General features: G+C 64.9%; 57 protein-coding genes and 1 tRNA gene (1 of these 58 cut by a window edge). 19 read left to right on the top strand and 39 right to left on the bottom strand.

What is annotated here, in order from left to right; translation table 11 throughout:
• From AB0B91_RS59730 to AB0B91_RS59715, 4 genes are all read right to left on the bottom strand, one after another.
• Positions 1 to 595, bottom strand: the start of a protein-coding gene (locus AB0B91_RS59730; protein WP_358341201.1) for a DUF3631 domain-containing protein. Its footprint begins 617 nt before the window's first position; 595 of the gene's 1212 nt are visible here — the first part of the coding sequence; it begins with the start codon at positions 593 to 595; its stop codon lies off the left edge, out of view.
• 23 nt (positions 596 to 618) lie between these two features.
• Complete coding sequence (locus tag AB0B91_RS59725; RefSeq protein ID WP_358341199.1) at positions 619 to 1521, bottom strand: bifunctional DNA primase/polymerase; 903 nt, start codon at positions 1519 to 1521, stop codon at positions 619 to 621.
• Positions 1518 to 2249, bottom strand: coding sequence for a DNA cytosine methyltransferase (locus AB0B91_RS59720; protein WP_358341197.1), 732 nt, complete (start codon positions 2247 to 2249; stop codon positions 1518 to 1520). The genes AB0B91_RS59725 and AB0B91_RS59720 overlap by 4 nt, the downstream gene beginning before the upstream one ends.
• Positions 2250 to 3293: 1044 nt before the next feature.
• Positions 3294 to 3509, bottom strand: coding sequence for a hypothetical protein (locus AB0B91_RS59715; RefSeq protein ID WP_358341195.1), 216 nt, complete (start codon positions 3507 to 3509; stop codon positions 3294 to 3296).
• A gap of 57 nt (positions 3510 to 3566) precedes the next feature.
• Here AB0B91_RS59715 and AB0B91_RS59710 point away from each other — a divergent pair, with 57 nt between their 5' ends.
• Together AB0B91_RS59710 and AB0B91_RS59705 are read left to right on the top strand one after the other, a co-directional pair.
• On the top strand, positions 3567 to 4088 hold the full coding sequence (locus AB0B91_RS59710) for a sigma-70 family RNA polymerase sigma factor (protein ID WP_358341193.1): 522 nt from the start codon (positions 3567 to 3569) through the stop codon (positions 4086 to 4088).
• Positions 4089 to 4264: 176 nt separating this feature from the next.
• Entirely contained in the window at positions 4265 to 4783 is a 519-nt protein-coding gene (locus AB0B91_RS59705; RefSeq protein ID WP_358341191.1) for a hypothetical protein, read from the top strand.
• Here the strand turns inward: AB0B91_RS59705 and AB0B91_RS59700 are convergent.
• The 17 genes from AB0B91_RS59700 to AB0B91_RS59620 form a co-directional block, all read right to left on the bottom strand.
• Positions 4710 to 4958: a hypothetical protein gene (locus tag AB0B91_RS59700; RefSeq protein WP_358341236.1), complete on the bottom strand. Its 249-nt coding sequence runs from the start codon at positions 4956 to 4958 to the stop codon at positions 4710 to 4712. The genes AB0B91_RS59705 and AB0B91_RS59700 overlap by 74 nt on opposite strands.
• A 324-nt stretch (positions 4959 to 5282) precedes the next feature.
• Complete coding sequence (locus AB0B91_RS59695) at positions 5283 to 7154, bottom strand: DNA polymerase (protein ID WP_358341190.1); 1872 nt, start codon at positions 7152 to 7154, stop codon at positions 5283 to 5285.
• A complete protein-coding gene (locus AB0B91_RS59690) occupies positions 7151 to 7429 on the bottom strand; it encodes a hypothetical protein (protein ID WP_358341188.1) in 279 nt (92 codons plus the stop codon). Before AB0B91_RS59690 ends, AB0B91_RS59695 begins: the two co-directional genes overlap by 4 nt.
• An 84-nt stretch (positions 7430 to 7513) precedes the next feature.
• On the bottom strand, positions 7514 to 8026 hold the full coding sequence (locus AB0B91_RS59685; protein WP_358341186.1) for a single-stranded DNA-binding protein: 513 nt from the start codon (positions 8024 to 8026) through the stop codon (positions 7514 to 7516).
• 20 nt (positions 8027 to 8046) lie between these two features.
• Positions 8047 to 8355, bottom strand: a complete 309-nt coding sequence (locus AB0B91_RS59680) for a hypothetical protein (protein WP_358341184.1) — start codon at positions 8353 to 8355, stop codon at positions 8047 to 8049.
• Positions 8356 to 8369: 14 nt separating this feature from the next.
• On the bottom strand, positions 8370 to 8840 hold the full coding sequence (locus tag AB0B91_RS59675) for a hypothetical protein (RefSeq protein ID WP_358341182.1): 471 nt from the start codon (positions 8838 to 8840) through the stop codon (positions 8370 to 8372).
• The gene (locus tag AB0B91_RS59670) at positions 8837 to 9061 is read right to left on the bottom strand and encodes a hypothetical protein (protein WP_358341180.1); all 225 of its coding nucleotides are present in this window, start codon (positions 9059 to 9061) and stop codon (positions 8837 to 8839) included. Before AB0B91_RS59670 ends, AB0B91_RS59675 begins: the two co-directional genes overlap by 4 nt.
• Positions 9058 to 9276 (bottom strand): hypothetical protein, encoded by a 219-nt coding sequence (locus tag AB0B91_RS59665; protein WP_358341178.1) that lies wholly within the window; start codon positions 9274 to 9276, stop codon positions 9058 to 9060. The genes AB0B91_RS59670 and AB0B91_RS59665 overlap by 4 nt, the downstream gene beginning before the upstream one ends.
• Before the next feature lie 139 nt (positions 9277 to 9415).
• A complete protein-coding gene (locus tag AB0B91_RS59660; RefSeq protein WP_358341177.1) occupies positions 9416 to 11791 on the bottom strand; it encodes a cell division protein FtsK in 2376 nt (791 codons plus the stop codon).
• A 241-nt stretch (positions 11792 to 12032) separates the two neighbouring features.
• Positions 12033 to 13037 carry a hypothetical protein gene (locus AB0B91_RS59655; RefSeq protein WP_358341174.1) on the bottom strand — a complete coding sequence of 335 codons (1005 nt, stop codon included), beginning with the start codon at positions 13035 to 13037 and terminating at the stop codon, positions 12033 to 12035.
• A complete protein-coding gene (locus tag AB0B91_RS59650) occupies positions 13034 to 13576 on the bottom strand; it encodes a hypothetical protein (protein WP_358341172.1) in 543 nt (180 codons plus the stop codon). The genes AB0B91_RS59655 and AB0B91_RS59650 overlap by 4 nt, the downstream gene beginning before the upstream one ends.
• Positions 13573 to 13983, bottom strand: a complete 411-nt coding sequence (locus tag AB0B91_RS59645) for an RRQRL motif-containing zinc-binding protein (RefSeq protein WP_358341170.1) — start codon at positions 13981 to 13983, stop codon at positions 13573 to 13575. Before AB0B91_RS59645 ends, AB0B91_RS59650 begins: the two co-directional genes overlap by 4 nt.
• Positions 13984 to 14062: 79 nt before the next feature.
• Positions 14063 to 14614 carry a hypothetical protein gene (locus AB0B91_RS59640; protein WP_358341168.1) on the bottom strand — a complete coding sequence of 184 codons (552 nt, stop codon included), beginning with the start codon at positions 14612 to 14614 and terminating at the stop codon, positions 14063 to 14065.
• Complete coding sequence (locus tag AB0B91_RS59635; RefSeq protein WP_358341166.1) at positions 14614 to 14988, bottom strand: WhiB family transcriptional regulator; 375 nt, start codon at positions 14986 to 14988, stop codon at positions 14614 to 14616. The genes AB0B91_RS59640 and AB0B91_RS59635 overlap by 1 nt, the downstream gene beginning before the upstream one ends.
• A gap of 82 nt (positions 14989 to 15070) precedes the next feature.
• Positions 15071 to 15244, bottom strand: a complete 174-nt coding sequence (locus tag AB0B91_RS59630; protein ID WP_358341164.1) for a hypothetical protein — start codon at positions 15242 to 15244, stop codon at positions 15071 to 15073.
• Positions 15245 to 15349: 105 nt separating this feature from the next.
• A complete protein-coding gene (locus tag AB0B91_RS59625) occupies positions 15350 to 15535 on the bottom strand; it encodes a hypothetical protein (RefSeq protein ID WP_358341162.1) in 186 nt (61 codons plus the stop codon).
• Between the two features lie 108 nt (positions 15536 to 15643).
• Positions 15644 to 16303 carry an NUDIX domain-containing protein gene (locus AB0B91_RS59620; protein ID WP_358341161.1) on the bottom strand — a complete coding sequence of 220 codons (660 nt, stop codon included), beginning with the start codon at positions 16301 to 16303 and terminating at the stop codon, positions 15644 to 15646.
• A gap of 362 nt (positions 16304 to 16665) precedes the next feature.
• Here AB0B91_RS59620 and AB0B91_RS59615 point away from each other — a divergent pair, with 362 nt between their 5' ends.
• The 9 genes from AB0B91_RS59615 (at position 16666) to AB0B91_RS59575 (ending at position 25600) form a co-directional block, all read left to right on the top strand.
• Positions 16666 to 16989, top strand: a complete 324-nt coding sequence (locus AB0B91_RS59615) for a hypothetical protein (protein ID WP_358341159.1) — start codon at positions 16666 to 16668, stop codon at positions 16987 to 16989.
• On the top strand, positions 16982 to 17527 hold the full coding sequence (locus AB0B91_RS59610) for a hypothetical protein (RefSeq protein WP_358341157.1): 546 nt from the start codon (positions 16982 to 16984) through the stop codon (positions 17525 to 17527). Before AB0B91_RS59615 ends, AB0B91_RS59610 begins: the two co-directional genes overlap by 8 nt.
• Positions 17528 to 18106: 579 nt before the next feature.
• Positions 18107 to 18886, top strand: a complete 780-nt coding sequence (locus AB0B91_RS59605) for a hypothetical protein (RefSeq protein ID WP_358341155.1) — start codon at positions 18107 to 18109, stop codon at positions 18884 to 18886.
• A complete protein-coding gene (locus tag AB0B91_RS59600; protein ID WP_358341153.1) occupies positions 18873 to 20042 on the top strand; it encodes an XRE family transcriptional regulator in 1170 nt (389 codons plus the stop codon). Before AB0B91_RS59605 ends, AB0B91_RS59600 begins: the two co-directional genes overlap by 14 nt.
• A 357-nt stretch (positions 20043 to 20399) precedes the next feature.
• Positions 20400 to 22061 carry a DUF262 domain-containing HNH endonuclease family protein gene (locus AB0B91_RS59595; protein WP_358341151.1) on the top strand — a complete coding sequence of 554 codons (1662 nt, stop codon included), beginning with the start codon at positions 20400 to 20402 and terminating at the stop codon, positions 22059 to 22061.
• 245 nt (positions 22062 to 22306) lie between these two features.
• Positions 22307 to 22374, top strand: a tRNA-Arg gene (locus AB0B91_RS59590).
• A 404-nt stretch (positions 22375 to 22778) separates the two neighbouring features.
• Positions 22779 to 24719 carry a hypothetical protein gene (locus tag AB0B91_RS59585; RefSeq protein WP_358341149.1) on the top strand — a complete coding sequence of 647 codons (1941 nt, stop codon included), beginning with the start codon at positions 22779 to 22781 and terminating at the stop codon, positions 24717 to 24719.
• Positions 24720 to 24745: 26 nt separating this feature from the next.
• Complete coding sequence (locus AB0B91_RS59580; RefSeq protein ID WP_358341147.1) at positions 24746 to 25294, top strand: hypothetical protein; 549 nt, start codon at positions 24746 to 24748, stop codon at positions 25292 to 25294.
• A 3-nt stretch (positions 25295 to 25297) separates the two neighbouring features.
• Positions 25298 to 25600, top strand: a complete 303-nt coding sequence (locus AB0B91_RS59575) for a hypothetical protein (RefSeq protein WP_358341145.1) — start codon at positions 25298 to 25300, stop codon at positions 25598 to 25600.
• 447 nt (positions 25601 to 26047) lie between these two features.
• Here the strand turns inward: AB0B91_RS59575 and AB0B91_RS59570 are convergent, their stop codons facing one another.
• From AB0B91_RS59570 to AB0B91_RS59530, 9 genes are all read right to left on the bottom strand, one after another.
• On the bottom strand, positions 26048 to 27412 hold the full coding sequence (locus AB0B91_RS59570; protein ID WP_358341143.1) for a tyrosine-type recombinase/integrase: 1365 nt from the start codon (positions 27410 to 27412) through the stop codon (positions 26048 to 26050).
• A complete protein-coding gene (locus tag AB0B91_RS59565; protein ID WP_358341141.1) occupies positions 27409 to 27600 on the bottom strand; it encodes a helix-turn-helix domain-containing protein in 192 nt (63 codons plus the stop codon). The genes AB0B91_RS59570 and AB0B91_RS59565 overlap by 4 nt, the downstream gene beginning before the upstream one ends.
• Complete coding sequence (locus tag AB0B91_RS59560; RefSeq protein ID WP_358341139.1) at positions 27597 to 28928, bottom strand: replication initiator; 1332 nt, start codon at positions 28926 to 28928, stop codon at positions 27597 to 27599. Before AB0B91_RS59560 ends, AB0B91_RS59565 begins: the two co-directional genes overlap by 4 nt.
• 123 nt (positions 28929 to 29051) lie before the next feature.
• Positions 29052 to 29210 carry a hypothetical protein gene (locus tag AB0B91_RS59555; RefSeq protein WP_358341137.1) on the bottom strand — a complete coding sequence of 53 codons (159 nt, stop codon included), beginning with the start codon at positions 29208 to 29210 and terminating at the stop codon, positions 29052 to 29054.
• A 3-nt stretch (positions 29211 to 29213) separates the two neighbouring features.
• Positions 29214 to 29375: a hypothetical protein gene (locus tag AB0B91_RS59550; RefSeq protein WP_358341135.1), complete on the bottom strand. Its 162-nt coding sequence runs from the start codon at positions 29373 to 29375 to the stop codon at positions 29214 to 29216.
• A gap of 11 nt (positions 29376 to 29386) precedes the next feature.
• Positions 29387 to 29719 (bottom strand): hypothetical protein, encoded by a 333-nt coding sequence (locus AB0B91_RS59545; protein WP_358341133.1) that lies wholly within the window; start codon positions 29717 to 29719, stop codon positions 29387 to 29389.
• A 13-nt stretch (positions 29720 to 29732) separates the two neighbouring features.
• Positions 29733 to 30482 (bottom strand): DUF2637 domain-containing protein, encoded by a 750-nt coding sequence (locus tag AB0B91_RS59540; protein WP_358341132.1) that lies wholly within the window; start codon positions 30480 to 30482, stop codon positions 29733 to 29735.
• 4 nt (positions 30483 to 30486) lie between these two features.
• Positions 30487 to 31857 (bottom strand): FtsK/SpoIIIE domain-containing protein, encoded by a 1371-nt coding sequence (locus tag AB0B91_RS59535; RefSeq protein ID WP_358341130.1) that lies wholly within the window; start codon positions 31855 to 31857, stop codon positions 30487 to 30489.
• Entirely contained in the window at positions 31850 to 32182 is a 333-nt protein-coding gene (locus AB0B91_RS59530; RefSeq protein WP_358341128.1) for a hypothetical protein, read from the bottom strand. The genes AB0B91_RS59535 and AB0B91_RS59530 overlap by 8 nt, the downstream gene beginning before the upstream one ends.
• Before the next feature lie 144 nt (positions 32183 to 32326).
• Between AB0B91_RS59530 and AB0B91_RS59525 the strand changes: the two genes are divergently transcribed.
• Positions 32327 to 32710, top strand: coding sequence for a winged helix-turn-helix domain-containing protein (locus AB0B91_RS59525; RefSeq protein WP_358341126.1), 384 nt, complete (start codon positions 32327 to 32329; stop codon positions 32708 to 32710).
• Between the two features lie 191 nt (positions 32711 to 32901).
• On the opposite strand, the gene AB0B91_RS59520 is transcribed toward AB0B91_RS59525, so the two are convergent.
• On the bottom strand, positions 32902 to 34116 hold the full coding sequence (locus AB0B91_RS59520; RefSeq protein ID WP_358341124.1) for a helix-turn-helix transcriptional regulator: 1215 nt from the start codon (positions 34114 to 34116) through the stop codon (positions 32902 to 32904).
• 776 nt (positions 34117 to 34892) lie between these two features.
• Here AB0B91_RS59520 and AB0B91_RS59515 point away from each other — a divergent pair.
• The 4 genes from AB0B91_RS59515 (at position 34893) to AB0B91_RS59500 (ending at position 38531) form a co-directional block, all read left to right on the top strand.
• Positions 34893 to 35156 (top strand): winged helix-turn-helix domain-containing protein, encoded by a 264-nt coding sequence (locus AB0B91_RS59515; protein WP_358341122.1) that lies wholly within the window; start codon positions 34893 to 34895, stop codon positions 35154 to 35156.
• Positions 35157 to 35215: 59 nt separating this feature from the next.
• Complete coding sequence (locus tag AB0B91_RS59510; RefSeq protein WP_358341120.1) at positions 35216 to 35689, top strand: NUDIX domain-containing protein; 474 nt, start codon at positions 35216 to 35218, stop codon at positions 35687 to 35689.
• A gap of 862 nt (positions 35690 to 36551) precedes the next feature.
• Positions 36552 to 37691 carry a PD-(D/E)XK nuclease family protein gene (locus tag AB0B91_RS59505; RefSeq protein WP_358341118.1) on the top strand — a complete coding sequence of 380 codons (1140 nt, stop codon included), beginning with the start codon at positions 36552 to 36554 and terminating at the stop codon, positions 37689 to 37691.
• A 57-nt stretch (positions 37692 to 37748) separates the two neighbouring features.
• Positions 37749 to 38531 carry a hypothetical protein gene (locus AB0B91_RS59500; RefSeq protein ID WP_358341116.1) on the top strand — a complete coding sequence of 261 codons (783 nt, stop codon included), beginning with the start codon at positions 37749 to 37751 and terminating at the stop codon, positions 38529 to 38531.
• Between the two features lie 35 nt (positions 38532 to 38566).
• Here AB0B91_RS59500 and AB0B91_RS59495 read toward each other — a convergent pair whose 3' ends face one another.
• On the bottom strand, positions 38567 to 39703 hold the full coding sequence (locus tag AB0B91_RS59495; RefSeq protein ID WP_358341114.1) for an ImmA/IrrE family metallo-endopeptidase: 1137 nt from the start codon (positions 39701 to 39703) through the stop codon (positions 38567 to 38569).
• 1230 nt (positions 39704 to 40933) lie between these two features.
• On the opposite strand from AB0B91_RS59495, the gene AB0B91_RS59490 reads away from it, so the two are divergent.
• Entirely contained in the window at positions 40934 to 44365 is a 3432-nt protein-coding gene (locus tag AB0B91_RS59490) for a type ISP restriction/modification enzyme (RefSeq protein ID WP_358341112.1), read from the top strand.
• A gap of 1414 nt (positions 44366 to 45779) precedes the next feature.
• On the opposite strand, the gene AB0B91_RS59485 is transcribed toward AB0B91_RS59490, so the two are convergent.
• From AB0B91_RS59485 to AB0B91_RS59455, 7 genes are all read right to left on the bottom strand, one after another.
• Entirely contained in the window at positions 45780 to 46445 is a 666-nt protein-coding gene (locus tag AB0B91_RS59485; protein ID WP_358341234.1) for a sulfite exporter TauE/SafE family protein, read from the bottom strand.
• A complete protein-coding gene (locus AB0B91_RS59480; protein WP_358341240.1) occupies positions 46367 to 46648 on the bottom strand; it encodes a hypothetical protein in 282 nt (93 codons plus the stop codon). Before AB0B91_RS59480 ends, AB0B91_RS59485 begins: the two co-directional genes overlap by 79 nt.
• A gap of 365 nt (positions 46649 to 47013) precedes the next feature.
• Positions 47014 to 47418 (bottom strand): type II toxin-antitoxin system PemK/MazF family toxin, encoded by a 405-nt coding sequence (locus AB0B91_RS59475; RefSeq protein ID WP_358341110.1) that lies wholly within the window; start codon positions 47416 to 47418, stop codon positions 47014 to 47016.
• A 325-nt stretch (positions 47419 to 47743) separates the two neighbouring features.
• Positions 47744 to 48556, bottom strand: a complete 813-nt coding sequence (istB, locus tag AB0B91_RS59470; protein ID WP_358341108.1) for an IS21-like element helper ATPase IstB — start codon at positions 48554 to 48556, stop codon at positions 47744 to 47746.
• Complete coding sequence (istA, locus tag AB0B91_RS59465) at positions 48553 to 50211, bottom strand: IS21 family transposase (RefSeq protein ID WP_358341106.1); 1659 nt, start codon at positions 50209 to 50211, stop codon at positions 48553 to 48555. The genes istB and istA overlap by 4 nt, the downstream gene beginning before the upstream one ends.
• Before the next feature lie 9 nt (positions 50212 to 50220).
• Positions 50221 to 51822, bottom strand: a complete 1602-nt coding sequence (locus AB0B91_RS59460; RefSeq protein WP_358341104.1) for a CRISPR-associated endonuclease Cas3'' — start codon at positions 51820 to 51822, stop codon at positions 50221 to 50223.
• Between the two features lie 802 nt (positions 51823 to 52624).
• Positions 52625 to 52942 (bottom strand): hypothetical protein, encoded by a 318-nt coding sequence (locus AB0B91_RS59455; RefSeq protein ID WP_358341102.1) that lies wholly within the window; start codon positions 52940 to 52942, stop codon positions 52625 to 52627.
• A 117-nt stretch (positions 52943 to 53059) separates the two neighbouring features.
• Here AB0B91_RS59455 and AB0B91_RS59450 point away from each other — a divergent pair, with 117 nt between their 5' ends.
• Positions 53060 to 53608 carry a hypothetical protein gene (locus AB0B91_RS59450; RefSeq protein WP_358341100.1) on the top strand — a complete coding sequence of 183 codons (549 nt, stop codon included), beginning with the start codon at positions 53060 to 53062 and terminating at the stop codon, positions 53606 to 53608.
• Between the two features lie 107 nt (positions 53609 to 53715).
• On the top strand, positions 53716 to 55389 hold the full coding sequence (locus AB0B91_RS59445) for a protein kinase (RefSeq protein WP_358341098.1): 1674 nt from the start codon (positions 53716 to 53718) through the stop codon (positions 55387 to 55389).
• The last annotated feature ends 364 nt before the right edge of the window (positions 55390 to 55753 follow it).

The raw sequence follows: 55753 nt of genomic DNA, 5'->3' as shown, positions 1-55753 counted from the left end.
CGGCGGCCAGGCGGCGAAGGGGCAGGCGGTCGCGTTTGTGTCGGTAGGGGGCGGCGCTCTCGCCGGGGGCGCGGCGGCGCATGCGGATGACGATGGCGCGGTCTTCGATGGTGTCGGGCATGGCGCCGATGCCGGCGAGTGCGGCCATGGCGAAGGTGGGGATGGACTCGACCCGGTTGGCGTTGGCGTCGTAGCGTTTGGCCGGCCGGTTGCGTTGGTGGCCGGCGTTGAGCAGGCCGCGGAGGTCTTCGTGGCCGTCGGCTTTGGCGCCGAAGATGGTGTCGGCCTCATCGACCAGGATGGTGGGCGGGTCGTCGGTGATGGAGCGGTAGATGGCCGCCGAGCTGGAGTTGACGGTGATGAACGGGTCGTGGCAGGTGGCTTCCACGATGTCGAGTAGGCGGGATTTGCCGCAGCGCTTTTCGGGGCCGCGGATGACCATGCGTGGCGCGTGCGCGAGTGCGGGTTGGGCGTGGGTGGTGGCGATCCAGAGCGTGACGGCGTCGGCGGCCTCGGCCTTGGGCAGGATGACGTAGCGGGTCAGGGCGGCGCGAAGCTGGTCGAGTAGGGCCGCGCCGGGCGGGTGGTGGTTCATGACGGGGGCCTCCCGAGGGCGGGTTAAGCGGCGGCAAGGCGGCGGGGTCGGCGGGCGCCGTGCCGTAGCCCGGAGGCGACGGTTCGCACGGCTTCGCCGCGGGATAGTCCGAGCGCGACCCCCCCCTGTTCAAGTAGCTCTTTGACCTGCTGTTCGGGTAGTGCGCCGCCGGCGATGAGTTCGCCGAGGGCGGCGGCGGCGCCGAATACGGCGCGGTTGCGCTGGCCGTCCTGGGCGGCGGCCAGGTGCGCGAGCTCGCGGTTCAGGGCGGCGCGCAGGTAGGCGGAATGGTGGCTGTCGGGGATGGGGACGTCCACGGGCCGTTTGGCCGGTATCGGGGCGGGTTGGAGCGGCTTGAACAGGGCGGGGGGCAGCGTGGCGGGCGCGGTGGTGTGCTGCACGGTGTACGGGCCGGCGCCGTCTGGCAGGGTGACGAAGCTGCCGGGGGCGACGACGTATCCGCCCCAGGCACGGGTGTCGATCAGCCATCCCAGGCTGCCATTGGTGCTGGGCAGCCGGATGCTGGGCGGCGCGGTGTAGTACAGGTGCAGGCCGCCGCGGCGGGTGCGGACCTGGAGGGTTTCCATTTCCAGTGGGGCGCCGGCGCGCTGGCAGAGCAGGGCGAACACGTCCGCGCCGTCGCAGACGCCGGGCAGGTCCCATTCCTGGGGCGGGCGCTGGCCGGGCTTGGGCACGTCCAGATCGATGACGATCAGGCCGGCGGGTCCGGTGGCGATGCCGACGTTGTAGGGGGCGCGCTGCCACCAGGCGCGGATGCGGTCGGGGTCGAGGGTGGCGCGGGCCTCCCAGGTGGTGAAGCCGCGCGGGGGCGCCTTGTCGCCCACAGCGAGGGGGAAGACCGGCCAGCCGCGGGCGGCGGCGGCCAGCGCGCTGCGGGCGAGGTTGGCGGTATGGCGGTTGCTCATGCCGCCACCTCCTCCATGGGGGCGGGTGGGCACGCGGTGTGGGCGGCCTGGCCGATGTGGCGGGTGTAGGCGGGTGGGATGGCTTCGCAGACTTCGCGGATGGTGCGGGTCCAGGGCACGCGCATGACCTCGGCGGCCTTGGCTCGCCACGCCTCGGAGTGTCGGCCGCCGGTGATGGTCATGAACTGATCGGCGGCTGGTAGGTAGCCGTTGCGGACGCAGCGGGCGACATGCTCGGGGTGTGGGGGCGCGGTGAAGGTGAACCCGCCGCCGGCCTCGAAGGCGCGATGCCGATAGACGCGGAGCCCGAACATCGCCCCGCACAAGATCATGGGGTTGATCAGTGGGGCCTGAATGACGTTCTCGATGACGTAGGGCCGGCCGACCTGGCGCAGCGCCGTTCGGGTGGCCGGGATCAGGTCCGGGTAATCCTTGTGGTTGTAGGCGTTGAGCGGGGAGTGCCCCTGACAGGGCGGGGAGGTGTGGATGAAGTCGAAGTCGCCACCGTGCGCGTGGAGGTAGTCGAGGGCATCGCCGCGCACGAAGGTAAAGGGGTAGTGGGGCTGAGGGGCGATGTCCACGCCGGTCACCTCGAACCCAGCCAGGTAGTAGCCCATGCCGGCGCCGCCGGCGCAGCAGAACAGATCCAGCACGCGCCGGCCGTTCGACTCGCGCTCGGGCAGCCATGCCGGCCGGGCCGCGTGTGAGGTTTGGTTAGCGACTGCCATGGGAGGCCCGCCTTTCGGGTTGCCACTGGCCGGTTCCGTCGCAGTGGCGGCACCACCAGACGTTGTAGACCTGGGCGGTTTCGTTGCTGAGGGCGTCCACGGGCGTGCCGGGGTGGACGACCAGGGATAGGCCGGCCCAGCCCAGGCGCAGGGCCACCAGATGGCCGGAACCTGTTCGGCGCCGCGGGTGACAGTCAGGGTGCCGTAGCCGGGAAGGCGCACGGCGTGACCGGGCCGCAGGTCGATGACGCGGGCGGGGACGGCGGGCGGGGGCGGTGCCGCCGCAGGTGGCGCGGCTGTGTGAGCGCGGTGGCGGGGGTGGGTGCGTGTGGCTGACATGCTGAAGTTGCCTTCCTTTTGCTGGTTGAAAGGGAGCGGGCGGCCTCGGCGGTGTGCTTGGCGGCTGTCGCCGAGGCTGCGGAGTCCCCCGGAGGAGGGGGCTAGAACGGCGGCTTGCGGGCGGCCTCGTGCCGGAGCGTGTCGGCGACGTCGACTCGTAGAAGTGGCCGAGAAGGTAGGCGATCAGCGCTTCCACGTCGCCGGCCGCAGCCTCGTCTGCCTCGGGGCGGAAGGTGGCGTGCCAGTCGCGGCCGGGCTAATGGCTGTAGCAGGGCTCATCCTGGACACAGCCGTCGGCGATTTCCGCGGCGATCCGGCGCGGCAGGCCCCTGAGGTTCCCCCGTGATGCCGAGTTCGCCGGCGAGGGTCATCATCCGGTCTAGGGAGCCGTTGAGCCTGGCCATGCTGAGGCTGCGGGTCTGGACTGTGCTGGTCAGGAAACGCGGACCAGACGCGAGGACAGGTCTTCCAGGTGCGCGCGCATGGCGGTCTCGACGGGTACCGGTGAGCTAGCCAGGGCTACCAGGGGTCGAGCGGCCAGGAGGTAGGGGATGGCGAGCATGTGGCGCCGCCCTCGCCCCCTCACCGCTGCCGGGCGGTGGCCTGCCAGTCGGCCCTTCGTTCAAAAATCATGCCCTGCTAGATAGACGTTTCGCCGGCGTCGCTCGAGTACCTATGTAGTGGCCTGCGCAGGAGAACGGAGGATCAATGCTGATGGAGCACTGGTCTTGGATCGTAGGCGCGTTGCTCCTTCTCATCGCCAAGGGCACCGTAAGGATCATCGTCGAGATAGCCCTCCGCCGCACGAAAGAGATGATCGCTGCAGGCACTCGTAAAGGAAACTGCACGATCGACTACCGCGCCGATGGATCCTTCTTTATAACTGGAGATGTGCAGGATGTCGCCCAGATATTCGATCATCTCAGACCAGCCCCATCGGTGGAGCCTCCCGCAGAGCCGGTCCGGTGAAGTGGCGAAATGGTGTTGCATGATGAGGAATTCGGCGACTTTTACCATACACACTTCAGACGCGCCGTCGGTTTATTCTTCCTGCTTTACGACGATCGCAGGGATCTCGAAGAAGATGTACAGGAAGCCTTTTTAGCGATGTTTCAGAAATGGGAAGATCATGCTGCTACACCGAATCCTGAGAGATGGAAGTATCTGGTAGGAGTAATAATGAACAAGAGAAAGGATAGATATCGCCGAAGTAGGATTCATCAGCGGGTACTAAGTTTCCTTAGGATGCGAACCGCTAGCGCAATCGTCCATGTCGAGACCGAGGTTCTCGCCAATGAAGCGGTCACGGCAATGCTTGACCTTCCTCCTCAGCAACGATTAGTCGCCATTCTTCATTGGATAGACGGTCTACCTCTAGCAGAGATCGCCGAGCATCTAAACATATCTCCGAGTACGGCTCGAACTCATCTCGCAAAGGCTCGATCGGCGCTCACGGAAAGCCTGGGAGAGTCCCGACTCGATGTTGCAGAAAGCGGGTAGCCATGAACGATGGACAGCCCGAGAGAGGCGCATTGGGTCCAGAATCCATTGCGCGTTCCGCCCTTTCTCATGTCGACAATCACCTTACTGTGGACACTGACGCGGGCCTCCGAGACATCCACCTGCGCGCTAGTAAACGCTCCAGGTGGCACCGTATTTCTGCTACTGTCCCCCTAATGGTTGAGTTCATCGCTGACTCACCCAAGGAGATACTGGCAACTTTCCTAAGCGTGGTGGCGGCCATCTTGGCGGCCATCTTGATCGGGTCGCCTACCGTGCAATATGTGGGCGATGAAAGCCCGCCACAGAACGCACCCATATACACTTTCCCTTATTTTGATTCTATCAAGGTGAGTAGCTCATCTGGCTGGAGCAGCCAGGAGCCGCGATGGTATACATCAATCAATAATGATAGGCGATGGATCAAGTTGGGTATGCCGCGCGAGAATAGCCGCGTGAATCGCTCTATGTTCCTCCGACTTGAAGTATTGGAGGGAAGCCCTGATGCCTCCTGCGCATGGAAAGTTTCAGGCAAGGGCTTGACCCCCTATTCGGGCGTGAGCACCATCGGAGCACCCGTGGACTTCGATATGAGCCAGGTTCGTGCCGACAAGAACGGCGTCAAGACCGTCCTGGTGGAGGTATACGGGTCCGGGACCTGGCTTGCCAGGTGCTCGGTTGGGGTGGATTTCTAACGGCGACGTGCGAGGATCGCAGCCCTGCTGCCAGCGGGCCAAGTCCTCGGGGAGATGCGGGCGTACCCTTCCCATATCCCGCAGCTGGCGTAGCGGCCCGCGCCGCAGACGGGTGCTGGCCGGGCTTGGGCAGGTCGAGGTCGATCACGACCAGCTCGGAGGGGCCGCAGGCGATGCCGATATTCCAGTCGGCTCGCTGCCATCAGGCGTGCAGGGTGGCCGGGTCGGTGGTGGCATTGCGCTCCCAGGCGGTGAATCTGCGGGCGGGGTACTTGCCGCGCGGGGGGACGGGAAGACGGGCCACCCGCGCCGAGCGGCGTTCAGGGCGGCAGTGTGCAGGTCAGTCATGGCAGGGCCTTTCGGGTCCGCGGTGCGATGGGGTCGAAAAGGCTTGAGCAGGGCCGGCCGTCCCCCAACTGGTGGCCTTGTCGGATGGCTGGTAGGGCCACCAGTTGGGGACAGCCGGCCGGGGATCAGATGTGGAGCGGTGCGCTGCGGGTCATGCCGCGTGTGCCGTGTCCTGGTCGGTTTGCGCGGCGGGCAGGTGGCCCCAGTGGGTGCCGAGTACGGCGGCGTCGGCCATGATGGGCACGCCCTGGAAGGTGGTCGTCATGGCCTCCTGGAGGGCGACGCGCAAGCACTCGGCATCGCGGTCGGGGGCCTGGATGATGACCTCGTCATGCACGAACAGCCACAGCTTGGCCTCGGGGTGGGCCGTGGCGAAGCTGTAGACGGCGGCCAGCAGCAGGTCACGGGCGGTGGACTGAATCATGTAGTTGCCGTTGGCGTAGCCGCGTGCGGGATCGGCGGGGATGTGCCGGCCGCTCGGCGTGGTCACGGTGGTCTGGTGGGCGAGGCGTTTGGTGTAGGCGATCACGCGGGGGTAGGTGGACTGCCACCGGTCGATGACCTGCCGGGCCACGTCCGGGGTGACGCCGGTCTGTGCTGCCAGCGCGGCGGCGCCGCCGCCGTACAGGGTGCCGAAGGTGCACCGTTTGGAGATGGTGCGCTGTTCGGCGGTAAAGTGCTCGCCGTACATGAGGGCGGCGGTGGCGTCGTGGATGTCGGTCCCCGAGGCGATGACCCGTTTCAGCGTCGGATCATCGGACAGGGCGGCGGCCACTCGTACCTCTACTTGGGAGAAGTCGCAGGAGATCAGCACGTGTCCGGGGTCGGCTTGGAAGCAGTGCCGTAGCCGCGGGTCGTGCTTTTTGAGGGTCTGCAACGCCGGTCCGGTGATGGACATGCGGGCGGTCTTGGCCCGCAGGGTGTTGATCTGCGGGTGTACCCGTCCGTTGCGGTCGGCGGCGCGCAGGAACCCGGTCAGGTTGGCGATCAGGTTGGAGGTGCGGGCCATGGTCAGCCGGGCGGCGGCCAGCTCTGCCACCTCGGCCGGTAGCGCGCCGGCGTACCGGCCGGTGAGGGTGGTGAGTGTGTCAGCGGTGATCTGGAGGCGGCCGGTCGGGGTGCGCGGTAAGTCGGTGATGCCCGCCGCGATGAGGTGGCCGTCCAGCCACGCGGCGAATCGGGGCGAGCTGCCGGGGAAGCCGAGCGCGTCGCGGATGCGGACCTCGGCGGTGGTGTGCTCGCGCTGGATCTGGTCGAGTAGGGCGGTGGTGTAGGGCCGGTCCAACAGCAGGCCGCGGATGGTGATGGCGGTGGCGCGGGCGGCGAGCCACTGTTCCATCCGGACTAGGTGGGTGAAGTCGAGGCAGTGCCGCAGTAGGACGGGCAGCAGGCGGCGCACGTAGATGGCATCCAGGCCGGCGTAGACCACGTACGTTTCTTCGGTGGTGGGCAGGTGGTTCCAGCCCCAGGTGAGCCAGGCGTTGCCGGCGCGGTGGCCGGGCGGGGCCAGCGCGCGCATCCGGGCATGCAGCGCGGCTTCGGCCTGTTGGAGTCCGTCGTCCAGGTGGCGGCCGGTCAGTTCTTTGAGTCCGTGGCCGGCGCGTTCGTCGGGGTCGATGAGTTTGGAGATCAGGTGCGTGTCGATGACGCGCTGACCGAGCGCAATGCCGAAGGTTGCCCAGATGGCCAGCGGGTCGTAGGTGGTGTGGGTGACGAACCGGCGCGCGGGGTCGGCGAGCACGGCACGGATCGCGGCATGCTGCGCTGTATCGGTCGGGTCCAACACCCACGCATGGTCAGGTGAGGCGAACTGGACCAGCCGCACGGTAAAGGTGGGGTCGAACTGGCGGGGGCCTTTGTCGTCGATGGCGCTGGTCTCTACATCCAGTCCCAGCATCGCTTCCGCGGCGGCGAAGTGGCCGAACGCGGCAGCGTCGAAGCCGGCGGGGGTGTGGATGGTCATGGCGTGCCCGTCGTGCTTGCGCACGTAGCAGGCGGGCGGGCTGGTCGAGGTGGTGGTCATCGGGCCTCCGTAGCGTGGCAGTGCGGGCAGGTCCACAGCACCGGAGCGGCGGCGGGCAGCACGGCCGGGCGGTGGCAGGCCGGGCAGCGGGCCGGCTTGGGCGGGGGAAGCGCGGCGGCCAGCCAGTCGTAGCCGTCGCCGGTCAGCGCGGCATCGTTGGCGGCCGGGTCGGCGGCGATGAACCGCACGCCCGACACCACAGCCTTGGCACCGGTCGTGTCGGTGACGGCAAACAGGTGCGCCTGGTCAGCGGTGGTCGCGGTGGTTGGTGACATGAGAGTGGGGCTCCTTTCCGGGTGACGCTTCGGGGCGGCGCTGGTCAGGGCCGTACGTCGCCCCGAAGCAGAGGAAACGGAGGGTTAGAACGGCGGCTCGTCGCCGTTGCCGTTCCACTGGTCACCGCGGGCGCCGATGCCGGCGGGCCTGGCGCTGGCCCACGGGTCATCGAATTCGCCAGCTGGCGAGGCGCTGGCGCCCCCGCCGTTGCCGTTGCGCTGGACGTTGCTGCGAGTGGCCTTGACGGGCTTGGCGGTGGCGAAGCGCAGCGACGGGCCGATCTCGTCCACGGTCATCTCCATGACGGTCCGCTTGTCGCCGTCGCTGGTTTCGAAGGTCCGTTGGCGCAGCCGCCCGGTGGCGATGACGCGCGTGCCTCGGGTGAGTGACTCGCACACGTGCTCGCCGAGGTCGCGCCACGCGCTACAGCGCATGAACAGCACCTCGCCGTCCTGCCACTGCTCAACGCTCTTGTCGTAGGTGCGGGCACTGGAGGCGATAGTGAAGCTCGCCACCGACAGGCCGCTCTGGGTGATGTGCGGCTCAGGGTCGCCGGTCAGGTTGCCGATGATGGTGATGGTCGTCTCGCCGGACATGGCAGGTTTCCTTCCGGGTTTCAGCGGGCGGTGAGGCGTGCGGACAGGTGGGCTGCGGTCGCGGTGACGAACGTGAAACCGTCGCTGGTCGGCCGGAACCGGTCCAGCAGGATGCGCCGGGTGGTCCCGCGCATGTCGTGGGTGTCGCCGTGCGTGGCCGGGTCGGCCAGGTCGATGAGGCGCTGCACCTCGTGGGAGTTGGTCAGGGTCGTGCAGATGGCGTGCTGGCCGTCGATGGCGTCGATCAGGACGGTCCGGCCTCGGGCGCGCGTGTCGGCCCAGAGGCTTCCGGGGATGACGGCGTCAAGGCCGTAGATCTTCTTGGGCATAGCAGGTCTGCCTTTCAAAATTCGGGGTCGGACAGCGGGATGGGGCACAGGTTGTCGAGCACGCGGGCCAGGGCGGCAAGCCGTGCGCGGATGCGGCACCGGGTGGCGGTGACGCGACCGGGGCGGGTCATGGTCGGGCGAGTGAGCCAGGAGCCGCAGCGCTGGCATGCGGTGTGAGCGCCGTAGCGGTAGCCGCCGGGAGCCGTCACCGCGGGGACGGTGGCGGGTTGGTGACCGTTGACGTGGCAGGCGTGCTCGGCGGTGCAGTGCGGGCAGCGCCATTGCTGGTCATAGGCGCGCACGTCGGCCGGTTCGGCGTCGGTGGCGCGGCTCCACCCGCAGGCGGCCAGGTAGCCGAGCGCTTCGCCGACGCTGGCGAAGGACGGCAGGTCGTAGGCCGGGCCGCGGATGTCGCAGCCGTAGCACAGCACCTCGATCCGGTTGACGGCGTTGAGGGTATGCCCGCGGCGTGTTGGCGCGCTCATGACGGGCTCCACCCCGCCGTGTCGGTCCATGCCTGCCATTCGCAGGGCCGGTTGCCGATCTCGGCATCGTTGAGCGCGGTCGCGGCGGCCAGGGCGAGCGTGGCGTGAACCTGGGCGGCGGCGATTATGCCGTTGCCGTGTCGAGGGTCGCAGTGGCCGCCCTCGTGGGTTGCGCGATCGATGAGCCGTTCGGCTTCGGCGTAGTGCTCGGGGCCGGTCATCGCGTGCCGTCCCGGTGGAGGCGGCGGAAGTAGACGTAGAGCTGCCAGCCGAGGCGGGGCCGCATGCCGGTGCCCTCGCAGGCGCGGCAGGTGCGGTTCTTGCCGCCGGGGGCGCAGCGGCGGCAGGTGCCCCACGGCGAGACGAGACACCAGCCGACGTAGCAGAGAGTGACGATAGGTAGCCATAGGACTAGTAGGGCGATGGCGGTAGCCATAAGGGCCTCCAGGCCGGTTTCCGAGGTTTGCGCAGGTCAGCGTCTAGACGCTAGGGAGCTGGTAGGGCGTGCTTTCGAGGTCTAGGGGAGCCTCTAGACCTAGAGGGGTGGGCCTCTAGGTCTAGAGGCGATCCAGGGGTTAGGAAGCCGCCCCGGAACTCCGACTCTTGTCACGTTGGGTGACGGCGGTGAGGATGTCGTCGCGGGCGATTCCGATCCGGTTGGCGCCCTTGCCGCCGGCCTCGGGGGTGCCCCACACCTGCATCGTCTTGATGCCGTAGGGCTTGAGTGCGGTGGTGAGTTGGCCGGTCTTGGCGCCGCCCTCCAGCGTTGCCCAGGCGCCGTAGGCGTCGGGGCGCAGGTCGGCCAGCCGGTCCACGACGACCTCGTTCCACACCTTGGCCTCGTTGGCGGGGACCACGGCCAGGATGTCGGCCAGCAGATCAAAGGTGGGGGTGACCTGCTCTGGCACCTGGCCGAGGGCGTGCCCGGACAGGGTTCCAGCGGCCTTGCGCAGGGCGTAAGCGCGGTCGGCGATGCGCTGGGTGGCCGGGGTGTCGAGGTAGGCCGACTTGACCACTTTGGGCATCGTGGTGGCGCCGAGTAGGTAGCCGGTACCGGCGTCGCCGCCCTTGTCCGGGGGGCCGGGCACGAACAGGGTGGCGCGGATGCCGTTCTGGTAGGACGACGTGCCGAGGATCATGTCGTTCTCGGTCTGTCCGGCCACCCGCAGGCAGAACCGGATGGTGACGTTCGCCGAGATGCCGGTGGGCAGGCTGCGCTTGTCCGGGCGCTGGGTGGCCAGGATCAGCACCACCCCGAGGGCGCGGCCGAGTTTGATGATGAACTCGGCATCCTCGCCCGCCTTGGCGCCGTACTCCTCATGGGCGAACAGGTTCTGGCACTCGTCGAAGATGGCCACCAGCGGGTGCAGGCCGAGCGAACGCTTGTCGGCGATTTGCCGGGTGACCTTCTTGTCCGGGCACAGGTCGGCGGGCAGCGTCTTGAGCGCGGCGGCGCGGCGCATCACCTCCTTCTTCAGCAGGGTCAGCGAATCGGCGGCATACGCGATCGCCGCGTCCTCGATGCCGGAGACGTAGCGGTGGCAGTTTTGCTCGTGCGGGTCGAGGTCGCCGGTTCCCTTGAGCTCGTGAATCCACATCTCGGTGGTGGGGTCCAGGGCCGCGCCGGAGGCCAGCACGCGTACCGAGGCGGTCTTGCCCTGGCCGGGCTGCGAGCCGATCAGGATGTTCTGTTCGATGATCGGGACGGTGATCGGGCGGCCTCGCGGGTCGGCCCCGAACGGGATGCCCTTGAACACGTCGTGGCTGGCGGCCTTGACCAGCGGTGACTTCACCACGGTCCTGGATAGGTCCTTGTCGCCCACCCAGAGGATCAGCCTGCCTTCGTGGATGGTGGAATCGCCCTCGGGCCAGATGCAGCCCAGCGGGCGGCGCAGCGCGCCGGACATCTGCTTGCGCTTGTCCATGATGTCGCCGACCGTCACGCCGTACGGCAGGTCGATGTCGGCACGCCAGCCGGGGCCGTCGCGGGTGATCGGGGAGACGAACCGGATGGCGTCCTTGGGGTTCTTGGACATGGCCTGGGTGATGCCGGCGATGCTCAGTGCCATCAGGGCGCGGATCACGATGTCGCTGGTCAGCTTCTCTACGGTGGAGGCCAGCACGGCGCGCTCGATCAGCGGACGGTCGGCGGGCTTGCCGAGGATGCCGAGCGCGGCCAGCGCCACCGCGAGTGCGCCCCACTGAAGGCCGCTCGGCGCGGCGGCCACCATCAGGGCCGCGATCAGCAGCGTGGCCAGCACCACCAGGGCGATCGGGACCCGCAGCCGGACGCGCGAGTCGCGCTGCCGGGACAGTTTCAGGTACGCCTCGGGGTCGGCCTTCTGCACGGTGGCCAGCCGTACCGGCTCGCCTTCCAGGTCGAACGTCCAGCGCACCATGCCGCCGACCAGCCGGGCCAGGCCGCGCGGGGAGCGGAAGGCCAGCCGGCCGGCATACAGCGGCGTGCGGGTGGCCTGGTAGCCGGCCACGTAGGCGTAGTGCTGGCCGACCCAGCCCAGGGTTTGCAGCGCCTCGGCGCGCGAGCGCAGCCACAGCGGCACGACCGGGCGGCGGGTGCGCATCTTGGCTTCCAGCTCGGCGCGCCAGTCGCGATCCTCCTTACCGCCCTGGTCTACCCAAGTGGTCTCCCCTTCCGGGGGCGGACCGTCCGCCACGGCGGGGGCGGGGGCGGTCGGGTCGGGCTCATCGTCGGGGCGGTCCGCCGGGCTGTAGGGGTGGCGGCCAGCGCGGGCGGCCTCCAGATCAACGACCTGCGCCCCCTTGCCGCCGCCCTGCCCGCCGTCCTGTCCGTGCTCAGCGGGGGCGGGGGCGACTTGGTCGGCGATCCACTGGTTGATGTCGTTGTCATCCACCGTGCGTCCATCCTGGTCGGTCCAGGTGGGGCGCGGTGGTTCGGGCTGGTCGGCGGGGTGGAACGGGTCATGCGTCATGATGGGATCACCTCGTGTGCGTTGCAGCGGGCGGGGTGGCAGGGCGCGGACTGGTCTTGGCGGATTGGGCCCGCGCCCTGCGGGTTGGATGCGGTCTGGACTGGGCTTATGAACAGCACGCCGATCGGGTGGAGTTCGGCGAACCGGTCATGGTCGGCGGCGCAGGCCGCACATTGTGGCCGTCTGTCTCGGCTGGTCGTGGCCGGCTGTTCGCACCATTGCTCGACACAGCGCGTGGCCATTACGCCTCTCCCGCCAGTTCGTCGCGCAACCGGGAGGCGGTTTCGGTGGCACAGCCGAGGGCGCGTTGGATCGCGCGGGCGGACGGATGGGCGGGAAGCTGTTCAGCGGTGATCAGAGCGTGCAAGCGCTGACGGTGTGTGCTCTCGGACACGCCGTGGCGCGCCCCTCCGAAGGGGTTGCGATGGTCTTGATGGGAGGTGGCGTTTGCGCTGTACGCCACGACAGTAAGGGGGGTTACTCGATCTTTGTCGCCGTAGTCGAGGTGGGCGAACGCGGCCAGGATGATGGGCAGGGCGGTGACGCTGGCCACGGCCACGATGGGTCCCAGGATGTGCAGGACCAGCGTGGAGACGGAGAATTTGTCGGCGGTCCAGGGCAGGTAGGGCCAGGCGTTCATGCCGAGGGTCAGCCCGAGGAACAGGTACTCGATCCGGATCAGCTTGGGGTCGTTGAGCGGCTGTCCCTGGGTGCCGAGGTAGGCGCGGGCACCCACGACGACCAGCAGGGCGATGGACATGAACGGTTCGACCAGCCATGCGAAGATCCAGCCGGGCGACCAGGTGGGGGCGCCCTCGGCGGCGAAGTGCTGGACGCCGGCGGTGGACCAGGCTAGTGCCAGTGTCAGCGCCAGCATGGCGCCGGTGACCAGCAGGCGGCGCATGCGTGCCGCCTGCCAGGCGCGCATCGCCGGGTCTTGTCCCAGCAGGTGCAGGCGGGCGGCCTCGTGGGCCTTCTTGCGGCGCTTGCGCACTTTGGCCGTGTCCAGCAGCAGCGGCGTGTCATCGTCTTGGAGCGCGGCCAGGGCGCGGGCCTCGGCGACCTCGGCGCGCAACTGCCGTACGCGCCGGGTCTGGCCGTCGTCCAGGTCAACCGGCGCGATCGGCGCGTCCGGCATGTCGGTCGGGTCGGCCGGCGGCGGGTCGATCAGGTGGCGTTCGATCTCGGCCAGGGCGCGGGAGATGTCCTCCGGTCCCGGATCGGGAGTCGGTGTCGCGGTGCTCATGCGGCTTTCCTCCAATCGGTCTTGTGTGCGGGCGCGGGGGCGGGGTCGCCGTTCCACAGGCGGCGTAGCCGGTGAACGGCGGCGATGTCGGGCAGGTCCTTGGGGCGGCGAGCGCGCTGTTTCCAGGCCAGGACGTCGCCCAGGCGCATGAACGGGATGCCGTCGATCAGGTCGGCGGATGCGATCAGGTAGTCGGTCGGCCATCCGGGCGTCCACCGGTCCACGAATTCGATGGCGGCGGTGGGGTGGTTGACGACCAGCCCGTAGCCGGACAGGGCCGGTTGCGGGGCGGCCAGGGTGCGCACGATGTCCCAGGCCGCCCCGCGGGCCACCACGTCCAGGTCACCCATCCGGGCGCGCAGGCCGCGCACGTACAGCGCCGCCGACCCGCACACCACGAAGTCGCCGCGGGGCAGTGCCAGCCGGGCCAGCTCGGCGAACAACCCCGCGGGGTCGGTCAGCAGCATCCGCGGCGCCGAGGGGACCACAGCCAGCCCTCGGCGGTGGCGGGCCGGCGCGGTCGCGGTCAGGGTGGTCATGCCGCCACCCCTCGTGCGGACTCCGTGGCGTGCGCGGCTTCGTCGGCGCAGTCCAGGCAGACGCCGAGGTGGCGCGGCAGCACGTACCCGGCATCACGCAGGCACTCGGGGCAGGTACGGCGGGCGGCGTTCGCCTTGGCCAGCGCGGCGCGCTGCCGCGGGCTCGCGGTCCGCTTGGGCAGCGCGAACCGCACGTCATACAGGTAGGCGGCGCGCACGCCGGGGGCGCCGTGGCGCTTGGAGCGCCACAGCACTTGCGCCTGTACGCCCTGCCCGCCGGGCCGTAGCCCCTCGGCGGTGAGTTGGCGCAGGGTGAGCAGGTGGGCGGGGGCCATCCGCCATGGGTAGGTAGGGATGCCGTAGCGTTCGCCGGCCGGGTCCCAGAAGGCGGCGCGGATGCGAGACATCAGCGCCCCCACCACAGCGAACCGAGGGCGATCGCGGCCAGGAACGCCAGCCACGGCCACAGCAGCAGAAATGCGGTGTTCATGCGGCCACCTCCGGTGCGTGGTCGAGGCAGGCGCCCAGCAGGTGGGCGGCGAAGTAACGGACGACGTCGGCCAGCAGGGGCGTGGCCAGCAGGTCAAGCCACCAGTTCGGTTCGGTTTCCTCGGCCATGCCCATGGCGCGCCGCAGCTCGGCGAAGTCGCCGGGGCGGATGCGGGTCGGCATCGCGTAGGCGATCTCCAGGGCGGCGGCCAGTGAAGCGCGGTCGTGGTGGCCTCGGATGTCGAGGAACCGGCCGTTGGGGGTGATGACGCCCACGTGCGTCCACTCCCAGGCGTGGGTCTCTTCGCGCCAGCGTTCGACCAGGCCGAACGTCCAGCCGGTCGCTTCGTGCAGGGCGGCGGCCAGCAGCCAGCAGTAGCCCCAGGCGAAGAACTCATCGGCGTTGTCATCAACCACGCCGGGGTACAGGGCCACGCTGGTCAGACCGTGGCGGGTGGTCGGCTGAGACGGCATGAACTCCACCGCAACCTCGGCGAACGGGCGGCCGGCGGCGAACCTGGCCAGGTGCGGATAGGTGGTCGCGTCCATTACGCCACCTCTGAACCGGAGCACGCGGACCACTCGACCTCGGCGGCACGAGAGCGCATGCCCTCGTACAGCTCAGTGATCTGGACGTAGGCGTCGATCTCGGCGGGGGTACGCCCAGCCCAGATGCCCGAGGTCGGGCGGACCTTCACGGCGTACAGGTCGCACAGCAGCCGCGCAGGGCAGGTGGCGCACACCTCGCGCGCCACGGCCTCGCGGGCGGCGCGCTCGGCGCTGGTCTCGATCGTGAAGCGCGGGCCGGTGTGCAGCTCGGGGTCGTAGGTGCATTCCGGGGGCGGCGTCTCGCCGTCCACGTGCCACACCGCTTCCAGCTCGGCGAGCGACATGCCGGAGGGGTGGGCAGGGCGGTAGGTCATGATGGGGGTACTCCTTCGGGAGTCGAAAGAGGGGGCGGCTCGTGTCTTGGCGGATGAGGGCCGCCCCCGGCTGATGTGGTGATCACTTGCTCACGGAGCGGATGAACTCGGCGAACTGGTGGGCGCCGGTCGTGATCGTCTGGAAGGCCCATTTGAATGCCAGGGCCGCGCCGTGCGGGTCGGTGAAGACGTAGATGACGACGCAGATCAAAAACAGCGTCGGCAGGAACCGGCCGACGCTCTTAACGGGCTGCATGGGATGCTCCCTTGGCTTGGTGGACCCGGCAGAGCAGCCGGAGCGCCCCGGCAGGGAGTCGAACCCTGCCTGCGACCATCGAGGCGACCTCAAGATGTCGAGGCTCTACTTCCTGAGTCCGAACCGGGTCAGGCGCGCCTGGTAGAAGTCTTCGCAGCCCTGCTTTTCGGCGGCGATATCGCGCCTGGTCTGGCGCGCTTCCTGGCTCTTGCCCTGCCTCTCGTACTCTTTGGCGACGCCCTCCATCTCGCGGATGAGCGGGGTTGTCCATTCGGTCTTCCTGCGTGCCATGGGGGTCTCCTTGTCGATCGGGCCTTGCCTTTCCGGCAAAGCGAGCCGGAGCGCCCCGGCAGGGAGTCGAACCCTGCCTGCGACCATCGGGGCGGTAGAGCGGCCAAGTCAGCCGAGCAAGTCGCGCAGCATCGCCACATGGCCGCGGAACACCTGACCGTCGTAAGAGGTCTTGAGCTGGGCGACCAGGTCGGCGTAGCTGTTTGCGCGCACCCACGCGGCTCGCTTGGCGTCGTCGGCGCCGACCACGGCGGGCAGATCGACGGCGAACACGCCGTAAAGCTTGAAGGTGACGGGTACGGTGACCATCCACGCCTCGTCACTGGCGCGCGGGTCCGGTACGTACCGGGCCGGCAGGACGCGTCGGGAGACGCTGTCCAGGTCCAGGCCGGTCTCCTCTTCCAGCTCACGGACTGCCGCCGCCTCCGGGTCCTCGCCGGGCTCCACGTAGCCGCCGGGAACCGCCCAACCATGGCCGTCCGAGCGCTCCACCATGACCAGCCAGCGGCCGGCCCCGGTGTCGGCGGTGACGATGGCGTCGGCCGCCAACTGTTCGGCCCAGTGGCCGAGTTCGTTGCGGCCGTAGCGGATGCCCGTCTGTTCGCACGGGTTGACGGGGCGACCGTCGATCACGTCGAACGGGATCGCGGCGGCCAGCTGGCGGGTGGACCAGTCGATCAGGGACGGGTCTGTGGTGGGGTCGGCCCACCCTTCCTTGACACCCTCGGTGAACACGTCGGGGTGCGTGTAGGTCCTGTATGTCGTCATGGGTTGGTGTCCCTTCGTGGTACCCCTGAGTCCTTCTCGGGGAGTCGGCCAAAGCGCCCCGGCAGGGAGTCGAACCCTGCCTGCGACCATCGAGGCGGATGAGATCAACGCGCAGGGCATTTCCCCTGCGTAGGCCGCCTTTTTCGGTGGGAGGCGGCGGCCCTTTATGGACTTGTGGCAAGTGGCGAGTGCTCCAGCCCGTCGGCGCGCGGCTTGCGCCGCCTTCCCAGGTCTTCCGGCTGTGCGAGTCGTGCAGGGCCTCTGCACGCCCTTACCGTAAACCGCCCCTGCACGAATCGTCAAGGGGCTCTTTCCGACAAGGGGCGCTTTACGGAAACAGCCCCTGCACGTACCCTGTGGGCATGACCAACGAAGAGGACGACAAGCGGCTGTCCTCAGTGCTCAGCGCGTTCTCCGCAGCAGCGGAACGAGCCGAACGTACGATCGGCACCGACCAAGACCTTGATCGGGCATTCCGGCGGGCTGACGCTGCGAGCGAGCATGTACGCAAGCTGTACGAGGACCTAACGGCTCTGCGATCGCAGATCGCCAAACGCATTTACGACACGGAAAGAGTGAGTCTCAGCGTTCTAGCTGAGCGATGGAGTGTCAGTAAGACGAGAGCCGGGCAAATCATCCGTGCCGCCAAGTCGCAAGGCGAATCCACAGGAGGCGAGAATGGCTGAGACCATGAACGTTCGCGTAGAAATCTGGCCAGTCGTAGCCGACGAAATCGGACTATGGCTTATCAGTGGACTTGACGCATGGCGTAGCGGAAATGTCCCCTACGATCTCGGACCGCGCGACGAAGTGCAATACATCCTAGATGAACACGAAATCGGGGATAAGCTTCAGGTCATCCACTCGACCAGCTGGCGGGCCGACAGCGGCTATGTCATTTTGACCTACATTGCCGCAATTGACAGCCCTGGCCTAGCGCGGAAGGTCTGGCCGGAAGCTGCACCCATTTCGCCGGACCTCGCCGCGCAGGTAGGAAACCCAGCCCCTACCCCGCCGACCGGTGAGCCCATCCCCCGGTACATTGATGTGCTTCTGCACGGCCTGCGACACTTCCGATTTCTCACGCTCACAGACGGGCCAGCTAGGGACGCGCTCGGAGAGGGTTGGAGAAAACATCTCGAAGCATTCGCGCCGGCACTTTCGGGGATGTATGAGTATCCGGACGAACCCATCACAATTGATCCAACCGTTCTGGATCGCTAGCAGGAACACGAAAAGCCCTGGCCATCTCTATGATGTCCAGGGCTTTTCGTACGGTACGGCGGCATGGGTGGCAAAAGGCCCATAACCTTAAAACCTGCTAGTCCAGCCTCTTTCGTCAGCTCTCGGTCGGTGGCTTAATTAGGACTTGATCCTCTAGGTAGCAGTCGCAGTTCCCACACCCTGGCGTCATGACTCACCCCTGCCTCGCCGGTCCCGGTCACCTTTGCGTCACCTTTGACGGTACCGGGACGCTCTAGCGACGACCCTTCCCCCGAAAGCCAGAGTGGTGTTCACCCCACTCCCCGGCGACCTCGTCAAGGCGGGTTGGCGCCGGGCCAGCCGCACCTTCTCGGCGTCCCCCCACCCACAGGCCGCGACCGGCGCTCGAACCCGTCTGGTGCGACTCAAGCCGTGGCACCCCCATCAAGCCGTACCAGGCTGACCGACCGCCAGGCGCATCGCGCTGAGGACTGAAGGGTGCCCCCGATAGCCCACATGCAAGTTTTGCTAGATCAACTGAAGTGCTCATGATAGGGTCCTGGATCATCTCGAAGTCCATCAAGAGAAGGCCAGGTCAGCATGGAGAAGATCGTCCCCCCCTGGGCCGCCGCTCTGTTCGGCGAGGAGGACGCTAATCGGATTCTTGAGGCGATTGTTCTCAGCCTGCTCGCCACCGAGAACGCGATGCTCAACACTCATGCCCAAGCCGAGTCGAAGCACCAGTTCGCAGCGAGCGGCGCGCGAATGACGAATCAGTTCGACCAGTTGGCGAAATACATAGCTGACCTGGAGATTCCGGGCGCGCAGATCATTGACGGGCTGGGCGTCTGGTACAAGCTCGTGATCGTCCACAACGTAGTGCTGTACCCCTACCGGGCAGACAAGAAGGAAAGGGTCAAACCTGGCGGCAAGTGGCCCAAGAAACCGACGCAGATCGTAAAGGAGCTATTCGCCTTCTCCCCTGCACCTTCGTGGGAAGCCCTCAATCTCGACGGGATGGAAAGCGACGATAGGATTGAACTGCGGTCAGCGCTAGCGAAGCTGAAGCCAGCGCCCCAGTTGGTTCTTATCCCTTACGTCATGAACCTCTCAGGTCTCCGGCAAGCATGGTGGGGGCAGGCCGCGCTACTCACCGAAAGTGGTGAACTTGATTGGGTTGGAGAGCCAGCATCGCTACTCCTACCGGTCCGCAAGGCCAAGCCGTCGCAAGGGGCGGAGCAGGCCGCCGGCTTCGACACTGGAGACATGCCCGAGGCGGACATGACGATCAGGCCAGAAGCTGACCGTAAGCGGGATGTTCCGCCATCTGCAGAACGAGAATCTCCCGACGCCGACACTGTCGAGAATGATGAAGGATAACCAACTCTCTCTTCCCGGAATTAATGGGGGCCGTGTCACGCCTAAGGCGGTGTGGGAAGGCTTTGATCCTGCCCGCCTTACACAAGCTCGACACCTTGCCGGGATGACTAAAAAAGACGTTGCGGCAGAGATAGGCGTGTCTCCTGCCGCAGTCGGTCAATATGAAACTGGAAGCACTCGTCCACGCGCTGACCTCATTCCCAGGTTGGCAGAAGTACTTGACGTACCGATTGCCTTTTTTCTGGCTGGAAGGCCACATGGCAAACTGGACTCCTCGATGGCGCATTTCCGTACTCTGCGCTCAACTTCTGGTATGCAGCGAAACAGGTCCCTGGGTTTCGCTGAACAGGTGTGGGAGCTAACCTATGCGCTTGAGAAGAGAGTCCAACTCCCCCTGGTAGACCTGCCAGGCTTCGCTGGCGGAGAGGTTCATCCTGGAGTAGAGCTTTCGCTCGACCCGTTGGAGGCTGCCCGTGAGCTACGCAAATATTGGGATCTGGGAGAAGGCCCAGTCAGACATCTCGTTCGCCAGATGGAAGCGCGTGGAATCGTTGTGGTGACACCAGAACCCGACGAGTCTGCTGCTAAAACGGATGCCTTTTCCAGCGGTAGCTTGCCGAGGCCCCTTGCCGTGTTGACGCCGAATCGCAGTGATGACGTATATAGGCACAGGTTCAGTGCAGCACATGAACTTGGTCATCTAGTTCTACATACAGTGGCGACTGGCGATGCTCGACAGGAACGAGAGGCTGACATGTTTGCTGCCGAGTTTCTAACCCCACGAACAAGCCTTCAGCCGCTGCTGCCTCCCCGGATCGACTTCTCGCAATTGGTGGTCTTGCGGAAGACCTGGGGCGTCTCAGTAAGCTCGCTAGTCTATCGCTACAGAGAATTCGGTCTATTCTCTGATGCAACCATCAGCCGGGCCTATCAGCGGCTGAATACATTGGAGCATCTTCCTGGATTCTCCCCAGAGCCCGTAAGTAGCTATCCGGGCGAACAGCCCTCCATGCTGCGTAAGGCGTTTGAGTTGGCAGAAAGACACGCCGATCTCACAATCACTCGCCTGGCATCCGAGCTAGCTTGGAAGCCCAGCCGCGTTCGACAGTTGCTAGGCATCGCCGACACCCGACCTGTCCTAAGGATTGTTCAATAACCCAGGAAACCCTTAGGGCCGGCGGCGATGTCGATCTCCGCGACCAGGGGCGTGCGGCGGTAGCAGGGGACGCGGACGTCAACGCCCTGGACGGCTCGCCCCTGGTCGCGTAGACCAGCGCGCTGCCGCCGGTCTCGCCCTCCTGTAGCTCCAGACGTGGATAGGTCGTGCTTCCTGCGTGGAGACCCCTGTGCTCAAGATGAGTCTCGCCAAGGGCGCAGCATCAACCGTATCTCGTCCGTTGAGCGGCTCCTTTCGCGCACGCAAAGAGCTGATCATCACAAAGTACGTTGATTCTCTCCCTTGGCCAGCCTCAGTCCAGTATCCTTCCATCCGGCAAGGGAAAGGTGAGCGAACATGACCAAAGAACTCAATAGCGACATGGTGTCCGTCGCCAAGCTGTTTTCGCAAGACTTCTTCTTCCGAGTGCCCGCCTACCAGCGGCCGTTTCTCTGGGATGCCGATAATTTCAGCGACCTAGTTGACGACCTCGCGAGCGCTGACCGAGACGAACCGTATTTCCTTGGGACGCTGGTACTGCACCAATACGCTAAGAATCAATACGACATCGTCGATGGACAGCAACGGCTCACCGCGCTATGCATCTTGCTGGCCTGCCTGAGGGACTCATCGGTGATCTCGCAAGACTCTGATCTCGTTAAAGAGATACATGAGAAAATAATTCAGCCAAAGAGGAAGCTGGAAGGCATCCCCGAAATTAGTCGCGTGACGGTCAAAGATAACGCGGCATTCAATTCCCTCGTTGGCAAGATAGGCGGAGCATCCACACCCTTCGCGAAGCAATCAGGATCTCCCGCCGAGCAGCGCTACGAGAAGGCTCGTTCGACGTTCTGGGAGAAGATCGGCGAAATGCCCGAGGAGGAGGTTAGAAGGTTCGCAGAGTTTGTGACAGTCCAGTGTCATATGATCTACCTGTCCACCGCATCCTTCAATGATGCTTTTAGGCTGTTCACTGTCGTAAATGACCGTGGCAAGCAGCTTCGACGCATCGACGTTCTCAAGGCTTATAACCTAGATCCCGCCGCGATAGCGAATGAGTCTGTTCGTGGGCATTATGCCATGCGCTGGGAAGCGCTGGAGGAGCAGCTAGGAGAGAAGAGTTTTGAGGATATCTTTCACCTCCTACGGCTAATATACGTTAAGGACAAGCCTCAAAAGGATCTCTACTCCGAGTTCAGCGAACGAATCCTAGGAAAGTCCAGGATGCCTAGCCGTGGCGTTGGATTCCTGGATGAGCTTGCAAACTACGTCGATCTGTACGATGCACTGTTTGTAGCACGCGACATCCTGGACGACTCAGAAAGCGGCTTCGTTCACGTCAAGTACCAGACTCTGATGACGGGTATGGTGAAGCATTTCCCAGCTTCGGAGTGGAAAGCCTGCCTTCTCTATTTCGTGATGCGCTTCGGCAAGGATATGTTGTACCCCCTAGTCACTACTATCGAGAAGGTTCACCTAGATCACTGGGTGCGCGGCGTAAGGAAAGATGAGCGCTACGGGATTTACACCGACATCCTGAAGCTCATAGCGACGGCGTCATCGGCTTCTCAGGTACTCGATGAAATAACTGTGGATACGGCAGCCATCGAGGCCGCATGCAAAGCGACGAACTTCTATGGTGCAGGGCATGCGAGATATTTGCTTGTACGGGCCGAGATGGTGACTGGCGAGCACGATCACGTACGCGACTTCAATGTTCGCTCCATCGAGCATGTTCTTCCGCAGAATCCCGCAAACGGCAGTGAATGGGTGCAGAGCTTCACCGAGGCGGAACGGGAATCCCTTACAAATGCCGCCGGAAACCTAGTTCTCCTCAGCAAGGCAAAGAACTCTGCCGCTGGCCGAAAGGAGTTTACAGACAAGAAAATTACCTATTTGAAGCCTAGAGTCTCCGACTTCCCAAGAAGCCTACAAGTCGTGCAGTACGACGTGTGGACGCCTGATGTGATTAAGGCGCGTACCGAAGCTTTCGCGTCCCTGGTCCTTGGTGATCTATGAAGGTCCGGTCCTCTTGGTTCTCGCCAGTACGGGTAGAGACGTGACGCAGAGGGGTCGATCCAAGCGGCCTCATGCCGGCGGGGTGTACAGACACACTCAGAGGGCCGTTCGCCAGGCGCCACGTCCCGTGCGCCCAGGAGGGACGACAAGGCGCCAGAATGGCGTTCAGCCTTGATCGTTCCCCAATGTCTCCCCCGCTCCGCATCAGAAATTCCACCCTCGGCAACTTATTGCAGGTCAGAGATGCCATAGGGCCATTGTGCGGGCCGCTCTCCTAAAGCGGGTGCCGCAGGTTCGAATCCTGCCGGGGGCACTCTTCTCCACCAGGCTTTTCGCCCTCTGACCTGCGGTTTCTTAGCCGCAGGTCTTCTGCTTTCCAGGCCCTTGCTAGGCCGCCGAGGGCACCCACGTGCAGCCGTAGGACCATGATCCAGGGATATGGTCGGGATGATCTTGGAGACGTTTCCTCAGTTCAGACAGAGATACGAGGCCATCTAAGGGCCGCGACGCTCACGGTCACTCCTTGACCGGCCGCCTGGGGTGGAACGGGCACACAGGTAGACCGCAATCGGAAGCACTATCGGGTTGAACCGCCCTCAGGGCGATGTGCGTACATATCATCGAACCCCCGCCCATATCCGTCGGGCAGGACGCCTCCGGGTTGAGCCGGACGGAAGATAGCCTGCGCATGTCCTCGGAAGATGCCGGAGGCCGCTCATGACCGAGCCGCCCCTTGAGCTCCAACCCAAGCCGTTCGACAGCCAATACTCCGGAATCAACCCGGACGTAATGGACCGGTTCGAGCTTCTGTTCTCCCGAGCCGGTGACGTGCTGCGGCGGAACGAGCCTGCGGTGCGGCGCGCCCTGGAGAAGCTGGAGCTGGACGCCTCCGGACTGAGCGCGATGCGGGAGGCGGACATCTGGACCCGCGGCAAGGAGCCTGAGCTGCGGCGGCGCAACGACACGATCAAGGCGATGAACGAGACGTGGAGGGTGTCGTCCGGGAGCGGTCTGATCGGATTCGACGAGGAGTTGCACAAGAAGGTCTCCCACGACCCGGATGCGTACGCGGCGGCGATCTACCTTCGGGAATCAGCGAAAGGTTCCCCGGTAAACAAGCAGGCTCTCGCCCAGCTTGAGAAACAGGCGAAGGACCCCCAGTTCGCCCTCAAGCTCTTGAACGCGCTGGGGCCGGAGAAGTTCAAGGAAGTGGCCGCTGCGGCCGTGCTCAATGAGGGCGACAAAGACGCACAGCGCCTCCTGGCCGCCCTCGGCACGGCGCTGGGTGCGGCCAGCGCACAACTCGGCTCCGACTGGCGACAACGGCTGAGCGCGAACCAGCAACTGGGCCCGCATCGGGGACTCGCCCGGGTGCTCACCCACGGGACCTACAACAGCACGTTCCTACTGGAGGTGGCCAGGAAACTGGACGCCGCTGAACGGGGTTCCATCCACTCCGGCGCTCACCGGCCGCACCCGATGGCGGACGTGATGGAGGCACTGCGCAAGAACCCAGCGGCCGCCCAGGACTTCTTCAGCAGCGGCGACACTCTGAAGTACTACACGACCGTGCACGACCTGGGCGACGGCGGCAAGGCGGTGGGCAAGGCGCTGGAGGCGGCCACGATCACGTTCCGGGACCACAGCGGGTCAGAGACGCGCCCGTCCTCGGGATATGTGTCGGCCAAACTGGCCTCGTATCTCATCCATCACGAATACGAGCGCATCAAGGCAGGCCAACCCGCGAAATCACTGGTGGATCCCTTCTCCTTAGGGCGCATCTTGGCTGCCTACATTCCCGACGTGTCGCGAGTCGCAGCGATGCCGGGCATCGAGAAACCAGGCGTGTACATGGAGGACAATCCCAACCTGCCCGGCCGGGAGGAGTGGGGCGCACAATTCTCCAAGGAAGAGCTACGCCTCGTCATGACTGAGGCGTTCAAAGCCGACAGCAAGTCCCTCGCGATCGTCACCGCGGCTCAGACGGCTTGGGCGTCCAGGCTGCTCGACCGTGGCGTCGGCGTGCTGGCGGCCAAGCATGGCACCGGAAGCCTGACTAACGCGGCCCAAGAGGCCGGCGCCGGCTTTGGCCTCATCATGGACGCGGGCAACATCGCCAAAATCGACCTGGCCAAGGAAATGGACGAGACACAGAAGCGCAATGTGCAGGCCCTCCTAGCCGTCGTCAACACCGGACTCGCCTTCCCGCAACGTGCGGCCTGGCCGATCGGATCAACGATCCTCGGATCGTGGACGGGCATGATCGAGGACAGCGTCAAGGGCACCGCCGAGAAAACCGCTGTGTTCGAGGCCAACACCGCCCTGGAGCAAACTCGATCACTCCTTCATCAGCTCGGCGCTCAGGCCATGCTCGACCACGGTATGTTCGGCTCATCCGACCCTCCCGCCAAAACCCATCCGTGGGCCTCGCTCAGCGACCTCCAACCCGGAGATGACCCGCTCAAGGCCCCCAACAACTTCCTAAAGGAAGACGGCCGACTGATGACCCCGGATGAGATGAGCGAAGGCACCGGGAAACGGTTGAACGCCTATCAGAGCTGGCTTTACCGGCAGACGAAGAACAACCCGTGGCTGGAGCTGGGGGTTCAGAGCCGGCTCAATGAGGGCTACGATCTCGGCATATCGAAATACGGGTGACCATGAGGAGCTTATTCTTCTGGACGATGGTGACGGTGATCGCGGTGACCGGGATGAGCGCCTGCGCCGGAAAGGCTGCCGAGAAGGTCGACACATCCCCGCTTTCGACGGCATACGCACCCCCCTTCATCTGCAGCTACGTTCCCAAGGCGGCCGTGGAGCAAATGACCGGCGTCCGTGATCCGCTGATAACCGGCTCACTGAATCTGGCAGCAAAGGATCGACCTGCCATCGGCGCCTGCTCCATCTTCCAGAACAGCGGCGACAAGCCTTCCATCCTTCGGATCATGCTCGATACTGCCGGATCTCGTGGGCAGATCGACGAACAACTCCGGGACGGCTCAAAACAGCTGCCCGCGATAGTTCCCGACGGATTCGGTTACTACGTGAAGGACACCAACGTGGAGACCCGAGTGGGTTCCGTGCTGGTACGCGGCAAGGTGCGGCTAGGCATAGAACTCGTGCGCGGCGTCAAGGGCCGCGACAACGAGGCCGACGTAGTGGCGTTGATGAAACTGATCGCCCCCAAGCTCATCATGGGCACAGGCACCCCTCCCCCCGACACGAAAGATTGAGCCATGGCCGACGACATGGTCCCTAACCCCCTGCTCCCTGCCCTACAGCAAACCCTGCGCACGATCGAGCCGCTGATCCACGACATGCAGCAGGCGCTCACCAACCGCGCCAAGGACTTCCACTCCGGCCGCATCTGGACCGGCCCGGTGGCCAAGGACTTCGATGGCGAACTCGACCGGCACACCGGCCGCGTCGTACATGCCGGCGAAGCCATCCTGAACGACCTCCGCCTGCAGATCACCCGCACCGCCGAAATGGTCACCGAGAAAGACGCCTTGCGACTGATCCGCCGATACGAGCTGTAACGGCGCGCATGGCCTCGTGTCCGGGGTCCTGCTCGGCGTGCAGATGGCGTTGACGGTCCGTCCGGTTCACGCCGTACTGCATCGGCAGACTCGCGCTTGCTCGGCTGCGCAACGTCGTTGTGGGCGGTCCGTAATCGGTCAGCGGGGTCGACACCGACCACGCGGGCCAGGTGCTCTTCCTCCATGATGACGGAACGGGCTGAACCCGCGAGTACAGCGGGCCGTTCAACCGCGCGAGGAAGTCCGCCTTGACTGCCACCTAAGGAGCGAGGGCTCTTCGGGTGAGGGAGCGGGGTGGTCGTGATCGCGCATGATCCTCCCTACTCACTGCCCCGCCTGCCAGCGTGCCGCAGCGCGGCTAGGTCCAGCGGAAACGACTCGGCAAAGAGAGCCATGCACGACGAACCGGCCCCGGAACAACCAGGGCCGGAGATGGGTAAATGTGGGCTATAGGTCCAAGGCGTTGTTGATTTTGCTGTTGACCTGCTCTTGCTGGCCGTCGATGCACTTGGCGTAGACCCGCAACAGAACGTCAACGCTGTGACCGGCCCGCTTGGCGACCTCGGGAGCCGGGACCCCCACGTTCAGCCAGAGCGAGACCGCCGCGTGGCGGAGGTCGTAGGGTCGAGCAGCCAGCGATGAGACGACCTGCGCTGGGGTGAGGGCGAGCTTGCGGGCTTCCTGCCAGACGTAGGAGTGCGCCGAGCTGGAGTAGCTGCCACCGGTGCCTGTGCTAAAGATTCTGCCGTCCTTGGCCGTCCCGAACTCTGCGATGTGCTCGCGGAGCATGGCGACCAGGACGGGTGGGATCGGGATCTCTCGTGTCTCTTTGTCCGCGCGGTGCTTCAGGCTGCGCGACTCGTGGGTCTCGCCGGAGTTGGTCCAGCGCTTCGTTGCCTGGGGCCGCGCCTTTTCCAGGACGATCAGGCCCCAGCCCGTCTCAGGCAAGGTGCAGTTCCTCAGCCGCAGGTCCGCCGCCTCCTCCGGCCGGAGCGCGGCGTAGTAGATGCAGGCGAACAGCGCCTTGAGCCGGGGACCGCGCTTGCGACCCACCTTGGGCACGGCGTCGAGGAGTTGCCGCGCCTGGGCCGGATTGACCACCGTGCGCGGATCGACGACCGTGACAGCCCTTGGCACCGTCCATTTGATCTCGTCCAGCGGGTTGCTGCTGAACACCTTCTGCTCTACCGCGTGCTCCAGCAGGTGATGGAGGACGGCGCGCTTACGCCGTATCGTGTTCGCGCCCGCCGGAACACCGGCGAAGGTGACCGAGATGGCGTCAAGAGCCGTACGAAGGACATGGGCCTCGCCAAGTACCGAAAGCGGAAGGGACGCCCTCTCCAACCAGCTCAACGCCGCAGCTTGGCTCGTCGTCAGGTCGGCACGCCTACGCTCTGGAAGAAGAACGTGAATCTTGAGGATCTCGCGCAGGTCCTCCGTGGTGGGACGGCGGGGGGCGTCCGCCACCAAGGCAGGCACCAATGTCAGGAGCGCGTACGCGTCCGTTTCGCGGGTCCGGGCCGCCGAGGTGTTCCAACGCCGGAGCACGTACGCCTGGGCAAACTCTAGGAACGACGGTCCGGAGGACTCACGCGCGAGCATCGACACCGGCAGGCCAGTGGCAATGTCGAACTCCTCCCCCATCTTGGTCGCCTGGCGCAGGTCGGATATGAAGGAGTTGGCCAGTCCTTTAGTCCGAAAGGTCTTGGACTTGTCCTTGCCTGCCACTCGCCAGCGGGCGATGTAGGCGGGCGTGCCGCGGTTGGAACGCTGTTGGATCTGGCCGAGCTGCACGTAGTAGGTGGTGTTCATGCTGCCTCCCGTCGCGAGTCGAGCCAGGCCATGAAGTCGCTCCGCCAGACGCGGAGTTCGAGGTTTGGCAACTGGACGCAGACCGGCGCACGGCCGAGCTCGCGCCAGCGGTAAAAGGTGCGGCGTGAGACTCCGCCCAGTTCGGAGAGGACCTGCGGAACGGTCAGCAGTTCGTCTTTCCTGCTCATCGATGATCACCGCCTGCCCCTGAGAGACGAGTGCCTGTGAGCGCCGCCGCGAGGAGCTGTTCTCCGATAGAGAGCCCCTGACCGGCGTACTGCCAGTGGGCGACGACGAGGACGGTGTCCTCGTCGAACAGTGGCAAGCGGTCGGTGGTGATCTCCTCTGCGCGCATGTGTTCTTCGCGGGCGGCGCGCAGGGCGCCGAGGGTGGTGGAGTAGCGACGGCTCTTGGTGGAGAAGTGGCCCCGGAAGCCCAGCATGTGGGCCCACTGGATCAGCCGGAGATCGGTCAGGGCGTCGAGGGCACCCAGGCGCATGCACTCGGCGATCAGGCGCCGAGCATGTTCACGAATCGGCAGCCTCGCCAGGTCGTCGAGAGGTTGGATGCGGCGGTCTAGGGTGCCGACGCACTCGGCGGCCTTGGTCGCGTACTTAGCGATATACGCCGCTACAGCTTGCTCGGTCAGCTCACCGTCCATGGTGATGCGGCGAACGTCGAGCTGCGTGCCCCACCGAAAGGTACGGCTCAGCGGCTTGACCTCTGCAGTCACCACGGCCGCCGCGTGGTGAACGGCTTGGGCCAGGGCGTCGGCAGTCGCCCAGGAAGGAGGCGGTGAGGTAGGGCCGTCCGGTCCGTCGAGGCGGATCACGGCGTGAAAGTGGACGACGCCGCGCCGCTGGTACTCGGCGACCTTGGCGAAGGAGATCGTGGCCTGCTCACGCAGGGCCTTGAGGGTGAGGCCGGAGAGTTTGGCGAAGCGCCGGCGAAGGGCCTCGGTGAACCGCCGCCAAAGCTCCGGGCTGATGGCGTTGAACAAGACCGAGCCCTCGTAGTCGTAGCAGTCGGGGCACAGCGGCTCCCCCAGCCGTGGATCGTCGGCGCTGTGCCGGTCAGTGCAGGACACGACCTGCCCGTGCGGGCACGTCTTCGCGTCGCGGCGGGCGTGGCAGGGCAGGACCTTGCCGTTCTTCTCCCGCCGAACGTGTACAGCTCCAAACGAGGGTGCGGTCAGAGTGACGAACAGACACGGATGGGCGCTGACCGTCTCGGGCACGCCCTTGCCGCCCACCAGTCCAGCGCGGACGAGCTGGTAAGTGTCGGCGCGGTAGACCTCGGCACAGGCCGGGCAGCGGGAGGCACGCCGGGTCTTGCATGGCACGCGCAGGATGCCGTCTGGCTCCCTGATTGTGCTGTAACGGTGGAGAAGTTGGCCGGTGGCCTGGTCGTAGTGCTCGACCTTGCCGCGCAGGTGGATGGGCTGGCGGCAGCCGCCAGCGCGCTTGATCTGGCAGGCCCAGCGGTTGTAGTTCGGGTCGTGGAGTCGGGCGATCATCCCGGCTATTGCGTGTGGGTGATGCAAGATGGGATCCGTCCTATCCGGATGTGATCTGTGGTGGGATGGCCCCTCACCTGGCGCGGAACTTGGCGGTTGTGTGGCCAGGTGAGGGGATCTCGGCTATGCGCCGTGGTTGTCGATGCCGGTGCCGTCGCAGTCGCGGCAGGTCTGGCTGTCTGCGTCGAGGCCCATGCCGTTGCAGGTGCAGCAGCGGCAATGAGCAAGCGGGACGGCGGCGAGGATGGCGGGCCAGTCGGCCCAGGACTCTTCGGAGGTCATGGGTCAGCGGCCCTTGCGCGGCGTGATCGTGACATAGAGCCGGTAGTTGCGGGGTCGGGCCCGGTCGGGGAAGGCCTGCGACATCGCGGTGACGGTGAAGATCTGGCGTAGGTGGATCATGCCGAGGGTGAGTTCGGCGCGGTTGCCTTCGAGGCGGATACGCATGGTGGGACCTCCTAGGTGTTGTCGGGTGTGATGCAGCCGCGGTAACTGTCTTCGGCGGCGTGGCGGGCACGGGCGGCGGCGAGGATGGCGGTGAACTCGTAGCGGACCGGTCCGAAGTCAATGCCGGTCATGTAGTGGCCGTGTGGCAGGTGAGCGGGGTCGATCTCGGTGCCGAGCAGGCCGGCGACCTTGTCGACCTCGGCACGCATCTGGTCGTCGGGGCCGTTGGCGGGGAAGGCGCGGACGGTCACGGGCGCCGCCGAAACCGGTACATGCGCGTGGGCTTTGAGGAATCCCGCCAGGGCGATGAGTCCGGCGATGAGGGCGTCTCGGTCGTTGTTCATGGTGGTGCGCCTTTCAGGTGCTTTCCGGGACGGTCCGCATGGTGCGGAGCAAGTCGGAGGCGAGCTGGTTGGACACGCCGAGGCGGGCGCGGAGAACGTCGCGGGTGATGGGCTTGCCGTGCCTGGTGTGGTGTTCGTCGGCCACGCGGCGGGCGTAGTCGACCAGCGCCGGGGACGGTCCTGGCTGTCCGTCCTGGCCGTCCTGGCCGTCCTGGGCGTCCTGGGCGTCCTGGGCGTCCTGGGCGTCCTGGGCGTCCTGGGCGGGGACGAGAGCGGGACGATCAATTGGCGGGACGGCAGAGGATTCGTCGGGACGCGGACGGGACAGTGAGACGTCTGCCGGGGACGTCTCGGAGACGTCCGGGGACGGGGTGGGACGGAGGCCGGATGCCCGACGTTCGAGCATGGAGACGGCGACGAGGAAGGCGGCGGCCGGGGTGGCGGCGGTGATCCAGCCCCAGACGGTTGGGTCGGCTTGTTGGAGGTTGGCGGCCAGGGAAAGGACGATGCCGCCGGTCAGGACGAGGACGGGCCAGGAGATCAGGCCGTGCCGTTGGCGGCCGGTCTTCTTGTCGCGTTGGCGTTCGCGGGCGGCCATGACGCAGGTGAGGTCGATGCAGACGGCGACGGCCCAGGCCATCCAGCCGGACTGTCCGTGGTCGCTGGCGGTGTCGCGGATGTGGGTGAAGGACCCAGCTCCGGCGATGAGGGCCAGGACGAGGACGGGGCCGGTGTCGAGCAGCCAGCGGGCCAGGCGTCGCATCGGTTCAGGCCTTTCTCGGGTCCGGGATGGAGTCGAGGAACTCGGCGAAGTCGGCGTCGCTCATCTGCGCGTTGTGGCCGGAGAGGACGTCCGCCCAGGCCGGTGAGCGGTCGGCGTAGGTGGTGGCGGCGAGTTCGGCGGCTTGTTCACTGACGTAGAAGGAGCGGGCGCGGTACCACTGGCCGTCCTGGGAGGCGACGATGGCGACGCCCGGTGTCTCGGCGGGGATGGCGCGTGCCGAAGCGAGAGCGGCGGGGTCGAGATCACCGAGGGTCATGGTGGCGGTCTCGGGATCGTTCACTCGGTGGCAGATCCGTCCCGAGCACTGGGCGCGTAGCGCTGTGACTCCGGGGCCGAGGTCGGAGCCGATCCGTTGGCCGCAGCAGAACAGGTAGATGCCGAAGGCTCGTCCAAGCTGGGCGACCCGCAGGAGCGCTGTCGAGGTCTTGGCAATCTCGTCTTTCTCGCTCTTGTCGGCCATCAGGTACAGCTCGGCCAGCTCGTCGACCAAGACGACGACGGGCACGGGCCGCTGGGCATCCGGCAGTTGCCAGATGTTGCGAGCGCCGGCCTCTCGGCACTGGGCCATGCGGTTGGTCATCAGCGTGACGAGGTCATCCAGCAAGGCGACGCATTCGGCGCGTGTGGTGCTCAACGCCGACAGGCGAGGGCTGTACGGGGTGAATTCCACGCCGCCCTTGAGGTCGAAGCCGACCAGGGCGACCGGTTGCGGGGCCAGCCCTTGTACGAGGGCGTTGGCGAGGTTGGACTTGCCGGACTGTGTCGCTCCGGCGTTGATGTAGTGCGGGACGGTCTTGAAGTCGATGATCCACGGCCCGCCGGTCTCCAGACGGCCCACGATGACCTTGAGGAGGTCGGGCGAGGTGGGCAGGGTCTCGACCCGGACGAGTGGATCGCGGACGGTGGCGGACAGGACGACCCGTCCGGGACGAGGGGACGAGACACGTATCGCGTGCACGCCCCAGGAGTGGGCAAGTCGTTCGGCGGCATCGGCATAGTCGGCGGGGATCTGGCCCTCCAGGGTGTGCAGGGTGACGCGCCAGCCGTAGCGGGTGGGCTTGGGCAGCCACATGAACGGCTTGGTGTCCACGGCGATGCGCTGCCACTTGCGCCTGACACGGACGACGCCGGTCGAGGCGACCAGGCCGGGGACGGTGGTGAACCAGAAGCGCTGCCGTTTCTTGGTGAGGTTGCAGCCGAGGGCGACCTTGCGCCAGCTCGCCCGTACGCTGATCGCGGTCAGCGGGAAGGCGGCCACGAGCCAGAACGACGGGTAGTGCCAGCGGCGCCAGGCCCAGAGCCCGGCCGCCGCAGCGGCCAGGACTCCGAGCAGTAGGAGGCGAGTGTCAGACACTGAGCGGCTCCCCCGCGGCCGGTAGGAGCGCGGCGGCGCGGTAGGAGATCCCCCATCGGCCGGAGATCTCCCACACGTAGCCGATCAGGCCCGTGGGGTTGATCTGCTGACCGGCGCTGATCGGAGGCTCTCCTGAGGTGCCGATCTTGACGAGTTCGATCCGGCCGAACTCGTCCTCCACGGAGACGGTGACCTCGAAGACGGTGTTGCCGTTCTTGTCGGTCTTGATCTCGCCGGTGTCCTTGTTGAGCAGGCGCGGCTTAGGCGCCTTCACGCAGGTGATCACGAGCTTGCTGGTGTCGACAGGGATGGGGATTGTGCGCATGAGAGCTGGTCTCCTTCTGAGGTGACGTTCTAGATATAAAGATACCTAGATATCTAGCGCTGTAAACCGAGATAGCTAAGTTGCTTCGAAATTCCTTACAGGTTGCCCAGAGACCTAGGCATCTAGAACCGCTACTGTTGAGTCATGGCAGCCACTGACCGGCGCCGGCCGTACCTGAGGATTGCCGAGGACATCCGGCGCGACATCGCATCAGGCCGGTATGCCGTTGGGGAGCAGCTCCCCGTAGCGCGCGAGCTGTCCGAACAGTACGGCGTGGCCATGATGACCATCGGCAACGCGCTGGCTGTGCTTCGGGACGAAGGACTGATCGAAACCCGCCAGGGGTCGGGCAGCTTCGTCACCCGCACCCCTGACGACGTCGAGGCCGCCCCCGCCCCAGGCGAGCACAGCGAAGAGTTCCGCATCATCTCCGAGCAACTAGGCGAGATCCGCCAGCACATGCAGAAGCTGACGGTCAGGCTGGACGAGCTAGACGCTCGGACTCGTCCTGATCAAGCCGAGAAGTGATCCTCGCCGTACGGTGCTGGAGATCGGCCAGCTCAACCGTGATCTCTGCCAGCTCGCGTAGCAAGATCTGTCGTTCGATCTCACTGAGACCCACGAGTACTGCCCCATTCGTGTAGGTAGGACGCCGAAGCGTCCCCGGGTTACCTGACGGGTGGGGAGCCAATGCGCGGATAGGCCCACCGTTGTTGGGATCAGAGCAGCCGCATCACCTTGGCGAGGTTGAGCACCTCGCGCTGCCGATGCAGTCGCTCGCTGTCACGAAGGTCACGCACGATGTTGCGGACCAACGGACGGTTACGGACATGCTGAGGTGCTATGCGGTCGGCCCGGAGCAGGGCGTCCGCCGCTTCGTTCTCCTTCCTGTTCATGTGGTAGCCCGCTGCGGTGCACGTCCAGTAGTGCGCCTGCCGCTCCGACGAGGCGATTTCGGCGATCTCGACGTGTTCGGCCCGGGAGATGACATCGCGAGGCCGGCCCAGCTCCATGCTGACCTCGACGGCGTGGATGGTGGTGTTGACCCGGTTGAACTGGGTCTGAAAGACGTTGCCGTCCCGCGGGAGGACTTCGGCGACGCGGCGAGCCTCCTCAAGGTGGCTTTCCGCCTCTCTCTGATCCCACAGCCGGGAGTACGCCACAGCGGCCCGCAGATGCAGCGCACCCCACATCGCCTTGATCGTGTCGTCCGCACCTACATGCGGTTCGATCTGATCGAGCGCCGACAGCGCTGCCCCCTTGGCTGGATCGAGCTGCGCTTCGTGCAGCCACACCCCGCACAGATCCCAGCTTGCCGCCGCGATCAGATCCGGCGAGCCGACCCGTTGCGCGGCGACGAGTTCCCGCTGTACAGCGGTCCAGCCCAGGTCATGATGACCCAGCAGGTTGGACGACACCCGTGCCATATGGCAGGCCCGCAGCATCAGCGCCTCGGCTCGATCGCGATCGACCGACGAGCCGCTCGTGATCGCGATCAGGTCGGTAAGAATCCTGGGCAACACCTCGCCCAGGGCGGTGAACTTGGCGTCCTGGCGAAGCTGCTCGGCGAGCCGAACATTAGCCTCCAGTTCCTGAAGCGTCCGCGGTTCCCCCGGGGCCGGCAGCCCCACCCCGCTGGGCAGGGAGGCTTGCTGAAGCGCGAGCCGCAGCCCGGGAACCGCGGCGTGCCCGGAGTCGAGTTCCGCCGTCTCGTGCTGGTACGGCTGACCGGTCAGCTCGGCGACCTCTACCCCGAGCACCTCGGCGAGCTGACCGACGACGCTCATCCGGTCCAGCGGCATCCGTCCGTTCTCCACCTTGGACAGCCAGGAGACGGACCTGCCGACCTTCTCGGCGAGGGTCGCTTGATCCCATCCCTTGCGGTGACGAGCCCGCGCGATCCGCTGGCCCTGCGTCACGTACTCTGTTGCCACGTCGCCGCCCCTCCTTCTCGTCGTCGCCTGCTTCGACGATAAGGCGGAGGACCTGCGTCACTGGCAGAAAAACTGCCAGTCGGCGGGCATGCGAAACCGCAGGTCGGGCTTCGACCTGCGGAAACAGCCGTCACAGATCAGTTGCGAATCGTGACGCTAAGTGTGCGAGCTATGGGTTCGGTGTGTCGTCACCTCGCTTCGCCGCGCATGATGCGCTGCCACAGCGCTTCCGCATCACCGACCTTCATCCATGGACTATCGACGACGATCCACGGGGAGGCGGACCGGTCATGCCGTCGTATGAATCCCAGTCCGCCGGCCCTGCACTGCTCGAAGACCAGAGGCAGGCACTCGCAGGTGTGAGCTCGGACGCGGACACGATCCGTACGCCGCTCGACGGGTGACCATGCCACCGATGTGGCGTCCGGCCGAGGCGAGGTGGGATGCACACTGTGAAAATCGCCGAACGCAGCCACAGGCTCACCGTCCCTCATAGCGCACGAGTGCCCATGTCGGGCTGGCGATGCCCGAAGAGCACGGTCGATGAACGGGCGTTGGTGAGCGAGCAACCAGCTCGAACCGCATGGTGCGCCCTCACAGGGGCGGCCAGCCGGAGCGCACAAGCGGAGCCCCACCCGGAGGGGCTCTGGACCTTCGCTCACCAACGCCACACCTCAAAGCTAGCAATCCTGTAAGCCCCTGTCTACTCCGTGAAACTCCATGGAGCTTCACGATCCGGTGTGAAGGGCCGTGAAACGCCCTCCTACTCTCATACCGTGGCCAGATATGTCGAGCACACGCGCACCTGGGAGTTCGACGAGGACCGTTCCCGCTGGGAACAGATCCTCGAAGTCCTCCTGGAGCGGATCGACACCGGTGAATGGGGACCCAAGTTCAAGATCTCCGAGGTCAAGCTCATGGAAGAGTTCGGAGTCTCCCGCCCCACCATACGCAAGGCCATGGAACGCCTCAGAGCCGCAGACAAGATCTACACCGTCCCCAACCTGGGCAGCTTCGTCAACGCCGACAGCGAGGCGTGAAGAAACAACGACGCCGACGAGCCTAGAGACAAGCCCCCAGCGGAGTAGGCTCCTGGGACGTGAGCCAGCGGATCGACTACTTCAACGATCCGAACGCGCCTGCCCCTAACAGCCTCGTCCCGTCCGTGAACGTCGTGGTTACTAACGACGCCGGCGAGGTGCTGCTGATCCGACGCTCCGACAACGACAACTGGGCTGTGCCCGGCGGAGCTATCGACCTCGGCGAGTCGATCCCCCAGGCGGCCATTCGGGAGACTCTCGAAGAGACTGGGATCACTTGCGAGATCACCGGACTCGTCGGCACCTACAGCGATCCTCGGCACGTCATCCACTACACCAGCAACGACGAGGTCCGGCAGGAGTTTTCCATCGTCCTCACGGCGCAGGCGGTCAGCGGCCGGCCGACTCCGAGTACGGAATCTCGGGAAGTGCGCTGGGTGCCCCGGGACGAGCTTGATGACTACGGCATGCATCGGTCTATGCGACTGAGGATCAGCCACTATCTCCAAGGCGGCAGCCCGCACATCGGCTGAAGTAACCACGGCAACGGTGTCAAGCATCAACCGCGACGGAGCAGCAGGTCAGCAGACTGCATAACCAAAGCTCAGAGGCATGATTGATTAGCCGGATGAGACTTTTCTCTACGGTTTCAAGGCGCGTGCCGCCTTCGGCGACCCGCCGCGCATCAGGTGATCGCCGACCACGCTGCGGCTCTTCGGCCGGTCGTGGTCGGCGTGCACCTCATGCGCACTGTAGATCACACCTAGCTCGCGCTTATGCGACGGATGATGCTGCTGCCACAGCCCAGGTGGTGTGGAAGCATAGACTTACGCACGGGGCCCCTGAGATCGGCATATCGAGTGCATTTCGCCAACCCGTCGAGCGGAGAGGCCGTTGACCTGGGAACCACTTACGAATGTCACGGGCGACCCCCGTTTCATCAAGATCAGTGCATCGGATTTTGCCAGTAAGTCCAGTTGTGGGCGTTTCTTGGCGCTTAAGGTCCGCACCAAGATCCGGAGCGTTGAGGGGTGGGAGAGGTCCTGGCCCCCCGGCCGGAGTCCTTTCCCGCTCAATGATGTTATCGAACTAGCGTTTGAAGCCCATCGTCGTTCCGAGCTTCCTTCCACACTCGCCTTTGGTGTATGGCTCAAAGGGCGTCTAGAAGGGCTCCATATAAACAGGCTGCTTTGGCCATATATCGAAAATGCAATTGAAAACGTTCTCGAGGCCCACGAACTAATAGAGTCCGGCATAGGCCCTCTTCGACTCCTTGCATGGAGACCGCAGTATGGAACGCAAGGCAAATATATGTGGGCGTGGGCCCCTCTATACGAAACGCCTCAAGGTGTTCGTGAGATCCGACGCTTTCGCCTAGGCATAGCCCATGAGGAGATGGACGATGACGGCGAACAGTGGGCTATGGCTGCCGCATATGTGGCAGCAAAATATAGAGGCGGAATTCCTGCGACACTGGTCCGAGTTGTCGAGATCGGCTTGGTCGATGGAAGCATATCCGTCTTGACCGAAACAGCCCCCCAACAAGCGATAGAAAGTTTTGAAACCACGGGAATAGACCGGGCGCGCGTACTCATGAATTCTTACGATGCTACGCCGTGCCATTCGTGTGGTGATTGCAAAGCTGCAGGCTCCTGCCAGGAGCTAATTCCGGTGAACGGCATGTTGGGGCAATCCGAACGAGGATATAAGTCTCGCTCAGTTTCGCCTCGCGAACTTGAACAGTACTCACACTGCCCTGCGCAATGGCTCCTGGACTCCGAACTACATCTGCCGAAGGATCAGGATGATGGCGAAGGAATTATGCGCGGGAAGGCGGTTCATCGATGGTTGGCGGTTGCTCACGCCCGTTCGATTCCGTGCACGGTTGCGGATCTCCATGAGCCGGGGAGCGATAACATTGGCTTGGCCGCAGGCGTGCTCAGTTCAGAGGAATACGCAGCGGCATATCCATTCCTATGCCATCACATAGATAATTGCCCTCTAGCGAATGACGGCTCGACGGCATTGATCGTCGATCAGAATATATATGGATTCGATCATTTGGCAGATGTAACAGTTGTTAGCAAGCCGGATCTAATTTACCGCATCGGGGATACTCTTGTCGCAAGAGAAGTGAAGACTACTGCGCGCATCGACCTTGTCGAGAAGAATGCAGCCTATGATCGGTATTTCCAAGTGCCGTTTATGCTGACGATGCTTTTGGCGGGATTGGCCGAGAGGTTTAACGCGCAAAATAGTAAGGTCGAGCTGGAAATTCTAACTCCCGATAACTCCTACAATTGGACATGGGGGTCGGGTGACCCGATAATTTCTGCCGTCGCTGCGGGCGACGTCCGTCGTGCCGCTTCTGAGTGGCACCGGGATAACGTTTGGGAGACCCGCCCGGGCCCGCAGTGCTCATGGTGTCCTGTCGCTCAATGGTGCCCCGATCGTGACGTCTGGAAGGAGACGCCGAAGGCGGAGGGGAACCATGCTGGTCGTGAAGATCCGGCAAGTGAACACGCCCCCTTCTGATGTCTGACCCGGCTAACGTTGGAGTGATCGGCGCGATCACGGATGAGGAGGCGGCACATGGGTGAAGGGCAGGGCGCGCTGCAGCCGACCCCATCCATGATGCCGAAGCGCCGGGCTGCCATCCCTGCCGCGTCGATGCCGCCGGCTAGGTCTTCATTCCAGGTTGCCAGCCAGATTCCCCAACGCGGCTGGCAGGACGCTTATGTGTGGCCAGACACGGGTGTCCTGCTAGGACTAGGGACGCAGGAGGAACTACCAACCCGGTTCCGCGAGCGGTACGGGAACAGAGTGCGTGTGGCTGAAGGCGTGGTGAGGGAGGTAAGGAGCCACTCCGATATGCGCTCGGGCACTGATGCCTCTCCGGACGACCACACCAGGGTTATGGCTGCAAGACTCGTCTACCGCAAGCTATTGCTAGACGATGCTTCTCTTCCGGTTGTTTCTCTGAAGCACGACGACCTTCTTATGCTCGATCAAGTCGCCGAACGACTCCGGGCGCTCTCCGCGGACCCGCTTAAGAAACATGGTGGAGAGGCGCAGATCATCGTCTTGGCGGTAAGACAGATGGCCCGTGATGGCCGTCCTCATATCCTGCTGACCAACGACGGTGGCGCAAGCGTTGTGGCAAGCAACTACGGGCTGCCCAGCCGCCATTTAGGTGACATTCTCGCCGAACTCTCTTGCTCTGATCGAACTGTCAAGTCAACAGACTGGTTCGCTCAGTTTCAGATCTCCTTGAACGTCTCGGCCCCGCCTTTCCATTCCCGCCAGCGTAACTCTGATGCCTTCGAGTGCCAGCAGAGCGGCGACGGTTGCGGCGCCTGTGACGGACTAGGCTAACAAAAGCAGAGAATAGATCGATTCTGTCTCGCGGATTAAAGCCATCCTTGAGCCGTAAGCTCTAGCTCGGTCTCAGCCTGAGTTTGTCCGAGGATTTCAGCCACAACTCGTACACTAATCCATCCTCTGGAAAATGCTTCAAGGGCTCGATGCATCAGCAGACTTGATCCCGACTCGTCGCACTGTCCTTCGAGCAAGTCGTTCCACTGATCGCGGATCCCGGCTGACTGCATAAGCTCAGACAGCTGGATATCCTTAGCTCCCTGTAGGTCAGCTTGTGTTGCAAGACCATCATCCACTAGAGCGCGAAGTAGAGTCTTTCTACTAACTCCCCAACGCAGCATAAGACGTGCCGTGACCAACGCCCAGTCCGTACCAGCGCCACGCAACGCCTTCACATCTTGACGGAGCCCATCGGCTGGTAGTAGCAGGTGTCTGGCAAAACGCTCAGCCCGTAGCTCTGGAAGTACGTCCGGAAGATCTACTCTATCTACAATGACCTGATCTTTGTCATCATATAATGCGTGACACAACTCGTGGGCGATTGTGTATCGCTGCATAGTCCAAGGTCCGCGTGTTGACACGACAATTATACGAGATGGCCTACCTTCGCGTTCGTCTCGAATATTCAAACCGTGAATATGTTGCGGCAATTGACGAAACACAATAGGGAATCCCAGGCTCTCAACTAGCCCCAAAAGATCCGGAATAGGGGCGTAGTCCAGGCTTAGTGCATCGCGAACGCGCTCGGCGCTCCTTCTTCCCGCTTGCACGAAATACCTGTCTGTGCTCATAGGTACTTCGTGTAGAAGATTGCTTATCTCTCCTAGCCATGAATCCAAAACGGCTTGGTGCTGCAGGAGGATATCGGCATATTCGAGAGCCTCCACAGGGACATCCGATATTTCGGCAGAACCTATTCGTAGCGATACGCCCAAGTGTCGATCGATGGGCATCTGGCCGGTTAGTGTCGTAGCTGGCACGTTCAATAGGTCCGCGACTACAACGAGATCGGTAGGAGAGAGGGCGTAGCGATCTTCTAGAACATCGACGACCGTAACGCCATCAGGGAGGTCTACAATATCTGATAGCTCTCCCTCTGCGACATTTGAGCGCTTGATCAGCAGAGCGATCCGTGCGCCAGGAGTGGTCGGTAGTGTCTGCTCGGGCACGTTGTCCTCTCCTCGCAATCAACTGCGCCGTGTCGGCCCTTCGACTGCCGACTCAATTCTGTCGCCTGATCACTCTCTCAGTAGGCCCTTTGCTGAGGTCGCATTGAAGACCGCCAGTTGTCGTTGATCTTGAGAGCCTAGTGCGCGGTTCGCGATCTACGTGTTAGCTCTGCCCGAAAAGTGCCACTATCAGACATTTTAGCAGCTAGACGCCATGGTGGCGGTGTCCATCCGGTAACATTTTCGAACGTATGATCTATATTGGATCATGGCTGCTAGTCCCTCGATGCCACATGCGGGATAACTTCCCCCTCATGGTGAGTTCGTCTCCGTTTCGACCGTGTTGCTCGTCTCAACATGGATTGAGCCGATGGAGGTGCTAACGCCAGCATGCCTTACAGTCCTGTGCCCGGTAGAGGTCGCCGAGCCCTACTTTGGTGACGTTGGACCAGGAGATGTGTCCTTGATGGTCATCCCAACGGGCGCGTGGCTCTGCGGCGGAAACCTTTGGGGAGATCATCGAAGGTCGGTCTGGAGGTACTCTCTGCTGCTCATATCGGGCAGAACCTCGCTGCCAACGAAGGATCAGGTATGTGTTCTGCCGCGGCCGTGACGATCGCTGACTTCGGTACCCCCTCTGGCTGGCTGGGGCGATCGACGCCGAGTCCCTCCTTCGTCGGGACTCGGCACCGGGTGACCATGGTTGAGGTGACAGCAGCGCTGCCGGCAACGTCTGCACACACCAGCCCATCCGAGCTGCCATCCACGCGTGCCCAGTAAGGGTCCTGGCTCTTGGTATTTGCACAGGGTTGTGCCCGCCCTCTCTGCCAGACTCTCGTGAGACCTTGGGACGAAGTAGTCTTCTGTGACTCAAGTAGGGCGAGAAAAGGATCTTTCAGACAGCGACTTTGCCCGTGGCCGACCTTCGTGGGGATCTCGCCGATGATGGCGAGGTGGACAAGGGTGACAGACCTCGATCGGATCGGCCGAAGCAGCGCTCGTTCACGCCGGAGTACAAGCTGGCGATGCCGTTGTGTTCCCTGCCCATCGTGTAGGCGATCTCTTTGCTCCGAAGGCAAAAAACCAGCTGGCGCCCTGACACCAACCTATCCAGGTGGTTGTGGCGGAGTCTCCTGCCAGGTGCTCGTTGCGGCCCACCGCGAAGAACCGCGACAGTGAGCCGCTGCCATTGCCTCCCATACGGGCCAGGTTTCGAATACGATGCCAACGGTGGTCGCCCTAAGCACTTACCTTAAAGGCCTGCAGGCCATCTACTCGACCGGCGAGGCCGTCGAGGAGACCTCCTACTATGGGCAACTCGAAAGACTGCTCAATGAGGTCGGCAAGGCCCTCTCACCAGCAATTACCTGCGTGCTGACCACCAAGAACCGCGGCGCTGGAGTGCCTGACGGTGGCCTGTTCATCACTCGCCCGGCAGTTGCAGAGGCCGGTGATTCCGTGCTCCTTGCGCGAGCACCCGAGCGCGGTGTCATGGAGGTCAAGGGACTGGCACAGGACGTTACTCGAGTTGCGCACTCCACCCAGGTCAGGCGTTACCTAGAACGCTACGGCAAAGTCCTGGTCTGCACCTACCGCGACTTCCTCGTCCTTCGCTTGGACTCCAATGGCCAGGCTCAGACCGGGGAACGTTTCACCCTTGCGCCTGACGAGGACTCCTTCTGGGCGCTCAACCCCCAAGACGCCGAGAACACGCGCGGCGTCGACTTCGTCGATTATCTCAAGCGCGCGTTGCAGGGCGACGCGCCGCTGAGTGCCCCTGCCGACCTCGCATGGTTCTTGGCCGCCTATGCCCGCACCGGTCTAAAACGCGTCGAGGACGCCGGCGACGTACAGGCCCTCGCGACCCTGCGCAGCGCGCTGGAGGAATCTCTAGGCCTGCGCTTTGAGGGCAAGGAGGGCGACCACTTCTTCCGCTCGGCGCTCGTGCAGACGCTGTTCTACGGTGTCTTCGCTGCATGGGTCTTCTGGTCCGAACAGCAGCCGGAGCAGACGACCAAGCGCTTCACCTGGCGCCAAGCCCAGTGGACGCTACCGGTGCCGATGGTTCGCGTGCTCTTCCAACAACTGGCCACGCCCGCGAACCTGCCGGTCGGACTAGACGACGTGCTCGACTGGACCGACGACGTCCTCGCACGCGTGGACCGCAAGCTGTTCTTCCAGCGCTTCGAAGCTGCCGAGGCCGTGCAGTACTTCTACGAACCGTTCCTACAGGCCTACGATCCCGAGCTCCGCCGCGAACTCGGCGTCTGGTACACACCTCCGGAGGTCGTGCGCTACATGGTCGACGGCGTCGACCGGGCGCTGCGCGCACGGCTCGGGCTACCGCTCGGTCTCGCCGACCCGAGGGTCCACGTGCTCGACCCGTGTACAGGCACCGGGTCCTATCTGACCGCCGTCCTCGACAAGATCGTCACCACGCTCAGGAAACAGAGCGATGACGGGCTCGTCGCGGCAGAGGCCAAGCAAGCGGTCCTGTCGCGCATCCACGGCTTTGAGTTACTGCCCGCACCGTTCGTGATCGCGCATCTGCAGCTTGGACTCGCTTTGCAGCGCCTAGGTGTGCCGCTGGACGCAAGCACTGGAGAGCGTGCGGGTGTGTACCTGACGAACGCCCTGACCGGTTGGGTCGAAGTTGGTGAGCATCCGCAGCTGCCGTTCCCGGAGTTCGTGGCCGAGCGGGACGCTGCCGAAGCCGTCAAGCGCGACCAGCCGATCCTTGTCATGCTCGGAAACCCTCCTTACAACGGCTTCGCGGGCGTGTCCGGGAGAGCAGAGCGCGGCCTCGTCGAACCGTACAAGGTCGGGCTAACCCAGAAGTGGGACGTCACCAAGAACAAGCTGGACGATCTTTACATCCGCTTCTTCCGCGTAGCCGAGCGCCGCATCGCCGAGCAGACCGGCAAGGGCATCATCTGCTTCGTCACCAACTCCTCTTGGCTCGGCGATCCTTCCTCGGTCGTCATGCGCGAGCGGCTGCTTGGCGAGTTCGACGGCATCACGGTCGACCACCTCAACGGCGACAGCCGCGAGACTGGTAAGAAGACCCCGGACGGCGATCCGGACCCTTCCATCTTCTCCACGCGGCTCAACCCCCCTGGGATTACACGCGGCGTGGCTATCAGCACGCTTGTCCGCGTGGCCGACCATACCGATGAGCCGGCAACGGTCCGCTATCGCGACTTCTGGGGACAGGACAAGCGTGAGCAACTCGCCGCCGCCACTGCCGATCCGGATGTCGGACCTACCTACGAGGTCCTTGCGCCGGAGCAGGCCAACTGGTTCCGTCTGCTGCGCTGGCGCACCGGCGAAGGTTACGCGAACTGGCCAGCCATCAACGAGTTGTGTGCCGAGGACCCGATGCTCGGCTTGAACGAAAACCGCCAGTTCGCCCTGGTCGACGGTGACCGCGACGCCTTGATCGCCCGTATCCGCACCTACCTAGACCCCGACGTCCCAATGGCACAGGTCGACGCCCGGCTTAGCAGGACCTTCGCGAGTTTCGACCCCGAGAAGGTCCGAACGCGCCTGCTAGCCAAGCGCCCCTTCGACGAGCAACGCATCCAGCGCTTCCAGTTCCGTCCGCTCGACATGCGCTACGCCTACGTCGAGACCGAAACGCAGTTGTGGAACCGCTCGCGACCACTGCTAGTCGCCGCCGCCGCGGCTGCCTCCGGCTTCCTACTAGTCCGCCGGCGCGCCCCCCGAGCGCTCGATGGCGCGACCTTCCACTTCTCCGACTGCCTCGTAGACCAGAAGGTCCTGTTCACCGACGCTTACGCCATACCGTTCTGGCTCTCGGCCGGCGTAGGCGCAACCGACAACGGTGTCGCCTCGCTGTTTGACCTCGATCCCGAGCAGCCAGCTGAAACGTGGAGACCAAATCTCTCCGATCATGCATTGGCCTACCTGCAGCAGCTCGGCATCGACGACGCAAAGTCCAACAAGGACAGCGCGACGCTCATTTGGCTCCACGCGCTGGCTATCGGGTTTTCGCCCCTTTACGTCGAGCAGAACGGCGAGGCCGTGCGTTCCAACTGGCCCCGCATCCCCTTGCCCGACTCCGAGCAAGCGCTGCACGAGTCGGCAGCCTTCGGCAGGCAGATAGCCGCTCTGCTTAACCTCGATGTACCCCTGAGCGACGTCGCTACAACTCCCTTTGAATCGTACGCGCGGACAGTCGCCGTCATTGAGCGGACCGATAGCAAGCAACTGGACCCAGGCAAGGGAGACCTGGCTGTCAGGGCTGGCTGGGGCATCGTTCAGCCGCGCGCGATCATGCCGGGCGCTGGCAAGTACGACGTGCACGAACGGGCCGCCGCCGATGGCGAGAGGCTCACCAACGAAGAGCGGGACGTCCTCGGCGAGCAGACTCTCGACATCTATCTAAACGATAGCGCGCGCTGGCGCGGGGTCCCGGCAGCGGCCTGGGACTTCAAGATCGGCGGCTTCCAGGTGCTGCGTAAGTGGCTGAGCTATCGCGAGAAGCGCGTCCTCGGCCGCGACCTCACCACCGCCGAAGCCCGCGAGTTCACCAACATCGCGCGTCGGCTCACAGCGCTCGTGCTGCTCGGGCCCAAACTCGACACAAACTACCTTGGGGCTCTGAACCGCCCCGGGTTTCGTAGGGACCACAACGGTTGATTCCCATGGACTCCATCAGCGCGCGTTGTCTATCGTCACCGAAGGATCCACCGCATCCGCAGCGTCAACCAGGTGACCGGGTGGCGCTACATGCCGAACGCCCACGGAAACCGTCATGCGCATGCCGGTCTGCAATCCCGTCGGGGCCGGTGGTCATCTCGCAGTAGGTCAGCGCCGGGACCAGCTCCGGACTGGTTGTAAGAAGGACTTCTTGCGCCAACGACGAACAGCCAGTGCTACCACCTCGGGCGAGGTGGATTCTTATTCCAGTGAGTCTTTGGTACTGCTCCCCTCACCGTGCCACGCGCGGCGAGCAGGGAACGTTCAAGAGTCTCGTTGACCGCGCAGGAGTGGTGGGCGACCAGGCGGCAGAGCGTGTCGTCGGCCTGGTGGTCTAGCTGCACGCGAGTGACCGCCAGGTGTTATGCGATCAGTTCGCCCGGCGTGACTACCAGCACCGCACGCGCCTCGCCTCGCTCGACGTCTCCCGGCAGAGGCAGTGGCTCTCCATCTCCACCCATCTGCCGTACGGCTGCTCGACCTTCATCCATGAGGCATGTCTGGCCGATCCTGCCCGCTGCCGACGCCGCGTCGCGCAACTGTTCGCTGACCATTACCGGCACGGCTGCGTCCATCGGAGATGGTGTGCGAGTTTGGCCTTGACACAGGCATGGCGTGGTGAAATGAAGATGGCCATCGCGTGACCCGGGCCTCTGCGCTCCGAGTGTCTTGCCACCGATCAGGTCGGCGGCTGTCGGCTAGAGCATGGGACATGCATGGGATGATCTTGCAAGGAGGGCATACTTGAGATGGCGTCCCCGCACGTCAGACCATGTTCGCTGCTCGTTGAGCAGCCGCTCTCCTAAAGCGGGTGCCGCAGGTTCGAATCCTGCCGGGGGCACCACTATTGATCAGCGGTAGAGCGCCCTTGACCAGCAGGAACGCCAGTCAAGGGCTTCTTGATGTGTCCGGGGCTGTACGGCTGTAGCTGATCGTTAGCGGGTGATCGTGCCAAATACGTGCGCACAGTCCGGGCAGGGCCGCGGGCATCCACCACACGCTCGCTTAGCGCCCTTCACTCACCGGCCCTCGATGACCGACAACAGCCGGCGCCTTCGCGTCCCACCGGCATGCCCTACCTTCGAAAGCGAGCGCCTCATGACCATGTCCACAATGTCCGATTCCGCGAAAGTGCTCGAAAATGGCTCCTGCGGTCGCTAACTACGCAGGTCGTGGAGTGTGCTCCCCGCGCACGCGGGGATGATCCCTTCGCCAGCGCCGCCTCAAGCGCCTTGGCGTCGTGCTCCCCGCGCACGCGGGGTGATCCCATACGAGGGGTTGTAAGGCATCGCACGACCCGACGCTGAAGGCACCCTCCCGGGTAGGAAGGGTGCCTCCAACGCCGGGCCCATCGTTACTCCAGGGTGATTTTGCTGGTGACTAGCAGCAGCGTTTGTTGGTCAGTTCGGACAGCACTCGGGGGCTGATCGGGCTCGGGATGTCGGTGAGAAGTAGCAGCACCTGATTCCCGGATCGGCGAGGCAGCCGGTGTCGAAGACGTCAGCTGTGGCGGGCCATCTTGAGCCGAGATCAGTAAGACGATGGCCAAGATGGGGATGAGTACCAAGTCCGGGATGACGCCGAGCAGCAAGCCGCCGAGCAGAGCGCCGGTGATGGAGCCGGCGACCATGACGGCGACGAAGCGCAGGTTGGCGCCCAGGACGGCGAAGCTGCCATCGCGGCTGTAGCGGGCGAAGGCGACCAGCATGGTGGGCAGCGAAACCAGGAGCGAGAGGCTTCCGGCGGCTTTGATGTCGACGGAGTAGAGGAGCACGATCGTGGGGATCAGCAGCTCGCCGCTGGCCACTCCCATGATGGCCGCCACCACGCCGATGCCGAACCCAGCCGCAACCCCAGCGATGGCCCTCGCTGGGCCGGGCAGGGACAGGGTGCCTAGGGCGGTGGTGTGGGTGAGGACCAGGGCGGCGGCCATGAGCACCATCAGCGCCGCGAGCATCCTGTAGAGGGTCGCGGTGCGCATCCGGACCGCCCAGGAGGCGCCTGCCCAGGCCTCGAGCAGGCTTCCGGCCAGCAGGTTGGCCGCGACGTTCCAGTGCCCGGCCAGCTCGGCGAAGGAGACAGCTGCCAGGCGTGCGCGGGCAGCGCGGTGACCACCACGATCAGGCTCATCGCCTTGTTCACGATGACCGCCGCCAAGGCGGCGAACCCGAACAGGCTGATCAGCAGCGGGAGCCGGAACTCGGCGCCGCCCAGGCCGATCATGCCACCCAGCACGCCGACCGCCGCGCCGGCGGTGAAGGCTAACGGCAGCGAGGCGTGTCACGCGCGCGGGGACAGCAGCGTCTTCCTGGATCACGCCGATCAGCTAGGTGGGGGGTTGAACCGCGGTGCGGTCGTGGCTGCCAGATGCCTCAGACCAGGAGGCCCAGGGTTTCGGGCGTTTCCTGCACTTTCCGCCGGTCGGCGATGCCGATGCCCCCGGATGCCGCAGGGCCCGCGCGGCGCGCGGCCCTGTCCGGGACCTTGGGGCTATCCGGTCGGAATCGAACGATAAGCCTCCGCAGCGGGTCAGGCCGGGTTCGAAGGCGTGGGTGGATGGGGTGTCCGTTCCTTCTCCGCCTGCCCGACTACTGGAGTCCACCGAGACCGAGGGCGTCCCTTATCTCGCTGAGCTTCGCGGTCGTCGCCGGGGTCCGCTCCTTCGCCTGTCCAGCGAGTCGGAGGGCATCCTCAATCTCGTTGAGTTTTGCGTAGGGTAGGGCGCCCGCCCGCTCGAGCAGGTCGTCCCGGGACACGGTGGTCAGCCACGTGCAAGGGGTAAAGCCCGGACGCGGGAACGCGAACCGCAGCACGCCTTCAAAGGGCAGTCCCTCGATGGCGCCTACTGCCACTTCGACGCCCCAACCGCTGACATCGACGCCCGCCGGAGCCACGACCTGCATCACCCGGATCCCGGACGCGTCGCCTTCCGACAGCAGCACGACCGGCCGCCGCTCGTCAAACTCGACCCACCAGACTTCGCCACGTTGCACATGTCCTCCTGTGGAGACGGGTGCGGCCGCCGTCGATCATCGGTGTGAAGACAAACGACCACGGGGTGGCCGCAAGGCCACAGGGCCACAGCATAGACCTGCCCGTTGGCGGGAGGCGTTCGAGGCGGCCATGGAACCGGATCGCTGGCCGGTTCGCGCGGATCGAACTCTTCTCCGGGCCAAGCGCTTGGTGCTGGGTCTGCTGTCGGATCTGGCGCGTAAGAACTGCTGGACGATCGCAGGGTGGGCCGGGCCACCCCGCACGGCAACCCGTTCCTCCCAGCAGCTGGCCAGGGCGTTGTCGAGGAAGGGCAGGAAAGAAGGGTTAGCCGGCGGCCTTGCTCGCCACGGCGGCGGCTTCGGCCTGGGCGCGAGTGGTCTGGGTGAGCCGGTAGGAGTCGGTGCCGGTCTCGATGATGTTGCCGCCGTAGGTGAGCCGGTCCACGATGGCCGCGCAGAGCCGCGGCTCGGTGAATGTCTTGGTCCATCCCGAAAACGACTCGTTTGAGGCTATTGCGACACTGCTGGTCTCCTCCCTTTCGGTCAAAACCTGGAACAGCAGTTCGGCTCCGCGACGATCAAGTTCCATGTAGCCCAGCTCATCCAGGCAGAGTAAATCGACGCGGCCGTAGCGGGCGATGGCCTTGGTCAGCACCTTCTCATCGGCGGCCTCGACCAGCTCGTTGACCAGCTTGGCGGCCAGGATGTACTTGACCTTGAACCCGGCCATCGCGGCCTCGGTGCCCAGCGCGATGAGCAGGTGCGACTTGCCCGTCCCTGAGTCGCCGATCAGACACAGCGGCAGATGCTTGCGCACCCAGTCGCAGCCGGCCAGCGTGTGGATGACGGCCGGGTCGACGTGGGGGTTGGCGTCGAAGTCGAACTCGCGCAGCGATTTTTGCCGGGGGAAGTTCGCCATCTTGATCCGCCGGTCGGAGGCCTTGCGGGCGCGGTAGTCGCATTCGGCCATCAGCAGCTCGGCCAGGAAACCCAGGTAGCTCATCTGCTCGCGGGCGGCCTGGGCGGCCAGGTCGGTGAACTGGCCGCGCATGGTCGGCAGCCGCAGCTTCTGACACGCCTGGTAGATGGCGGCCTCGGCGGCTTCCTCGGTCAGCCCGCGGCGGTGAAAGGTGGTCATGATGTTTCTCCCGTTTCTCCCTCGGGTGCGGGCCGGCCGCCGGGACGGCGGCGCAGCAACTGGTCATAGACGGCCACCGATGGCAGCGGCCGGGTGTCAGGCGGCAGCTGGGCCAGCCGCCGGGTGGTCAGCGACACCACCGCCGGTTCATCCAGCCAGGCCAGCCGTTCCGGCCGGGGCGGGGTCGGGCCCGGAACGGGATCGTCGTCGGCCTGAACGGCCTTACGCGCCTCCAGCGCGACGGCATCGGCGGTCAGCGCGCCCACCGTCAGCGCGGCCGCGATCCCGGCCACCACGTGGCGATGCTGCATGTGCCGGTGCAGCAGCAGCACCTCGATCAGCGCCCGGGTGCCGGCTGCGTCCCCGTGCTTGCGACGCGCGGCCGCCCACCACGCCTCGTGCGCGGCGGTGAACGTGCCCGCGGCTCGGGCCTGTTCCAGCGCGGTCGCGCCGGGCAGCGCGCCCGGCTTGTGCGCCAGCGCCTCCAGGTAGTGGTCCAGCTCCAGCCGGGCTCCGCCCTTGGCGATCAGCCGCTCGTGCCGGGCCACCTCCGCTCCTTTGTGGTAGACGACCAGGTGGGAGGCGAACAGCATGACCCGCACCTCGTGCCCGGCCAGCCGGATCGGCACCGAATAGCGGTTGGTGCGCACGCTGATCTGCCCGTGCATGTTGACGCGCGGGGTCAGCAGCCGGCCGATCTCGAACGGCTCGACCGGCAACGGCGCCAGCAGCCTCTGCTCATGAGCGAAGCGCTCGCCGATGGTCTGCGGGCGCATCCGGATCCGGCGCTGCTCATCCTTGACGTCCCAGCGGTCGATCAGCGCGTTGAGCTCATTCATCGAGCTCACTTCAGGGACGGGCACCATGTGATTGCGGCGGAACCAGCCGATCTGCCCCTCCACCCCGCCCTTCTCGTGCGCGCCGATCAGTCCCGGGCGGCAGTAGAAGGCGTCGATACCGGCCCAGCTTCTGAAGGCGACCCATCGCTCCGACTCCACCCGGGCCCGGGAAAAGCCCAGCACCTTGGCCACCGCAGGCTTGAGGTTGTCGTAGCGCACCTTGCCCGTGGGCAGCCCGCCCAGCACGGTCATCGCGTGCACGTGCCCCTCGAAGAACGCCTCTTGGGAGCAGGTGAGGAACATCCGGTGCACGGCCTTGCCCGACCAGGACAGCCGGAAGGCGAACAGGTAGCACCGGGTCAGCTCGCCCGCCAGGCGGATCCACACGTCCCCGAAGTCCACCTCGGCCTCGACGCCGGGCTGGTGGCTTTGTTCGATGAAGACCTCTGCCGGCGCCCGGCCCGCCTCTAATCGGATCTGCGGACGGCGTTTGGCGACGTAGGCGCGGACCATCCCGTACGACATCCCGCTCGCCTCATGCTCCTCCACCAGCCGATCGAAGATGCGCCTGGCCGTGTGCCGCTGTTTGGGCGGTGCGTCCAGATCCGCCCGCAGCATCTGATCGATCAGCGGCTTGAACGGGTCCAGCCGGGACGGCCGGGGCGGCAGCGGCTTGCGCGGCTCGGGCCACACCGAGGCTAGCGCCTTCTCCACGGTGCGAAAGCCCACGTTGTGCTTGCTCTGGATGGCCCGGATGGACAGCCCCGCTCGAGAATCGCGGCGGATCGCCGCGTACAACTCGACCTTAGATTGCACCGGCGCACCTCATCCCGCGCAGCACACCAATGCTCTCACCGCAAGCTGTCGAGCGCTATCAATTCTCAACGACATCGTCTTTCCGTGGAAACGATCGCTGTCGCAGGAGACCGGCAAACGCTGTCGCTTGTCACCGACAGAACCACACCTCAGTAGGCCCGATTGCCAGGCCGCCACCAACTCCTGCCGCCGAGCGGATGGCAGCGTGGCCGACAGCATCACCACTGACGTCCCCAGCCGCCCAAGCCAAGCGAGCAGCCGGTCTAGCAGCGTCGACATGTAGGTGTCGTACGCGTGGACCTCGTCAATGACGACAACCTTGTTGGTCAACGCGACCAACCGTACGAAGACATGGCCAGACCGGATGACAGCCTTCAGAGCTTGATCGATCGTTCCAACACCAACCGGGACGAGCAAGCTCTTCTTGCGCGTGAACCACTCCTTCGCCTGGACATCAGAGTCCTCCTGATCGTCTCGACCCACATCAACGGGATCAGCTGCCCGCTCACTCAGGTGATCGAGGGCGCCGGAGTGGATCAGTCGAACGCTCACCGTCCGGTCCTGTCCAAGGCGCTTTAACAGCTCCTCCAGTTCAGCCAGCATCTGATTGCTCGTCGCCTGGGTCGGATTGGCGACGTACGCCCCCAGGAGGCCAAGGCGACGCATCAAGGCCGCGGCCGCCTGGATCCCTGCCTTGGACTTACCTTCTCCTGTGGGAGCTTCCACGATCACTAATGTCGGTTGGTCCCGGTCCGCTGTTACACGCTCGACGACAACCTGCACGGGCCGCGGCTTCTCGTCGGGGAACAGCTCGATAAACGAGGTAGGCGGCTGCCAGGGGCGCAGCTCAAGCCTCTCCACAGCCGCCGATGCGTGTTCGTCTGCTCTCTTCTTGTAGACGGCAAGATCGAACACATCGGCATAGGGAAAGTTTTCGGTGTCAGACGCAACCCAGTCGCTGATCGTCGTCAGAGCGGCAAGAGCGACCGCGGCGGCGCTGCTCACGCACACGTCCTGCCAAGGCATCTCGCCGGGGTCCTGGAGGCCACGCACCGCGATGACCTCACTGACGAAGCTATCGCGCCATCCTTCCCAGGTCGGACCACCGTGGTTGTGGACCTCTCGCCTCGCCTGCTGCAGTGCTGTCCCATCAGGGAAGTAGCCGTGATGCCCACCAAGCGCAGCAGCGACAAGTTCCGCTGTGGCCGGCGACGCACCCCAGCGACGGAGAAGATCTCTCATGTGCATGGCCGTCACCAGCCCATGCGGTGTGTCGATGCGCCGCCCGAGCCCCGGCCTCTTTGCCACTTGCCTCAGAGCAGCAGCCGCTGACTCATCGAACCTTGCCAAGGCGAGCTCAACCTGGAGCCCCTGAAACGTCGGGCTATGTTTCCCTAGATCGTGCAGCCCACAGAGGGTAGCGATCCACGGGTCAACCTCGCCCAGCGGCTCGAATGCGGCACGCAACTCGTCTCGGCACTGTGGCCCGGCCAGGACTCCTATAAGGCGCTGGGCAACCGCGGCCGTATCGAGGGTGTGGCAGATGAGAGGGTGAACCTTGTCCTTTCCCGCCTTGCCCCAGGCAGGCCAAATAGCCGGGTCAACGTTCACGGGCGGCCCGATCAAGCACACGAAGAGCTCCGACGAAGAGCACCCCGGCAGCTACTCCCTTCGGCTGCCGACGACAGCCAGGGCAGCCCAGCCCTGGCACTGCCGTGAGCCGTACGCCACCACCGCGACAGCCACCCGCCTGGCTCTCGATCATGCTTGGTCCAGACCCTGCAAGCCGCAGCCGACAACCCCTCAACGAATCGGTCACGAGTGTCCCCCCACCGAGCATGGGGTTATTAAAGGGCATCATCGCTATGCAGAACCCGCAAATGCGCTTATTGAGGAGCGGTTCGTGTCGCCTGTCGGCAAAGGCGCCTCACGAGGCACGTTGCCGGCGGAAGACCGATGAGGCAGCCTGGGACGATCAGAAGGCCTGCTTGATAACGCAAAATGCGCAACATATTAACTTTCGTTAAGTGTCTCAATTACGAGCCTCACGGCGGGTCAAGCGGAGCGCTCCAACGCGCGCGGGGATGGCCCCTACAAGGGGTTGACTAGGCATCGCACGACCCGACGATGAAGACACTCTCCCAGGTAAGAAGAGGTGCGGCTCCTTCTCAGGGACTGGGTGAGCTGGAGTATTGCGGGTGATGGCGCTCTGCCAAAATCGCCGAGCGCCATCACCATCAGCGAACGCCAGTCTCGCGATCATGCTGTGACCCCGGCGATCGCACCAGAGGATGAAAAGGGTTGCGCGCCTGCCCCGAAAAGGTCGAGGACGAGCCTTGCGCGTGGTGCACGTGACAGGGCTCGTCCTCAAGTGCGTTTGCTGTTTACCTCCTCTTGGCGGTGCCGGTAAGGATCACTGGCAACCGGTGTAGTTGAGGTAGCCGGGGTACATCATGGCGAGCTGGCCGTCGGCAAGGTAGACCTTGCGCCAGCCGTTGCTGGTGTTGATGTTCATGATGTTGCTATTGGGGCCCTTGACGGTGTCACCTGCCTTCTTGTCCTTGATGAAACGACCGTCGAGGGTCCAGACGGCCGCAGGGGTGGAGTTGACCAGGTAGATGTTGACGGTGCAGCCCGAAGCCTGCGCCGTGCTGCTGCCCGCGACGATCGCGGTGGCCGCCATGGCGGCCACCACTGCGCCTGCGTAGCTCATCTTCATGTAGCGTCGCATGATTCTCCTGGGAAGATGTACTACTGTTCTCCAAGAAGGCGGGATCGCCTCCTTAAATGACGCTAGCGCAGTGACGCCACTGAGGTCAACTCTGCTATTTAAGAGAACGGAACGGTCATGGTGGATTTGGGACGGCGCTTCTACGGCATCGCGGAGATCGCGCAGGCGATAGGCGTGGAAAGGCAGCTGGTGACGGTGTGGAGGCGGCGCTCCAGCCATGACATGCCCCCGCCGGACGATGAGCTGACCTCGGGACCGCTGTGGACCGCCGCCACGATCGAACCGTGGATCATCGCTACCCGGGCCCGGCTGTCCAATACCGGGAACCCGGCCGGAGAACCCGTCGCCGTACTCACCCGCCGATACGCACGACGGTTGTTCCGGCTGCTCGCCCTCCTCCTAGAGGAACCGCAGAACAACGAGGCGGTGCTGAGCACTCTGTCCGGCCTCGGCCAACTACACCCCGCCATGGCCGAGGCGGCGAAGGCATCCGGCCTGGACAGCAGCTCCCGGCGCGACCTCGCCGACCTCGCCGCTCTCGCCCAGGCGGCGGCGGGCGTCGCCGACGGTGCGGCACCGGAAGCCGACCTCAGCGGCCTCCTCGACCGGTGCCTCCCCGCCGCGCCCGCCGCCGCGCGGCTGCTGTCCCGCGCCACGACGGAGTAGCCGTCCTCGCGGCCACGCGACCCGGTGATTCCGATCGCCCTGCCTTCAGGCCGCTGCTACGTTCTGCACTATCCTGACTTTCACGACTTGTGGCCTCGGGGAGCGCAATGGTGCGTCCGACATTCGAGCCGGGTTCCGAGTTTGCCGGGCATGTCCTGGTACGGCAGATCGGCGAGGGCGGGATGGGGACGGTCTACGAGGCGTACGACACTTCGCTCCAGCGCCCGGTCGCGTTGAAGGTCATGGCCGCCCACCTCGCGGAGGACCCCGCATGGCGGGGCCGGTTCAGCGAGGAGGCCCAGTACCTGGCCAGCGTCAGGCATCCGCACCTGCTGCCGATCTACAAGCACGGAGAACAGGACGGCGTCCTCTACTTCACCATGCAGTTCGCCAGGCACGGCATCCTTCGTGACCTCGTAAGGCTTAATGCCCCCCTCATCCCAGGCCATGTGTTCCACGTCATGGGCCGGCTCGCCTCGGCCCTGGAGGAACTGCACCGCAACGACATCGTGCACCGGGACTTCACACCCGAGAACGTCTTCCTCGACGGAGGTATCCCGGGGGAGGAGAACGTCCTGCTCGGCGACTTCGGCCTGGCCTGGCGAACCTCCGAGCCCACGGCTCCGCTGGCGGGCGGCGCATCGGACTACAGGGCGCCCGAGCAGGTCGCCGACGGACCGGTCACCCCACAGGCCGACGTCTACTCCTTCGCGGTCGTGCTGTACGAACTACTCGCCGGCACCGTTCCAGCCGTCGGAGACCGGGGTTTGCTCACGGAGATCCCCAAGAAATATGCCGGGCTGCGTTCCGTGTTCTCGCGGGCGTTCTCGCTGTCGCCCGAGGACCGGTATTCGTCGCCGGGAACCCTGCTCGACGAGGCCAGGGCCGTTCTCGCCCAGTCACAGCGCCGGATGGGTCCGGCCCGTTCGGTTGGCTCGCCCAATTCCAGTCTTGGGGCGGGCCGCCCGCCCTTCGCCATATCAGACACTGCTCTTCCGCAGGCTCAGAGCCCCATTCACCGGCCTGCCGACGCCGTTGCGCCACATGGTCCGCAGCCGTACCTCCCAACGACGGCGTCGGACGCCGTCCCGATTCCAGGAGCGCAAGCCGAAGAGAACAGCGTGGCCACCGGAGAGGCGCCGACCGCGCCTTCGCGGCCCGGCCGCAGGACCGTCCTGGTCGTCCTGGGGAGCGGCGCGTTGGTCACCGCGGGTGTGCTCTGGGCGGGCAGGGACCGTCCCGCCGGTCCGGAACGACCTTGGCACCCGGTCACGTCCGAACCGCCGACACCCGGCGCGGGCACACGGGAAATCCGGATCCGCCCCGCGGACTTCGACCAGCGGTCGAGGTTCTCCAAATACGGCCCCGTGTATGAAGACGATCCGAGCATCGTGCGGCAGAACGTCCTCAACGCGCACGTCTACGGGCAGGTGACCGGGCGGTTCGTGTACACCTTCACCTTCAACGGCCCCAGCACGGGCGAGGCCAAGCTGCGCGCCTACCTGTCCGCCGATGCCCTGCAGTACCAGAGCACTCCCGGCACCTTCAGCGATGTCGAGGTGCTTGTCAACGGACATCCAGTCGACATGCTCCGCGTTGTGTCCGATCAGGGACACGGCGAGTCCTGCACAGTCCCGTTCGACGGCGGTCTGCTGCGCCTAGGCGGGAACACCCTGGTGTTCCGGGTCCGGGAGGACGCGAAGTACGCCCATGGGCTCTGCATCTACGGTGAGTCGCTGGCTTCCGGAACCTCGGACAAGTGGATCGACATCGTCGTCTAGACGGTGATTCCAAGGCCACGGGCGTTCCGCCGATGCCCGTCCGGAGATTAAAGAGCCTTACGCCATGGTCGGGCCACCACTCCAACTCTGAGCTCACATCGCCAGCTCCAGGGCGTCAGCGATTCGCCACTTGGCCGCCGCGAGCCAACCTGAGTGGGTCGAGGCGGGACCATCCCCGCATGCGCGGGGAGCACGCTCTGCGACCTGCTTGGTCGTGTATGCCCTCCAACGGAGCCAAGTTGCCCGTGGGACGCCGATGCTGCAGCCTGAGTGGGCGTTTAGGCATGGCTCGTTGGCATGTGCCCGCTTTGTGGTCGCAGGCTTTTGGGCTCTTCGTCCTATAGGTATAGATTTGCTCATTCCT

The sequence above is a fragment of the Nonomuraea sp. NPDC049141 genome, from assembly GCF_040648415.1.
GTDB lineage: Bacteria > Actinomycetota > Actinomycetes > Streptosporangiales > Streptosporangiaceae > Nonomuraea.
The sequence above is the reverse complement of the archived record's forward strand: the minus strand, read 5'-3'. Positions and strand labels throughout refer to the sequence as shown.

Excerpts from the sequence above, each read along its gene's own strand:
- AB0B91_RS59725 (WP_358341199.1), bottom strand. The coding sequence starts at position 1,521 with ATGAGCAACCGCCATACCGCCAACCTCGCCCGCAGCGCGCTGGCCGCC.
- AB0B91_RS59720 (WP_358341197.1), bottom strand. The coding sequence starts at position 2,249 with ATGGCAGTCGCTAACCAAACCTCACACGCGGCCCGGCCGGCATGGCTG.
- AB0B91_RS59715 (WP_358341195.1), bottom strand. The coding sequence starts at position 3,509 with ATGATCGAATATCTGGGCGACATCCTGCACATCTCCAGTTATAAAGAA.
- AB0B91_RS59710 (WP_358341193.1), top strand. The coding sequence starts at position 3,567 with ATGGTGTTGCATGATGAGGAATTCGGCGACTTTTACCATACACACTTC.
- AB0B91_RS59705 (WP_358341191.1), top strand. The coding sequence starts at position 4,265 with ATGGTTGAGTTCATCGCTGACTCACCCAAGGAGATACTGGCAACTTTC.
- AB0B91_RS59695 (WP_358341190.1), bottom strand. The coding sequence starts at position 7,154 with ATGACCACCACCTCGACCAGCCCGCCCGCCTGCTACGTGCGCAAGCAC.
- AB0B91_RS59690 (WP_358341188.1), bottom strand. The coding sequence starts at position 7,429 with ATGTCACCAACCACCGCGACCACCGCTGACCAGGCGCACCTGTTTGCC.
- AB0B91_RS59685 (WP_358341186.1), bottom strand. The coding sequence starts at position 8,026 with ATGTCCGGCGAGACGACCATCACCATCATCGGCAACCTGACCGGCGAC.
- AB0B91_RS59680 (WP_358341184.1), bottom strand. The coding sequence starts at position 8,355 with ATGCCCAAGAAGATCTACGGCCTTGACGCCGTCATCCCCGGAAGCCTC.
- AB0B91_RS59675 (WP_358341182.1), bottom strand. The coding sequence starts at position 8,840 with ATGAGCGCGCCAACACGCCGCGGGCATACCCTCAACGCCGTCAACCGG.
- AB0B91_RS59670 (WP_358341180.1), bottom strand. The coding sequence starts at position 9,061 with ATGACCGGCCCCGAGCACTACGCCGAAGCCGAACGGCTCATCGATCGC.
- AB0B91_RS59665 (WP_358341178.1), bottom strand. The coding sequence starts at position 9,276 with ATGGCTACCGCCATCGCCCTACTAGTCCTATGGCTACCTATCGTCACT.
- AB0B91_RS59660 (WP_358341177.1), bottom strand. The coding sequence starts at position 11,791 with ATGACGCATGACCCGTTCCACCCCGCCGACCAGCCCGAACCACCGCGC.
- AB0B91_RS59655 (WP_358341174.1), bottom strand. The coding sequence starts at position 13,037 with ATGAGCACCGCGACACCGACTCCCGATCCGGGACCGGAGGACATCTCC.
- AB0B91_RS59650 (WP_358341172.1), bottom strand. The coding sequence starts at position 13,576 with ATGACCACCCTGACCGCGACCGCGCCGGCCCGCCACCGCCGAGGGCTG.
- AB0B91_RS59645 (WP_358341170.1), bottom strand. The coding sequence starts at position 13,983 with ATGTCTCGCATCCGCGCCGCCTTCTGGGACCCGGCCGGCGAACGCTAC.
- AB0B91_RS59640 (WP_358341168.1), bottom strand. The coding sequence starts at position 14,614 with ATGGACGCGACCACCTATCCGCACCTGGCCAGGTTCGCCGCCGGCCGC.
- AB0B91_RS59635 (WP_358341166.1), bottom strand. The coding sequence starts at position 14,988 with ATGACCTACCGCCCTGCCCACCCCTCCGGCATGTCGCTCGCCGAGCTG.
- AB0B91_RS59630 (WP_358341164.1), bottom strand. The coding sequence starts at position 15,244 with ATGCAGCCCGTTAAGAGCGTCGGCCGGTTCCTGCCGACGCTGTTTTTG.
- AB0B91_RS59625 (WP_358341162.1), bottom strand. The coding sequence starts at position 15,535 with ATGGCACGCAGGAAGACCGAATGGACAACCCCGCTCATCCGCGAGATG.
- AB0B91_RS59620 (WP_358341161.1), bottom strand. The coding sequence starts at position 16,303 with ATGACGACATACAGGACCTACACGCACCCCGACGTGTTCACCGAGGGT.
- AB0B91_RS59615 (WP_358341159.1), top strand. The coding sequence starts at position 16,666 with ATGACCAACGAAGAGGACGACAAGCGGCTGTCCTCAGTGCTCAGCGCG.
- AB0B91_RS59610 (WP_358341157.1), top strand. The coding sequence starts at position 16,982 with ATGGCTGAGACCATGAACGTTCGCGTAGAAATCTGGCCAGTCGTAGCC.
- AB0B91_RS59605 (WP_358341155.1), top strand. The coding sequence starts at position 18,107 with ATGGAGAAGATCGTCCCCCCCTGGGCCGCCGCTCTGTTCGGCGAGGAG.
- AB0B91_RS59600 (WP_358341153.1), top strand. The coding sequence starts at position 18,873 with ATGATGAAGGATAACCAACTCTCTCTTCCCGGAATTAATGGGGGCCGT.
- AB0B91_RS59595 (WP_358341151.1), top strand. The coding sequence starts at position 20,400 with ATGACCAAAGAACTCAATAGCGACATGGTGTCCGTCGCCAAGCTGTTT.
- AB0B91_RS59585 (WP_358341149.1), top strand. The coding sequence starts at position 22,779 with ATGACCGAGCCGCCCCTTGAGCTCCAACCCAAGCCGTTCGACAGCCAA.
- AB0B91_RS59580 (WP_358341147.1), top strand. The coding sequence starts at position 24,746 with ATGGTGACGGTGATCGCGGTGACCGGGATGAGCGCCTGCGCCGGAAAG.
- AB0B91_RS59575 (WP_358341145.1), top strand. The coding sequence starts at position 25,298 with ATGGCCGACGACATGGTCCCTAACCCCCTGCTCCCTGCCCTACAGCAA.
- AB0B91_RS59570 (WP_358341143.1), bottom strand. The coding sequence starts at position 27,412 with ATGAACACCACCTACTACGTGCAGCTCGGCCAGATCCAACAGCGTTCC.
- AB0B91_RS59565 (WP_358341141.1), bottom strand. The coding sequence starts at position 27,600 with ATGAGCAGGAAAGACGAACTGCTGACCGTTCCGCAGGTCCTCTCCGAA.
- AB0B91_RS59560 (WP_358341139.1), bottom strand. The coding sequence starts at position 28,928 with ATGATCGCCCGACTCCACGACCCGAACTACAACCGCTGGGCCTGCCAG.
- AB0B91_RS59555 (WP_358341137.1), bottom strand. The coding sequence starts at position 29,210 with ATGACCTCCGAAGAGTCCTGGGCCGACTGGCCCGCCATCCTCGCCGCC.
- AB0B91_RS59550 (WP_358341135.1), bottom strand. The coding sequence starts at position 29,375 with ATGCGTATCCGCCTCGAAGGCAACCGCGCCGAACTCACCCTCGGCATG.
- AB0B91_RS59545 (WP_358341133.1), bottom strand. The coding sequence starts at position 29,719 with ATGAACAACGACCGAGACGCCCTCATCGCCGGACTCATCGCCCTGGCG.
- AB0B91_RS59540 (WP_358341132.1), bottom strand. The coding sequence starts at position 30,482 with ATGCGACGCCTGGCCCGCTGGCTGCTCGACACCGGCCCCGTCCTCGTC.
- AB0B91_RS59530 (WP_358341128.1), bottom strand. The coding sequence starts at position 32,182 with ATGCGCACAATCCCCATCCCTGTCGACACCAGCAAGCTCGTGATCACC.
- AB0B91_RS59525 (WP_358341126.1), top strand. The coding sequence starts at position 32,327 with ATGGCAGCCACTGACCGGCGCCGGCCGTACCTGAGGATTGCCGAGGAC.
- AB0B91_RS59505 (WP_358341118.1), top strand. The coding sequence starts at position 36,552 with ATGGACGATGACGGCGAACAGTGGGCTATGGCTGCCGCATATGTGGCA.
- AB0B91_RS59500 (WP_358341116.1), top strand. The coding sequence starts at position 37,749 with ATGGGTGAAGGGCAGGGCGCGCTGCAGCCGACCCCATCCATGATGCCG.
- AB0B91_RS59480 (WP_358341240.1), bottom strand. The coding sequence starts at position 46,648 with ATGATCGGCCTGGGCGGCGCCGAGTTCCGGCTCCCGCTGCTGATCAGC.
- istB (WP_358341108.1), bottom strand. The coding sequence starts at position 48,556 with ATGACCACCTTTCACCGCCGCGGGCTGACCGAGGAAGCCGCCGAGGCC.
- AB0B91_RS59455 (WP_358341102.1), bottom strand. The coding sequence starts at position 52,942 with ATGCGACGCTACATGAAGATGAGCTACGCAGGCGCAGTGGTGGCCGCC.
- AB0B91_RS59450 (WP_358341100.1), top strand. The coding sequence starts at position 53,060 with ATGGTGGATTTGGGACGGCGCTTCTACGGCATCGCGGAGATCGCGCAG.
- AB0B91_RS59445 (WP_358341098.1), top strand. The coding sequence starts at position 53,716 with ATGGTGCGTCCGACATTCGAGCCGGGTTCCGAGTTTGCCGGGCATGTC.